At 71.2% G+C, this 54,285-nt stretch carries 59 protein-coding genes and 2 pseudogenes (1 of these 61 only partly in view); 24 read left to right on the plus strand and 37 right to left on the minus strand.

Features of this window, described 5'->3' with window-relative positions; all coding sequences use genetic code 11:
* Window positions 1-37 precede the first annotated feature (37 nt).
* The 6 genes from AVW11_RS15785 to AVW11_RS15810 all read right to left on the minus strand — a co-directional run bounded on the left by AVW11_RS15785 (window position 38) and on the right by AVW11_RS15810 (window position 6,640).
* Window positions 38-745: a hypothetical protein gene (locus AVW11_RS15785; protein ID WP_076044303.1), complete on the minus strand. Its 708-nt coding sequence runs from the start codon at window positions 743-745 to the stop codon at window positions 38-40.
* A gap of 8 nt (window positions 746-753) precedes the next feature.
* Entirely contained in the window at window positions 754-1,437 is a 684-nt protein-coding gene (locus AVW11_RS15790; protein WP_076044304.1) for a hypothetical protein, read from the minus strand.
* 122 nt (window positions 1,438-1,559) lie between these two features.
* The gene (locus AVW11_RS15795) at window positions 1,560-2,936 is read right to left on the minus strand and encodes an AI-2E family transporter (RefSeq protein WP_076044305.1); all 1,377 of its coding nucleotides are present in this window, start codon (window positions 2,934-2,936) and stop codon (window positions 1,560-1,562) included.
* Window positions 2,937-3,065: 129 nt separating this feature from the next.
* Window positions 3,066-3,758 (minus strand): aggregation-promoting factor C-terminal-like domain-containing protein, encoded by a 693-nt coding sequence (locus AVW11_RS15800; protein ID WP_060180483.1) that lies wholly within the window; start codon window positions 3,756-3,758, stop codon window positions 3,066-3,068.
* Window positions 3,759-4,229: 471 nt separating this feature from the next.
* Window positions 4,230-5,546, minus strand: coding sequence for a PhoH family protein (locus AVW11_RS15805; protein ID WP_030850454.1), 1,317 nt, complete (start codon window positions 5,544-5,546; stop codon window positions 4,230-4,232).
* Between the two features lie 332 nt (window positions 5,547-5,878).
* Complete coding sequence (locus AVW11_RS15810) at window positions 5,879-6,640, minus strand: isoprenyl transferase (RefSeq protein WP_030850457.1); 762 nt, start codon at window positions 6,638-6,640, stop codon at window positions 5,879-5,881.
* Window positions 6,641-6,769: 129 nt separating this feature from the next.
* Here AVW11_RS15810 and mgrA point away from each other — a divergent pair, with 129 nt between their 5' ends.
* The gene (gene mgrA, locus AVW11_RS15815) at window positions 6,770-7,807 is read left to right on the plus strand and encodes an L-glyceraldehyde 3-phosphate reductase (RefSeq protein ID WP_030850459.1); all 1,038 of its coding nucleotides are present in this window, start codon (window positions 6,770-6,772) and stop codon (window positions 7,805-7,807) included.
* A gap of 142 nt (window positions 7,808-7,949) precedes the next feature.
* Here the strand turns inward: mgrA and AVW11_RS15820 are convergent, their stop codons facing one another.
* Window positions 7,950-8,777: a prepilin peptidase gene (locus AVW11_RS15820; protein ID WP_076044306.1), complete on the minus strand. Its 828-nt coding sequence runs from the start codon at window positions 8,775-8,777 to the stop codon at window positions 7,950-7,952.
* Between the two features lie 98 nt (window positions 8,778-8,875).
* On the opposite strand from AVW11_RS15820, the gene AVW11_RS15825 reads away from it, so the two are divergent.
* The 4 genes and pseudogenes from AVW11_RS15825 (at window position 8,876) to AVW11_RS39425 (ending at window position 11,430) form a co-directional block, all read left to right on the plus strand.
* Entirely contained in the window at window positions 8,876-9,232 is a 357-nt protein-coding gene (locus AVW11_RS15825) for a DUF192 domain-containing protein (RefSeq protein WP_030850464.1), read from the plus strand.
* A gap of 59 nt (window positions 9,233-9,291) precedes the next feature.
* Complete coding sequence (locus AVW11_RS15830) at window positions 9,292-9,909, plus strand: SMI1/KNR4 family protein (protein WP_030850467.1); 618 nt, start codon at window positions 9,292-9,294, stop codon at window positions 9,907-9,909.
* Window positions 9,910-10,358: 449 nt separating this feature from the next.
* Window positions 10,359-10,691 (plus strand): annotated as a pseudogene (locus AVW11_RS39420) (ABC transporter substrate-binding protein); the annotation flags it as partial.
* A gap of 172 nt (window positions 10,692-10,863) precedes the next feature.
* Window positions 10,864-11,430, plus strand: a complete 567-nt coding sequence (locus AVW11_RS39425) for a type 2 periplasmic-binding domain-containing protein (RefSeq protein WP_476755987.1) — start codon at window positions 10,864-10,866, stop codon at window positions 11,428-11,430.
* Window positions 11,431-11,589: 159 nt separating this feature from the next.
* Here the strand turns inward: AVW11_RS39425 and AVW11_RS15840 are convergent, their stop codons facing one another.
* A complete protein-coding gene (locus AVW11_RS15840) occupies window positions 11,590-12,216 on the minus strand; it encodes a hypothetical protein (protein WP_060180479.1) in 627 nt (208 codons plus the stop codon).
* Between the two features lie 145 nt (window positions 12,217-12,361).
* On the opposite strand from AVW11_RS15840, the gene AVW11_RS15845 reads away from it, so the two are divergent.
* Window positions 12,362-13,582 carry a serine hydrolase domain-containing protein gene (locus AVW11_RS15845; protein ID WP_078857759.1) on the plus strand — a complete coding sequence of 407 codons (1,221 nt, stop codon included), beginning with the start codon at window positions 12,362-12,364 and terminating at the stop codon, window positions 13,580-13,582.
* 154 nt (window positions 13,583-13,736) lie between these two features.
* On the opposite strand, the gene AVW11_RS15850 is transcribed toward AVW11_RS15845, so the two are convergent.
* The 3 genes from AVW11_RS15850 to AVW11_RS15860 form a co-directional block, all read right to left on the minus strand.
* Window positions 13,737-14,066, minus strand: coding sequence for a hypothetical protein (locus AVW11_RS15850; protein ID WP_030850475.1), 330 nt, complete (start codon window positions 14,064-14,066; stop codon window positions 13,737-13,739).
* Window positions 14,067-14,210: 144 nt separating this feature from the next.
* On the minus strand, window positions 14,211-15,047 hold the full coding sequence (locus AVW11_RS15855; protein ID WP_060180478.1) for a polysaccharide deacetylase family protein: 837 nt from the start codon (window positions 15,045-15,047) through the stop codon (window positions 14,211-14,213).
* Window positions 15,048-15,346: 299 nt separating this feature from the next.
* Entirely contained in the window at window positions 15,347-16,966 is a 1,620-nt protein-coding gene (locus AVW11_RS15860) for an MDR family MFS transporter (protein ID WP_076044307.1), read from the minus strand.
* 125 nt (window positions 16,967-17,091) lie between these two features.
* Between AVW11_RS15860 and AVW11_RS15865 the strand changes: the two genes are divergently transcribed.
* Window positions 17,092-17,673: a TetR/AcrR family transcriptional regulator gene (locus tag AVW11_RS15865; RefSeq protein WP_060180476.1), complete on the plus strand. Its 582-nt coding sequence runs from the start codon at window positions 17,092-17,094 to the stop codon at window positions 17,671-17,673.
* 118 nt (window positions 17,674-17,791) lie between these two features.
* Here the strand turns inward: AVW11_RS15865 and AVW11_RS15870 are convergent, their stop codons facing one another.
* The 3 genes from AVW11_RS15870 to AVW11_RS15880 all read right to left on the minus strand — a co-directional run bounded on the left by AVW11_RS15870 (window position 17,792) and on the right by AVW11_RS15880 (window position 20,106).
* The gene (locus AVW11_RS15870; protein ID WP_143568848.1) at window positions 17,792-18,565 is read right to left on the minus strand and encodes a hypothetical protein; all 774 of its coding nucleotides are present in this window, start codon (window positions 18,563-18,565) and stop codon (window positions 17,792-17,794) included.
* A 188-nt stretch (window positions 18,566-18,753) separates the two neighbouring features.
* Complete coding sequence (locus tag AVW11_RS15875) at window positions 18,754-19,581, minus strand: alpha/beta fold hydrolase (RefSeq protein ID WP_060180474.1); 828 nt, start codon at window positions 19,579-19,581, stop codon at window positions 18,754-18,756.
* A 114-nt stretch (window positions 19,582-19,695) separates the two neighbouring features.
* Entirely contained in the window at window positions 19,696-20,106 is a 411-nt protein-coding gene (locus AVW11_RS15880) for a nuclear transport factor 2 family protein (RefSeq protein WP_060180473.1), read from the minus strand.
* Between the two features lie 110 nt (window positions 20,107-20,216).
* Between AVW11_RS15880 and AVW11_RS15885 the strand changes: the two genes are divergently transcribed.
* Window positions 20,217-20,744: a TetR/AcrR family transcriptional regulator gene (locus tag AVW11_RS15885; protein ID WP_076044309.1), complete on the plus strand. Its 528-nt coding sequence runs from the start codon at window positions 20,217-20,219 to the stop codon at window positions 20,742-20,744.
* Between the two features lie 117 nt (window positions 20,745-20,861).
* On the plus strand, window positions 20,862-21,335 hold the full coding sequence (locus AVW11_RS15890) for a carboxymuconolactone decarboxylase family protein (protein WP_076044310.1): 474 nt from the start codon (window positions 20,862-20,864) through the stop codon (window positions 21,333-21,335).
* 391 nt (window positions 21,336-21,726) lie between these two features.
* Here AVW11_RS15890 and AVW11_RS15895 read toward each other — a convergent pair whose 3' ends face one another.
* Window positions 21,727-22,248 (minus strand): ATP-binding protein, encoded by a 522-nt coding sequence (locus AVW11_RS15895; RefSeq protein ID WP_076044311.1) that lies wholly within the window; start codon window positions 22,246-22,248, stop codon window positions 21,727-21,729.
* 261 nt (window positions 22,249-22,509) lie between these two features.
* Between AVW11_RS15895 and AVW11_RS15900 the strand changes: the two genes are divergently transcribed.
* Both AVW11_RS15900 and AVW11_RS15905 read left to right on the plus strand, forming a co-directional pair.
* Window positions 22,510-23,361 carry a helix-turn-helix domain-containing protein gene (locus tag AVW11_RS15900; protein ID WP_060180469.1) on the plus strand — a complete coding sequence of 284 codons (852 nt, stop codon included), beginning with the start codon at window positions 22,510-22,512 and terminating at the stop codon, window positions 23,359-23,361.
* A 10-nt stretch (window positions 23,362-23,371) separates the two neighbouring features.
* Complete coding sequence (locus AVW11_RS15905; RefSeq protein ID WP_060180468.1) at window positions 23,372-23,566, plus strand: hypothetical protein; 195 nt, start codon at window positions 23,372-23,374, stop codon at window positions 23,564-23,566.
* Here AVW11_RS15905 and AVW11_RS15910 read toward each other — a convergent pair.
* The 13 genes from AVW11_RS15910 to AVW11_RS15970 form a co-directional block, all read right to left on the minus strand.
* The gene (locus AVW11_RS15910; protein WP_030850517.1) at window positions 23,563-24,198 is read right to left on the minus strand and encodes an OmpA family protein; all 636 of its coding nucleotides are present in this window, start codon (window positions 24,196-24,198) and stop codon (window positions 23,563-23,565) included. The two genes, AVW11_RS15905 and AVW11_RS15910, sit on opposite strands and share 4 nt — an antisense overlap.
* A 4-nt stretch (window positions 24,199-24,202) precedes the next feature.
* Window positions 24,203-24,781, minus strand: a complete 579-nt coding sequence (locus AVW11_RS15915; protein WP_030850519.1) for a hypothetical protein — start codon at window positions 24,779-24,781, stop codon at window positions 24,203-24,205.
* A gap of 27 nt (window positions 24,782-24,808) precedes the next feature.
* Entirely contained in the window at window positions 24,809-25,435 is a 627-nt protein-coding gene (locus tag AVW11_RS15920; RefSeq protein ID WP_076044312.1) for a pilus assembly protein TadG-related protein, read from the minus strand.
* Window positions 25,432-25,680, minus strand: a complete 249-nt coding sequence (locus tag AVW11_RS15925) for a hypothetical protein (protein WP_030850521.1) — start codon at window positions 25,678-25,680, stop codon at window positions 25,432-25,434. Before AVW11_RS15925 ends, AVW11_RS15920 begins: the two co-directional genes overlap by 4 nt.
* Before the next feature lie 110 nt (window positions 25,681-25,790).
* Complete coding sequence (locus AVW11_RS15930; RefSeq protein WP_030850523.1) at window positions 25,791-26,477, minus strand: response regulator; 687 nt, start codon at window positions 26,475-26,477, stop codon at window positions 25,791-25,793.
* Between the two features lie 3 nt (window positions 26,478-26,480).
* A complete protein-coding gene (locus AVW11_RS15935) occupies window positions 26,481-27,374 on the minus strand; it encodes a DUF5936 domain-containing protein (protein WP_030850524.1) in 894 nt (297 codons plus the stop codon).
* Window positions 27,375-27,390: 16 nt separating this feature from the next.
* Window positions 27,391-28,329, minus strand: coding sequence for a type II secretion system F family protein (locus AVW11_RS15940; protein ID WP_030850525.1), 939 nt, complete (start codon window positions 28,327-28,329; stop codon window positions 27,391-27,393).
* On the minus strand, window positions 28,326-29,675 hold the full coding sequence (locus AVW11_RS15945; protein WP_076044313.1) for a TadA family conjugal transfer-associated ATPase: 1,350 nt from the start codon (window positions 29,673-29,675) through the stop codon (window positions 28,326-28,328). Before AVW11_RS15945 ends, AVW11_RS15940 begins: the two co-directional genes overlap by 4 nt.
* Window positions 29,672-30,040 (minus strand): TadE/TadG family type IV pilus assembly protein, encoded by a 369-nt coding sequence (locus tag AVW11_RS15950; RefSeq protein ID WP_076044314.1) that lies wholly within the window; start codon window positions 30,038-30,040, stop codon window positions 29,672-29,674. The genes AVW11_RS15945 and AVW11_RS15950 overlap by 4 nt, the downstream gene beginning before the upstream one ends.
* Window position 30,041: 1 nt before the next feature.
* Window positions 30,042-30,371 (minus strand): TadE/TadG family type IV pilus assembly protein, encoded by a 330-nt coding sequence (locus AVW11_RS15955; RefSeq protein ID WP_240528189.1) that lies wholly within the window; start codon window positions 30,369-30,371, stop codon window positions 30,042-30,044.
* An 81-nt stretch (window positions 30,372-30,452) separates the two neighbouring features.
* On the minus strand, window positions 30,453-31,730 hold the full coding sequence (locus AVW11_RS15960) for a CpaE/TadZ family protein (RefSeq protein WP_076044316.1): 1,278 nt from the start codon (window positions 31,728-31,730) through the stop codon (window positions 30,453-30,455).
* A gap of 7 nt (window positions 31,731-31,737) precedes the next feature.
* Complete coding sequence (cpaB, locus tag AVW11_RS15965) at window positions 31,738-32,439, minus strand: Flp pilus assembly protein CpaB (protein ID WP_030850531.1); 702 nt, start codon at window positions 32,437-32,439, stop codon at window positions 31,738-31,740.
* 50 nt (window positions 32,440-32,489) lie between these two features.
* Entirely contained in the window at window positions 32,490-33,446 is a 957-nt protein-coding gene (locus AVW11_RS15970) for a hypothetical protein (RefSeq protein WP_079250641.1), read from the minus strand.
* 381 nt (window positions 33,447-33,827) lie between these two features.
* Between AVW11_RS15970 and AVW11_RS15975 the strand changes: the two genes are divergently transcribed.
* Entirely contained in the window at window positions 33,828-35,519 is a 1,692-nt protein-coding gene (locus tag AVW11_RS15975; protein ID WP_076044317.1) for a chitinase, read from the plus strand.
* Window positions 35,520-35,644: 125 nt separating this feature from the next.
* Complete coding sequence (locus tag AVW11_RS15980) at window positions 35,645-36,976, plus strand: M14 family metallopeptidase (protein ID WP_030850534.1); 1,332 nt, start codon at window positions 35,645-35,647, stop codon at window positions 36,974-36,976.
* A gap of 128 nt (window positions 36,977-37,104) precedes the next feature.
* On the opposite strand, the gene AVW11_RS15985 is transcribed toward AVW11_RS15980, so the two are convergent.
* Both AVW11_RS15985 and AVW11_RS15990 read right to left on the minus strand, forming a co-directional pair.
* The gene (locus AVW11_RS15985) at window positions 37,105-37,515 is read right to left on the minus strand and encodes a RidA family protein (RefSeq protein WP_076044318.1); all 411 of its coding nucleotides are present in this window, start codon (window positions 37,513-37,515) and stop codon (window positions 37,105-37,107) included.
* Window positions 37,512-38,264: an IclR family transcriptional regulator gene (locus AVW11_RS15990; RefSeq protein ID WP_060180462.1), complete on the minus strand. Its 753-nt coding sequence runs from the start codon at window positions 38,262-38,264 to the stop codon at window positions 37,512-37,514. The genes AVW11_RS15985 and AVW11_RS15990 overlap by 4 nt, the downstream gene beginning before the upstream one ends.
* Before the next feature lie 147 nt (window positions 38,265-38,411).
* Between AVW11_RS15990 and AVW11_RS15995 the strand changes: the two genes are divergently transcribed.
* From AVW11_RS15995 to AVW11_RS16005, 3 genes are read left to right on the plus strand one after another with little or no spacing between them, the layout of a single operon-like run.
* A complete protein-coding gene (locus tag AVW11_RS15995; protein WP_076044319.1) occupies window positions 38,412-39,704 on the plus strand; it encodes an amino acid deaminase in 1,293 nt (430 codons plus the stop codon).
* A gap of 10 nt (window positions 39,705-39,714) precedes the next feature.
* Complete coding sequence (locus tag AVW11_RS16000; protein ID WP_076044320.1) at window positions 39,715-41,295, plus strand: N-acyl-D-amino-acid deacylase family protein; 1,581 nt, start codon at window positions 39,715-39,717, stop codon at window positions 41,293-41,295.
* Between the two features lie 23 nt (window positions 41,296-41,318).
* The gene (locus tag AVW11_RS16005) at window positions 41,319-42,335 is read left to right on the plus strand and encodes a YdcF family protein (RefSeq protein ID WP_037833780.1); all 1,017 of its coding nucleotides are present in this window, start codon (window positions 41,319-41,321) and stop codon (window positions 42,333-42,335) included.
* 77 nt (window positions 42,336-42,412) lie between these two features.
* Here the strand turns inward: AVW11_RS16005 and AVW11_RS16010 are convergent, their stop codons facing one another.
* Window positions 42,413-43,765, minus strand: a complete 1,353-nt coding sequence (locus AVW11_RS16010) for a carbohydrate-binding protein (RefSeq protein ID WP_076044321.1) — start codon at window positions 43,763-43,765, stop codon at window positions 42,413-42,415.
* A gap of 180 nt (window positions 43,766-43,945) precedes the next feature.
* Between AVW11_RS16010 and AVW11_RS16015 the strand changes: the two genes are divergently transcribed.
* Window positions 43,946-44,131: a hypothetical protein gene (locus AVW11_RS16015; RefSeq protein WP_030034983.1), complete on the plus strand. Its 186-nt coding sequence runs from the start codon at window positions 43,946-43,948 to the stop codon at window positions 44,129-44,131.
* 265 nt (window positions 44,132-44,396) lie between these two features.
* On the opposite strand, the gene AVW11_RS16020 is transcribed toward AVW11_RS16015, so the two are convergent.
* Complete coding sequence (locus AVW11_RS16020; protein WP_076044322.1) at window positions 44,397-45,377, minus strand: LysR family transcriptional regulator; 981 nt, start codon at window positions 45,375-45,377, stop codon at window positions 44,397-44,399.
* 106 nt (window positions 45,378-45,483) lie between these two features.
* Here AVW11_RS16020 and AVW11_RS16025 point away from each other — a divergent pair, with 106 nt between their 5' ends.
* Window positions 45,484-45,942 carry a nitroreductase/quinone reductase family protein gene (locus AVW11_RS16025; protein ID WP_076044323.1) on the plus strand — a complete coding sequence of 153 codons (459 nt, stop codon included), beginning with the start codon at window positions 45,484-45,486 and terminating at the stop codon, window positions 45,940-45,942.
* A 174-nt stretch (window positions 45,943-46,116) separates the two neighbouring features.
* On the opposite strand, the gene AVW11_RS16030 is transcribed toward AVW11_RS16025, so the two are convergent.
* Window positions 46,117-46,593: a macro domain-containing protein gene (locus tag AVW11_RS16030; RefSeq protein WP_060178776.1), complete on the minus strand. Its 477-nt coding sequence runs from the start codon at window positions 46,591-46,593 to the stop codon at window positions 46,117-46,119.
* A gap of 133 nt (window positions 46,594-46,726) precedes the next feature.
* On the opposite strand from AVW11_RS16030, the pseudogene AVW11_RS16035 reads away from it, so the two are divergent.
* Window positions 46,727-46,966 (plus strand): annotated as a pseudogene (locus AVW11_RS16035) (transposase); the annotation flags it as partial.
* Window positions 46,967-47,039: 73 nt separating this feature from the next.
* Here the strand turns inward: AVW11_RS16035 and AVW11_RS16040 are convergent.
* Together AVW11_RS16040 and AVW11_RS16045 are read right to left on the minus strand one after the other, a co-directional pair.
* The gene (locus AVW11_RS16040) at window positions 47,040-47,330 is read right to left on the minus strand and encodes a hypothetical protein (RefSeq protein WP_225884919.1); all 291 of its coding nucleotides are present in this window, start codon (window positions 47,328-47,330) and stop codon (window positions 47,040-47,042) included.
* A gap of 184 nt (window positions 47,331-47,514) precedes the next feature.
* Window positions 47,515-48,963: a hypothetical protein gene (locus tag AVW11_RS16045; RefSeq protein WP_143568849.1), complete on the minus strand. Its 1,449-nt coding sequence runs from the start codon at window positions 48,961-48,963 to the stop codon at window positions 47,515-47,517.
* 150 nt (window positions 48,964-49,113) lie between these two features.
* On the opposite strand from AVW11_RS16045, the gene AVW11_RS16050 reads away from it, so the two are divergent.
* The gene (locus tag AVW11_RS16050) at window positions 49,114-49,317 is read left to right on the plus strand and encodes a hypothetical protein (protein ID WP_076044329.1); all 204 of its coding nucleotides are present in this window, start codon (window positions 49,114-49,116) and stop codon (window positions 49,315-49,317) included.
* A gap of 883 nt (window positions 49,318-50,200) precedes the next feature.
* Here AVW11_RS16050 and AVW11_RS16055 read toward each other — a convergent pair.
* On the minus strand, window positions 50,201-50,413 hold the full coding sequence (locus tag AVW11_RS16055; protein ID WP_030855483.1) for a hypothetical protein: 213 nt from the start codon (window positions 50,411-50,413) through the stop codon (window positions 50,201-50,203).
* Window positions 50,414-50,790: 377 nt separating this feature from the next.
* Between AVW11_RS16055 and AVW11_RS16060 the strand changes: the two genes are divergently transcribed.
* The 3 genes from AVW11_RS16060 (at window position 50,791) to AVW11_RS16070 (ending at window position 53,377) form a co-directional block, all read left to right on the plus strand.
* A complete protein-coding gene (locus AVW11_RS16060; RefSeq protein ID WP_030855482.1) occupies window positions 50,791-52,002 on the plus strand; it encodes a pyridoxal phosphate-dependent aminotransferase in 1,212 nt (403 codons plus the stop codon).
* Between the two features lie 101 nt (window positions 52,003-52,103).
* Window positions 52,104-52,496, plus strand: a complete 393-nt coding sequence (locus tag AVW11_RS16065) for an SCO4983 family protein (protein ID WP_076044331.1) — start codon at window positions 52,104-52,106, stop codon at window positions 52,494-52,496.
* Between the two features lie 230 nt (window positions 52,497-52,726).
* Window positions 52,727-53,377, plus strand: coding sequence for an RDD family protein (locus AVW11_RS16070; protein WP_060178779.1), 651 nt, complete (start codon window positions 52,727-52,729; stop codon window positions 53,375-53,377).
* Between the two features lie 18 nt (window positions 53,378-53,395).
* Here AVW11_RS16070 and AVW11_RS16075 read toward each other — a convergent pair whose 3' ends face one another.
* Window positions 53,396-53,836, minus strand: a complete 441-nt coding sequence (locus AVW11_RS16075) for a hypothetical protein (protein WP_143568850.1) — start codon at window positions 53,834-53,836, stop codon at window positions 53,396-53,398.
* Between the two features lie 144 nt (window positions 53,837-53,980).
* Here AVW11_RS16075 and AVW11_RS16080 point away from each other — a divergent pair, with 144 nt between their 5' ends.
* Window positions 53,981-54,285, plus strand: the 5' portion of a protein-coding gene (locus AVW11_RS16080) for a substrate-binding domain-containing protein (RefSeq protein ID WP_030855478.1). 772 nt of this gene lie beyond the right edge of the window; 305 of the gene's 1,077 nt are visible here — the first part of the coding sequence; its start codon is at window positions 53,981-53,983; the stop codon falls past the right edge of the window.

Raw genomic sequence — 54,285 nt, forward strand, 5'->3', positions numbered from 1 at the left:
CCCGCGACCGTTCCCGGTCGCGGGGCCCCTGCCGTCGTCAGCCCTTGCGCAAGGCGGCCATCAGGGCCCGTACGTCCTCGACCGCGGCCGCGGTCAGGGTGTCCTGGTCGGGCCGCGCCTGCGGGGTAGCGCTCGGGCCGATCTCCTCGTCCGGGGAGCCGAAGAACATCAGCTCGACGGTGAACACCGCACCACCGTCCCGGACGCGGAGCTGAAGACCGTCGGAGGCCTCGGACGCGCGGACCAGTGCCTGCTCCCCCAGGCCGGGCATCTCCTCCCAGGGCACGTCGTCACCGAAGATCCGTTCGTAGTACGAACCCAGCGCGAACTCGGGCCCCGGATCGCTCTTCTTGTGCAGCTCGACCAGGACCACTGCGGAGAACCCGCCCGAACCTCCCGGCCTGTCGCTGCCGTAGCTGCACGCCGCCCAGTCCATGGCCGGATGCCGGCCTGCCTTGTGCGGGGTGGCGTCCGTGAAACCGCCCGTCGCCCGCCCGAGGGCCGGTGCCTTGAAGTGCTCGCACAGGTTGTCCGTGACCGCGTACCGGACCTCCGGCCCCACCGGCCGCAGCCGGTCCCCGAAGGCGTACAGCCCGCCCGCCCACAGCGCGGACGTGACCACGACGGCCACCGCGACCCACCGCAACGGCCGGGCCGGCCCCCGCGGGGGCACGGCGTCGTCCTGCGCGGCCTCCGCCGGGCGCTCCGACTCCCATGCCCCGTCGAGCTCGGGCTCACTGATCATCCCGCCCCCTACTCCTTCAATACCGCCATCAGCGCGCGGGCGTCCTCGACCATCGCCGCCTGCATCACGGCGGTGTCAGTCGGCGTGTTCTGTGCCGTGCCGGTGCCGTAGGCCTCGATCGTGAACACCGCCCCGCCGTCCAGCACCCTGAGTTGGACGACCCCGTCCCCGGGGGTCGTGAAGAACACCGCGCGCTCACCGAGACCCTGCACCGCCTCGGTGCTCCCCGCACCGAGCGCGGCGACGAGCCCGAGCGACGGCACGTCGAACTCCGGCGCGGGATCGGTCTTCCTGTGCAGATCGACCTGCGCCCGCACGGTGAGGCTGGACACGCTCTCGCCGTTCCGCAGCTCGCAGACGGCCCCGCGCACGGCCGGGTGGTCGTGCTCCTTGTTCACCGGCCGGTAGCGGTGCAGGTCTCCAGCGATCCGGCCCAGCGCACGGGCCCGGAAGTCCTCGCAGAGGTTCTCCGCGGCCCGGTACGAGAGCTCCGGCGCGGCGAGCCGGTCCCCCAAGGTGTACAGGCCGAGCGCCCACACCGCCGAAGCGGTCACGGCCCCGCCCAGGGCCCACAGCCACGGCCGTCGCGCCCCCGGGCCGTCCGCCTCCGCTCCGTGCGGTGCGAGCCGCTCCGCCGGCCCTTCCGCACGGTCGGCCTGCCACCCGCCGTCGAGCTCCGGATCGCTGATCATCCCTGCCCCCCGTTCACCGTTGCTTCCCGAGCGCCACCAGCCGCGCCCGCACACCCTCGATCATGGCAGCCCGGCTCGCTGAAACGTTCGGCTCCGGTGGTGCGCGATTCGGCCAGGCACCGCTACGGCCGGGTGTACTCCTCGTCGTCGGATACCACGCCCAGCGCCGTCGAGCCGTGCGGCGCCGGGCCGGCCATTCCCGCCCCGAGATGGTGCTGGTCGCGGGAGTACGCCTTCAGGTATCCGACCACCGTGTTGGTGACGGCCACCAGCGGAACGGCCACCACCGCCCCGCCGATGCCCGCGATCATCCCGCCGGCGGCGACCGCGAGCACCACCGCGAGCGGGTGTACCCGTACCGCCCGGCCGAGGATGAACGGCTGGAGCACGTGCCCCTCGATCTGCTGCACCGCCAGCACCACCAGCAGCGCCATCAGGGCGGTGAACACCCCCTGTGTCACGAGCGCCACGACCACCGCGAGGGCGCCCGAGATCACGGCGCCGACGAGCGGGATGAAGGCGAACAGGAAGATGAAGACGGCCAGCGGCACAGCCATCGGCACATCCAGGAAGTAGAGCCCCAGACCGATGAAGATGGCGTCGATGAGCGCGACGATGACCGTGCCGCGCACGTACGCGGTCAGCGTGCGCCAGGCGCGCGGACCGGCGCCGGCGACACCGGCGCGGGCGGCCGCCGGGACCAGGCCGAGCGCCCAGTTCCAGATGCGCTTGCCGTCGTAGAGCAGGAAGAGCGTCGAGAACATCGCGAGCAGCATGCCCGTGAGGATCTCGACGAGGACGGTCACGCCCTGGAGTCCGGCGGAGGTGATCTGTTCGGTGTTGGTGCCGATGGTCTCGCTGAGGTTCTTCGCGATGTCGTTGATCTGCTTCTCGGTCACGTGGAACGGACTGTCCAGTGCCCAGAGTTTGAGCTCGTTGATGCCGTCGCGGACCCGGTCGGAGAGGTCGTCGAGGTTGTCCATGACCTGCCAGACCACGAACCAGCCGACGAGCCCGATGACGACGAAGCCGAGGACCGCCGTGACGGCCGTGGCCAGGCCGCGCGGCAGACCCAGTCTGCGCAGCCGGACGACGAAGGGCTGGAGCATCGCGGTGACGAGCATGGCGGCCGCGAAGGCGAGGACGACCAGGCGGACTTCGCTGATCACCTTCATCAGCACCCACAGCATTCCGGCGAGCAGCAGCAGCCGCCAGCTGGCCTCGGCGGCGACGCGCATCCCCCACGGGACCACGCTCGCCGGGTCGGGCCGCTCGGGGCGCCGGTAGCGCGCGGGGGCGGGCTCCCGGACCGCGGGGGGCTGCTGCGCCGGGGCGTCGGAGGCCGCGGGAGCGGCCTCGGCCGCCACGGTCTGCCGCGGCGGCTCGGGCAGATCGCCTGCGGTCTCGGCCTCGACCTCGGCGCGCCGCTCGTTGAGCCGCGCCTCCATCTCGGTCAGCCTGTTGCCCAGCCGGCCGAGCCAGCCTTCCCTCTTCGCCATGTCGCTTCCTTCCCCCGCCCCCCGTCTACGGGCACACCCCGAAGACCGTACACGCGGGGAGCCCCGCACCGTACGACGGTGCGGGGCTCCCCGGGGTTGAGCGGTGGCGCCGCGGTGCGGCAGCGGCCGTCAGTACCAGCCGTTGGCCTGGTGGAAGGTCCACGCGGCGCAGGGGCTGCCGTAGCGGTCTTCCATGTAGTTCAGGCCCCACTTGATCTGCGTGGCGGGGTTGGTGCGCCAGTCGGCGCCGGCCGAGGCCATCTTCGAACCGGGCAGCGCCTGGACCAGACCGTAGGCCCCGGAGGACTTGTTCACGGCCAGGTAGTTCCAGGTGGATTCCTGGTTGATGATGTTCGAGAAGCACTGGAACTGGCCGGCCGGAACCATCTGCTGGGCGATGGCCTTGACCTGGGCGACCGTGTAGGAGCTCTGGACGGCGAAGTCACCGGCGTCGCGGGCGGCGGAACGGCTGGCGACTTCCTTCGCCTCGCGTTCCCTCTTCGCCTTCTCGTCGGCGGCCTTCTGCGCCTCGGCCTTCTTGCTCTTGGCGTCCTCGGCGGCCTGCAGGCGTGCCGCCTCCTCGGCCGAACGCCTGGCGTCGGCGTCGGCGGCGTGCGCGATGGTGTCGGCCTGCTGCGTCAGGGACGCGCTCTGGACCTCTGCCTGGTCGCCGACCGGGATGTCTGCGAGGAGGGTCGCCCCGGACGCGGTCGTCTCGAGATCGTTCGTGGGGTCGCCGGTGGCAACGCCCACGACTGCGCCGACGGTGGTGACCGCGGTGGCCGAAGCCACTGCGAACCCCCGGACCGAGATCCGGCTCACACGGTGTCCTTCCAGCAGCGTCCGCAGTGACCGCGCGGGCGCAAAAGTGCCCTCGTCTCTGGCCTCCGTGGTTCTACGGTCACTGGAGGCGCGGGCCCGTGGGCAACTCCCCTGCGGGGGCTGCCGCGTGAAACTACCGGGCGGCATACGGCCATCGGCTGTGGAGTTGTGGTGCTGCGCGTACCTCACGGGAGGTACCGGGGTCCCCCGGACGAAGTCTGGAGGAGTGCCGTATGCGGGGCCTGACGGAAACCAGACTCTGCCGGACCTCGACACCGCAAGGCAATTCTCCGTTGCGTGTGAAAGGTCACACCTGGGATGCCCTCGTCGATTTCGTCAAAGGACTGTGCAGCACGACGCCGCCCGGCTAGGCTCTCGGGCCTTTGCCGGGCGGCGCCAACTCACCTTCCCGCTATGCGTTTTTTGACCGCTTCGACCGGCGGGCGGGCGGCACCGCCGGGCTCACCCCCGTCAGAGGCTCTCCAGCATCTCGGTCACCAGGGCGGCGATCGGGGAGCGCTCGGATCGCGTCAACGTGACGTGGGCGAAGAGCGGATGGCCCTTCAGCTTCTCGACCACGGCGACCACTCCGTCGTACCGGCCGACCCGCAGGTTGTCCCGCTGGGCGACGTCGTGGGTCAGAACGACCCGCGAATTGGCCCCGATCCGGGACAGAACGGTCAGCAGGACGTTCCGCTCGAGCGACTGCGCCTCGTCCACGATCACGAAGGCGTCGTGGAGCGAGCGGCCGCGGATGTGCGTGAGCGGCAGGACCTCCAGCATCCCGCGGTTCAGCACCTCCTCGATGACCTCCCGGCCGGCGACCGACGACAGCGTGTCGAAGACCGCCTGCGCCCACGGGCTCATCTTCTCCGAGGCGTCACCGGGCAGATAGCCGAGGTCCTGGCCGCCCACCGCGTACAGCGGCCGGAAGACCATCACCTTCTGGTGCTGCCTGCGCTCCAGCACGGCCTCCAGGCCGGCGCACAGCGCCAGCGCCGACTTGCCGGTGCCGGCCCGGCCTCCCATCGAGATGATCCCGATCTCGGGGTCGAGGAGGAGGTCCAGCGCGATGCGCTGCTCGGCACTGCGCCCGTGCAGCCCGAAGGCGTCGCGGTCGCCCCGTACGAGCCTGACGTTGCCGTCCGCCGTGACCCGGCCCAGGGCCTTGCCGCGCTCGGACTGCAGGACCAGCCCGGTGTGCACGGGCAGTTCCGCGGCCTCCGGTACGTAGAGCCGCTCCTCCGAGTAGAGGAGGTCGACCTGCTCCCCGGAGAGGCCGATCTCGCTCATGCCGGTCCAGCCGCCGTCGGTGATGGCGAGTTCGGCGCGGTACTCCTCCGCGATCAGCCCCACGGAGGAGGCCTTGATGCGCAGGGGGAGGTCCTTCGAGACGACCGTGACGTCGTAGCCCTCGGCCTGCAGATTGCGGGCGACGGCGAGGATCCGCGAGTCGTTGTCCCCCAGCCGGAAGCCGGCGGGGAGGACTCCGGGGTCTGAGTGGTTGAGCTCGACGCGCAGGGTGCCGCCCAGATCGCCCAGCGGGATGGGTGCGTCGAGGCGACCGTTGCGAACCCGGAAGTCGTCGAGCAGGCGCAGGGCCTGGCGCGCGAAGTAGCCGAGTTCGGGATGGTGCCTCTTCGCCTCCAGCTCGGTGATCACCACGATCGGGAGCACGACCTCGTGCTCGTCGAAGCGGGAGATCGCGTTGGGGTCTGCCAGCAGGACGCTGGTGTCGAGGACGTAGGTCCGCCTGTCGGGCAGGCGGCGCTTTGTGCTGGTCACCACGGAAGGACGTACCCCCTCGGAAGAGGTCGGGCCATGAAGACCGGACCGGTCATCGGCACCCATGCCAGGGCCGATTTCCGGCCCTCCACTGCGTCCGTGCGAACCGCACGTGCGTCCTGGTGCAAAGGGCCTCCCGGGCGGACGACCCCATGCCGTCCGCTGAGACTCGACACCCGTGGATCGGGCATCGACCTGAAAGGGATATTCCCCGATCAGGCCAGGCCATGCCATGGCATATGACGGACGCTCGGTGAATCCCTGGTGAAGGCTTCGAGGGGAGGGGAAGGCGGGGCGCAGGGGGCTCCGACACGGCCGGACCCCCCTCCGCGGCATCAGGTGCCGTAGCGCCGGTGGCGGGCCGCGTAGTCGCGCAGGGCGCGGAGGAAGTCGACCTTGCGGAAGGCCGGCCAGAAGACCTCGCAGAAGTAGTACTCGGAGTGCGCGCTCTGCCACAGCATGAATCCGGACAGCCGCTGCTCTCCGCTGGTGCGGATCACGAGGTCCGGGTCGGGCTGGCCGCGCGTGTAGAGGTGCTCGGCGATGTGGTCGATGTCGAGGATCTCGGCGAGCTCCTCGAAGGAGGTGCCCTTGCGCGCGTGCTCCAGCAGCAGCGAGCGCACGGCGTCGGCGATCTCCTGGCGACCTCCGTAGCCGACGGCGACGTTGACGAGTATCCCGTCGACGTCGTGGGTGGCCTGCTCGGCCTCCTTGAGGACCGTCTGCGTCCCGGCGGGAAGGATGTCCAGGTTGCCGACGTGGTGGACGCGCCAGCGGCCGTCCGCCGCGAGGCCCCGCACGGTGTTCTCGATGATGTTGAGCAGCGGGCGGAGCTCGACCTCGGGCCGGTCCAGGTTGTCCGTGGAAAGCATCCACAGGGTGACGACCTCGACGTCCGTCTCGGTGCACCAGCCGAGCATCTCGGAGATCTTGTCGGCCCCGGCCTGGTGGCCCTGCTCCGTCGTGCCTCCGGACGCCTTCGCCCAGCGGCGGTTCCCGTCCAGGATGACGCCGATGTGCTTGGGTGCCGCGTCATGGTCGAGGCGGCCTTCCACCCGGCGTGCGTAAAGCCTGTACACCAGGTCGCGCAACTTCACGATCTTCCAGCCCCTCCGTGCCTTGCCCCCGTGCGAAATGCGGTCCCTCCCCCGAGTCCGCCACATTACTGCGCGGCGGGAGGGGGTACCCAACTCGGTCTGTCACAACTCCGTGATAGGGAGGACAACGTGACTGATACCAATCCCTATCGGGCAGAGTCCTCGCGCTACGACTCCATGGAGTACCGGCGCACGGGCCACAGCGGCCTCAAGCTCCCCGCCATCTCCCTCGGCCTCTGGCACAACTTCGGTGACGACAGGTCCCTGGAGTCCCAGCGGGCGATCCTGCGCCGCGCCTTCGACCTCGGCGTCACCCACTTCGACCTCGCAAACAACTACGGGCCGCCGCCCGGCTCGGCCGAGCTGAATTTCGGCAAGATCTTCGCGCAGGACTTCGCGCCCTACCGCGACGAGCTGATCCTCTCGACCAAGGCCGGCTACCTGATGCACCCCGGGCCGTACGGCGAGTGGGGCAGCCGCAAGTACCTGCTCAGCTCGCTCGACGCCTCGCTGAAGCGGATGGGCGTGGACTACGTCGACATCTTCTACTCGCACCGCTTCGACCCGCAGACCCCGCTCGAGGAGACCATGGGCGCCCTCGCGTCCGCGGTCCAGCAGGGCAAGGCGCTCTACGTCGGCGTCTCCTCCTACACGGCCGAGCAGACGGCCGAGGCCGTGCGGATCCTGCACGGGATGGGCGTGCGCCCGCTCATCCACCAGCCCTCCTACTCCATGATCAACCGCTGGACGGAGGAGGACGGGCTGCTGGACACCCTGGAGGACGCCGGCATGGGGTGCATCTCCTTCGCGCCCCTCGCGCAGGGCCTGCTGACCGACAAGTACCTCCAGGGGATCCCGGCCGACTCCCGCGCCGCCCAGGGCAAGTCGCTGAACCCCGACCTGCTCTCGGACGACGTGCTGCACCGGCTGGCCGGGCTGAACGCGATCGCCTCGCGCCGCGGCCAGTCCCTGGCCCAGCTCGCACTCACGTGGGTGCTGCGCGACGAGCGGATGACCTCGGCCCTGATCGGCGCGTCGAGCGTCCGGCAGCTTGAGCAGAACGTGGCCGCCCTGGCCGGCGCGCCGCTGTCCGAGGCCGAGCTGAAGGAGATCGACTCCTTCGCGGTGTCCACGCCCGGCACCAACATCTGGGCCCAGCGCGGCTGACCTGCATTTTCGCCCCAACACCCGCGCGGGCAACGGGTGAACGGAAAACGGGCCGGTCCGTGGGGGGGATACGGACCGGCCCGAGGGGGGGGTTCCACCATAACCCTTCGTAAAGCATGCTGCGTGCATCGCCGCGCGATGATTACGCTCCGAAACCGCCCAGCAGCACTCCGGTGAGTGCGCCGACCGCCATGAAGGGGCCGAACGCGAAGCCCTGGTCACGGGTCGCGGAGCCGCGCAGCAGCAGGGTCAGGCCGTACAGCGCGCCGTAGAGGAGGCCCAGGAAGGCCCCCGACGCCCATACCCCCCACCCGTACCACCCAAGAGCGACCCCCAGCGAGAGCGCCAGCTTGACGTCGCCGAGGCCCATGCCGGCGGGGTTGATCAGATGGAGCACCAGGTACGCCGCCCCGAGCGCGCCCCCGCCGAGCAGGGCGAGCCGCCAGGACCCGGCCGAGCCGGGCAGCAGGGCGGCGATCCCGAGCAGGGCGGCCGCCCCGGCCGCGAGCGGCAGCGTCAGGACGTCGGGCAGCCGGTGCACGGCCCGGTCGACGAGGGCGAGCAGGACGAGGAGCGGGGCCAGTGCCGCGTACGCCGCCGCCTCGGGCCGCACCCCGACGGCCGCCGCGATCAGGGCGCACACCGCTCCGGTGAGGGCGGCCGGGAGCAGGGCCCGCGGCCCGTAGGCGTGCACCGGCCCGGGCGCGGCGGGCCCCGGCCCGGGCACGGCCGGCTCCGGCCCGTGCGCGTACCCCGGCCCGTACGCGTATCCCGGGCCGGGCGGGGCGGGCTCCGGCCGGGGCGGGCGGCAGCGCGCCGGGCCGAGCCAGCCGCGCAGCCGGTGCCCCTGCGGGCAGCTGTGCCGCCAGGGGGTCCCGGGGGCCACGGACAGCCGGTAGGCCGCGCGCGGCAGCAGCAGCCCGGCGGCGGCGCCGTACCCGGCGGCGAGAACGATCACGACCACACCCATGGGGCGAAGGTAGGCGGTCCCCTCGGGGGGTGTCTCGCCGTTCGGGCCGGATCAGGGAGCCGGGTCCGACCGGCAGGGCACCCCCTAAGGTGGCCGCCATGGCGCACTGGCATGACGGCCCCGCCGCGTTGCGGGTCGGATCCGACCCCACACCGATCCCGCTGGAGGTCGCCGCCTCCTACCGGGCGCGGACGCGCGGCCTGCTCGGCCGGGACGGGATCGAGGGGGCGATGCTGCTGACGCCCGCGGCGAGCGTGCACACCTTCCGGATGCGGTTCGCGATCGACGTGGCGTACCTGGACCGGAACCTGCGCGTGCTCGACGTGGCCACCATGGCTCCCGGCCGGCTCGGACTGCCGCGGCTGCGCGCCCGGCACGTCCTGGAGGCGGCGGCCGGCGCCATGGCCGGCTGGGGCCTGGCGGCCGGAACCACGCTGGAAGTGGACACCGCCTAGGAGGAGCTCGCCGCCGGGAGTAGGTTGGGGCGGTTGAGCTGGGGCATCAGGGGAGCGGCATGACGGAGAACGCGCGGATCAAGGCGCTGGAGCAGATCATGCCGGCGACGCACGGCGCCGACGAGGACGTCGACTGGCCCGCGGCGGAGGCGGCCTGGGGGACCCGGTTCCCGTCGGACTTCATCGCGTTCATGGGCCGCTTCGGCGCAGGCTCCATCAACGGCGAGGCGAGCATCCTGCTGCCGATGCCCAAGCCCGGGCTGCAGTGGGATCCGGCCGAGATGGCCGAGGAGACGGACAACGCTCGGCAGATGTGGGTGGCGGAGGGCGGCCGTTCGGCCTTCGACGTGGACCCGGAGTCGATCATCGCGTGGGGCGTCGCGGGCGGCTCGGACATCCTGTGCTGGCTGACCTCCGATCCCGATCCGGACCGCTGGCCGGTGCTGGTGTGCGGCCGCCACACCGCCGACTCCTTCGCCGTGTACCCGTACGGCATGGCCGAGTTCCTCTTCCGGCTCTGCTCCGACGAGTTCGACGTGAGCCCGGTCAGCATCACCTTCTGGGACGGCGGGCACCTGAGCTTCGTGCACTGGCGCAAGGCGCAGCGCCGCTGGCAGGAGGGCCGCAACCCGGAGACGGGCGAGCCCGACCCGTACGCCGGCGAATTCACCGACTGACCGAGCGTTCCCCGCCACCACCGGCTGCCGGCCCGTTTCCCTGACGGAAACGGGCTTTTCGGCATGTCTACGCGCGTCTACTTTATCGGCCGCATATCAAAAAACACCAGCCGGAAAAGCTGCGGTTGGAGCATTCACCACAAGTACGGCCCCCATGGAAAACCCACCCGTCGCACAGGAGAGAATTCCGGCCAACGGGCCATCGAGGGATCACCCTGCCCGGAGCAACCCATAAGTAATAACGAGACGCAAAAGAAATTCAGGGGAATACACCCGTGCGACGGAGAATTTTCGGCACGACCGCCACCGCGACCGTGCTCGGCCTGCTGATACCGCTGGCGGGATGTGGCGGTTCCGGGGACGAGGCAGGTGGCGGGGGCACACTGCACCTGGTCGCCGCCGAATACGGCGACAGTCCCGCCACCAGTTCCAAGCCGTTCTGGGACAGGGTGACGGCCGATTTCACCGAGGAGAATCCGGGAATCAAGGTCGAGGTCAAGCTCCTGCCGTGGGCGGACATCGACCGCGAGGTCTCCCGTATGGTCAAGGCCGGCAAGGCGCCGGACATCGCGCTCATGGGCTCCTACTCGGACTTCGCCGCCCAGGGGCAGCTCTATCCCGCCGACGAACTCCTCTCGGTCACGGCCGAGGCGAATTTCCTCCAGCCGCTGGCCGACGCCGGCTCGGTGGGCAACACCCTCTACGGCCTGCCCTTCGTGGCGAGCAGCCGCCTGCTCTTCTACAACGAGGCGCTGTTCACGAAGGCCGGCATCAGGGAGGCCCCCAAGACCTGGTCCGACCTGAAGGCCGCCGCNNCCGCTGGGGCCCGAGGAGGCGCACGCGGAGGCGCTGATCTGGGAGCTCAGCAACGGCGGCGGCTACGCCGACAGCAGCGGCAACTACAGCCTGGCCTCCGACCAGAACATCAAGACCTGGGAATGGGTCAAGGAGAACATGGTCGCGACCGGCTACACGGGGACCACGTCACCGTCCCGGCTGAACCGCGCCGACGCCTTCGCCGCCTTCACGCGCGGCGAGGTCGGCATGCTCAACGGCTACCCCGCCCTCGCCCACGAGGCGCGCGCCAAGGGCGTCAACGTCGTCACCACCACCATGCCCGTCTCGGACGACCTCGGCCCCGGGGAGACCCCGCCGACCGTCGGCGTGGCCGACTGGATGATGGCCTTCAGGCAGAACGGCAGGCGCGCCGAGATCGGCAGGTTCCTGGACTTCGTCTACCAGGACAAGAACCTGTCGGACTTCGCCAGCCGCTACCACCTGCTGCCTTCCACCGTGACGGCTTCGCGCACCCCGGCGGGCGGCGGACTCGACAAGAACGACCAGCAGTTCCTCAACGCGCTGCGCGGCGCGCAGCTCTACCCGGTCAACGACCCGTCCTGGGTGACGGTCAGCGACACCATCAAGCGCAACATCGGACGTGCCGTGGAACCGAACGGCAATCCCAAGGGCGTCCTGGAGGACATCGCCGCACAGGCGTCCCAGGCCTCCAAGAAGCAGTGAACTCCCCCTGAAGTCCCCCACGACACGGGGCCTTCGACCCGGGCCGCAGACCATCCCGTGCGGCACCATGGCCGCTACGGCCCTTGATCCCGGGCCGCGGCCCAGTCGCCCGCCGAGCACTCACGAGGTGCGCGGGGCGGCCGGACCCCGACGGGAGCCTCAGCGCTGCTTCCCGTGGTCCTGGGAGAACGCCGTCCGGTACTGCTCGCAGCTGGAGTTCCAGCGCAGGGAGCCGTGGAGCGTCCCGTAGCCCGAGCGGGTGACCGACCACTCCACCGTGTACTCGCCGGTGTCGCACGCGATCCGCTTGCCGCCCGCGACCTTCTCGCGCCCCGTCGGCGGCTTCCCCGTCAGCTCCTTGCGCACCTGAGCCACCGCGGACCGGTCCGCGCGGCGCAGTACGGCGTGCACGACGATCGGGTGCTCGCCTTCCTTGACCGTCACCGCCTTCTTCACCACGGTCGAGTCCGACACCGACCAGGCGAACTCGTAGGAGGGTTCCCACGCCAGCGTCCTGGGGTCGCCGGCCTTCCGCTCGTAGTCCGGCGCGGCCGAGTGGCCGGGGCGGGTGACCGTCTTGTAGCGGACGCCGGGGTGGAAGCGGAACTGCGCCTCCACCTTGTGCATCTCGTCGTCGGTCCACATCGACTTCATGGTCTTCTCGCCGCCCGCCGGGTCCTGCAGGTACATCGCCGGCTCCGCGGCGGTGGCCTGCTGGACGAGGACGGGAGCGAGGGCGGCGGCGGCCGTGGCGAGGGCGAGAGCGGCGGTGCGGGTGCGCGTCATGCCCGGCCCAACGGGGCCCCGTCGCGGGCCGGAACGAGGCCGCGCGGCCTTTCACCCGTACGGGAGCCCCCCGGCCGCCGGAATATCCGATGATCGGCTTCCGTTCGGGAGCAGCGGAACGACGATCCGATCCGAGGGGGATGCGATGGGCGGGAACGAGAACGCGACGGCGGACCGGGCGGGGTGGCTCGGGCCTGGCGGGGCGGGCACGGGCGCGGGCACGGCGGTGCGTGCGGGCGTCGGCGTGCGGGGCACGGTGGCGGCCGGCTGGGAGCGGGTCCGGGAGGAGTTCGAGGCGTTCGCGGCGGCCGAGCCGCACTCGCCCGAGGCCCAGCTCGCCGTCCACCACCGGGGGCGGCGCGTCGTCGACCTGTGGGCCGGCGAGGACACCGACGCGGACACGCTGAGCGGGGTCTTCTCCATCACCAAGGGCGCCGCGCACCTGGTGGTGGCACTGCTCGTGCAGGACGGCACGCTGGAGCTGGACCGGGCGGTGTCGGCGTACTGGCCGGAGTTCACCGGGGACGGCAAGGAGCGGCTGACCCTGCGCCAGCTGATCAGCCACCAGTCGGGCCTGATCAACGTGGACGGGGGCTTCGACTACGAGGAGATCGCGGACGACGCGCTGATCGCCGCCCGGCTGGCCGGGCAGAAGCCGTACTGGGAGCCGGGGACGGCGTACGGCTACCACGCCTTCGTGATCGGCGCGCTGACCGGCGAGGTGGTGCGGCGGGCGACGGGCAGGTCGATCCAGGAGGTGTACGAGGAGCGCGTGCGCGCACCGTACGGGTTGGACCTCTACATGGGGCTCCCGGCCGCGCAGGAGGGCCGCTGGAAGCCGGTCCTGGAGATGCTGCCGACGCCGGAGCAGGCCGCGGCGCGGGCGGCGGAGGGGCCGGTGCCCGAGCTGCTGGCGGTGGCCTTCAACTGGCACCGGGAGCCGCCGATGGACCTGGTGGCCCACGCCAACCACCCGCGGACGCGGGAACTGGGTCCGGCCTCGGCGGGCGGCATCGGCTCGGCGCGCGGTGTGGCGGGCCTGTACGCGGCGGCGATCAGCGGGGTCGGCGGCCGGGCCGCGCTGCTGGAGCCGGGGACCGCGGCCGAGATCGCGCGGCTGCACACGCCGGGCCAGGAAATCCTGACCGGGGAGGTGGACCACTTCGGGCTGGGCTTCGAGCGCCAGCCCGAGGTGGGCCCGCAGGCCTTCGGGCACTGCGGTGCGGCGGGCGCGCAGGGCTTCGCCGACCCGGTCACGGGGATCGCGTACGGGTACACGCGCCGCCGCTTCGGCTTCCCGGGCGGGCTGGCCCCGGAGAACGCGCGCCTGACGGCGGCGGTGCTGGAGGTGGCGCGCAGCCTGTAGGCGGGGCCTGGCGGGCGGATTCGGCCCGGCCCGGCGGATTCGGCGGGGCCGGGCCGGGGCCGGCAGATCCGCCTGGCCGGGGCGGGCCGGTGGGGCGGGCGTGGCCCGGCCGGGTGGGGCGGGCCTGGCCCGGCCGGGCGGGTGGTCGGTGGGGTCAGGCTTGGCCGGTTTCGAAGCGGCTGATGCGGCCGCCGCCGGGGGCGATGGTGAAGCGCCAGGCGGTGCGCATCTCGCCCCAGGTGTCGTTGCGGTAGTCGATGACGAGGGCGCGGCCCCCGTCGGACTCGGACAGCACGTCCATGTGGCCCCTGGAGTCGAAGATCTCCCGGTCGACCCAGTCGTGGAGGTCGCGGTCCGATCCGTCGTCGGACATGGTCGCGTCTGCGGTCAGCAGCTTCAGGAAGGCGTCCTTGTCGTGCGCGTTGACGGCGGTGACGAGGGCGCCGACCACGGGGTCGGACAGTTTGCCGGGGGCGATGGCCACAGGAGCCTCCTGGTCGGGCGTACGTTCGTCCGTGCCCGACCAGGTAACAACGCGGGCGGGTCCGTGTCGTCGACCCTCACCCGTTCGCGCGGCGGACGGCGTGTCAGGAGCGGCCGGGCCGGCGGAAGCCGGGCGGGCGGCGGCTCACGGGGTGTCGGGTGCGGTGCGGACCGGGAAGCCGGTCGGCCGGCCCTGGTCCCTGAGCCAGGCCAGTACCTGGTCGAGGGCCTCGACGGTCTGGGCGCGGTTGCCGCCGCCGTCGTGGAAGAGGATGGTCGGTCCGTTGCCGATCTCGCGCTTGACGGCGTCGACGACGGCGGCCGTGCCCGGCTTCCGGAAGTCCTTGGTGTCGACGTTCCAGCCGAGCGGGCGCATGCCGTTCGCGGCGGCGATGCGCCGGCTGTCGGGGGTGAACGCGCCGCCGGGTGCCCGGTAGTACTCGACCTTCGCGCCGCCTCCCGCGGCTTCCTCTATGAGCTTCTTCGCGTCCAGGATCTGCCGTTCCTGGTAGTCGACGGGCTTCTTGTCCATGGCGGTGTCGTGGTCCATGGCGTGGTCGCAGAGCCGGTGGCCGGCCGCGACGACCTTCTTGACGAGGTCGGGGTGGGCCTTGGCGTGGGGTCCGACCATGCAGAAGGTCGCCTTGACGTCGTGCTTGTGCAATACGTCGAGCACCTTGGGGGTCCAGTGGGGGTCGGGGCCGTCGTCGATGGTGATGTTGACGGCGTTGCCGCCGCTCTCCGAGGAGTGGGCTATGCCCTCGGGTATCCCCTGCTGCGCTCCCGGCCGACCCGCGGGACCGTGGCCGGAGTTGTCCGTTCGGCCCGGCTGGGCCCCGTTCTGCCGGGCGGCCGCGTCGGCGCTTCCCGGTTCCACGAGGGTCACCACTCCCCAGACGGTCGCCGCGACGACGGCGGCCGACGCGACGACGGCCGCACCGGCCCGGACGCCCTTCTTGTTCGTGTACGTCGAGAAACCCATGAACCGTCCACTCCCATCCGCTGTGCGAGCGTTCCGCCGTGCTGTGAGCGTTCCGTGGATCAGGACGTCCGCCACCGGAGAGGAGTTCCAGTCAAATCACCCGTAAATTCCCTGTAATGGGACTGACAGGACTGATGGGGTTGATGGGACTTTGGTCCTTGATCACCCACCTTTCCTTTCCGGCGCGGCGTGGCGGAAAACGGTCCGGCCCCGGTGGACGCGTGCGTCCTCCGGGGCCGGGATGGCGTCCGCCGGGGCCGGGGTGGCATGCGGCGGGGCCGGGGTGGCATGCGGCGGGGTCAGCGCGCGAGTGACTCCTGCGCCGCCGGGACGGACTTGGCGTCGGCCGAAGCGGACGTGGCGTCGGCGGGGGCGGACGTGGCGTCGTCCGGGACGGGCCCCGCGCCTCTCAGCGGGACCTCCTTGACGAACCACGCGGCCAGGAAGCCCAGTACGGCGACGGCCGCGCCGAGCAGGAACGCGGAGTGCGTGCCGGCGGCCACCGCGTGCTGGTAGGCCGCGCGCACGGCCTCGGGCAGCTTGGCCAGGCTCGCCGCGTCCAACTGGGCGGAGCCCGCGGCTCCGGCAGCCTCCGGGCCCAGGCGCTCGGACATGGTGTCCGTGACGCGGGAGGTGAAGAGGGAGCCCATCAGGGCCACTCCGAAGGAGCCGCCGAGCGTACGGAAGAGGGTGGCGGAGGACGACGCGACACCCATGTCCTTCATGTCGACGCTGTTCTGCGCGACCAGCATGGTGATCTGCATCAGGAAGCCGAGTCCGGCGCCGAGGACGGCCATGTAGAGGCCGGACACCAGGCGGGTGGTGCCGGTGTCCATGGTCGCGAGCAGGAACATGCCGACGACCATGAGGCCGCCGCCGATGATCGGGAACATCTTGTACTTGCCGCTGCTGGTGGTGACGCGTCCGGCGACGAGCGAGACGGCCATCATCGAGAGCAGCATGGGCAGGAGCAGCAGGCCCGAGTTGGTGGCGGAGGCGCCCTGGACCGACTGCTGGAACAGCGGGAGGTAGAGCACGCCGCCGAACATGGCGAAGCCGACCAGGAAGCCGATCACGGACATCAGGGTGAAGTTGCGGCTGCGGAAGATGTGCAGCGGCATGACCGGCTCGGCCGCCTTGGTCTCCACGTAGAGGAACGCGGCGGTCGACAGCACGCCGACGGCGCCGAGGCCGAGGATCTGGGCGGAGGTCCAGTCGTACTCGGTGCCACCCCAGGTGGTGACGAGCACGGTGGAGGTGATGGCGACGGTCAGCAGCGCCGCGCCGAGGTAGTCGATCCTCGGGCGCCGCCGTTCGGCGTTCCGGGGCAGGTGCAGGACGGCGGTGACCATGGCCAGGGCGACGGCGCCGAGGGGGAGGTTGATGTAGAAGGACCAGCGCCAGCCCATGTGGTCGGTGATGGTGCCGCCGACGAGCGGGCCGCCGATCATGGCGAGGGCCATCACGCCGGCCATCATGCCCTGGTACTTGCCACGCTCTCGGGGCGGGATGAGGTCGCCGATGATCGCCATGACGCCGACCATCAGACCGCCGGCGCCGAGGCCCTGGACCGCGCGGAAGCCGATGAGCTGGCCCATGTCCTGGGCCATGCCGCTGAGCGCGGAGCCGATGAGGAAGATGACGATCGAGGTGAGGAAGGAGCCCTTCCGGCCGTACATGTCGCCGATCTTGCCCCAGATGGGGGTGGAGGCGGCCGTGGCCAGGGTGTACGCGGTCACCACCCAGGACAGGTGCTCCAGGCCGCCGAGCTCGCCGACGATGGTGGGCATGGCCGTACCGATGATCATGTTGTCGAGCATCGCCAGCAACATTGCGATCATGAGGGCCATGAGGACGACCCGTACGCTGCGCGGCTTCACCTCCGGCGAGGTCTGCGCGGGCTTGCTTGTCTCCACCATTTCCTGTCCACTCCCCTGGGCACTACCTGCCGGAACAGCACTTACTTGCCGACCGGCTAGTTCACTAGACTGGGGACGGTAGACCCGTAACTTGCCGGGCGTCAAGTAAGCAATCGAGGAGAGTCATGTCCAGCAGCAGTCCGCAGCGCCGTCGTGGCGACACGCGCCAGCGCATCCAGGACATCGCACTGGAGCTCTTCGTCGAGCAGGGGTACGAGAAGACGTCGCTGCGCGAGATCGCGGAGCGGCTAGAGGTCACGAAGGCGGCGCTGTACTACCACTTCAAGACCAAGGAAGACATCATCATCAGCCTCTTCGAGGACGTCACGCGTCCCATCGACGAGCTGATCAAGTGGGCGGAGCAGCAGCCGCGCACCCTGGAGACCAAGCGTGAGGTGCTGCGCCGCTACAGCGAGGCGATGGCGGCGGGCGCCGCGCTGTACCGCTTCATGCAGGAGAACCAGGCCACGACGCGCGAGCTGAGCATCGGCGAGACCGTGAAGAAGCGGCTGTACCGCCTGGTCGAGCTGCTGCGCACGGACGACGGACCGCTGACGGACCAGGTGCGCTGCGTCAGCGCCCTGTTCACGCTGCACGCCGGGATGATGTTCCTCCAGCACGTCGAGGGCGACCCGGAGGAGACCCGCCTGGCCGCCCTGGAGGTCGCCACGGACCTCATCACGCAGGCCCACCACGAGGATTCGTGAGCCGCCACGAGGGTGCGTGAGCCGCGGCCGGCCCCACCCTGGGTTCAGCCACCCCGCCCGGGGTTCGGGACCGGCCCCGGAGCAGGGCGCCGACGGCCGGCCCCGGGGAGGACACCCGTCAAGGTCGGGGCCGCCCCCGTCGTCCGCACGGCCTGGGGGCCGGCTGTCGGGACGCTCGGCCGGCCGCATCGCCGATGAGCTCGGCCGCGGCGATCTCGTCCAGTGGGACCAGGCCTGCGCTCTTGACTGCCTCTTCGGTCTCCGGGAGGCGGTCCGTCGGCTCCCAGCGCAGGTCCGGGCCGAACAGCTCGTCGTGGCGCTCGCCCCGCACGACGCGGCGTCGCAAGAGGGGAGCTCGGCCCCCGTCGGCGGCGTAGTACGAGACACGGCCCGTGGTGTCCAGAGCGTCGAGCACCGTCTCGCCGAGCGCCCGGAAGGGCGGAGTGCTCAGGTTCCCCTGCGGGGTTCCCGGACGGAAGGACACCCCGGTCAGGTCGAGGCCGCCTGCGTCGTCCCGTACGAACTCGCCGCCCCGCTCGTAGAACAGGACCAGCGGTTCGTAGAGGTCCGGCAGGTCGGGCATGGCGGCCGGGGTCTGCTCGCGCATTTCGGCCAGGCGCACGGCGCCCGCGCAGGTCTGCCTGAGCTCCGAACCCGGCACGCGGCCCAGGTACGCGTCGAGTTCCGCTGCCGTTTCGGGTGAAAGACGGAACCCGGGGTCCACGTATTCCGAGACGTCGAAGAAGGGCCAGGCGCTTTCGGCCGAATACTCCTGCGCCCACAGGGCGGCGCGCCTCAGATACTCGCGCATGAGAATGCGCCGGGACATGACGCACGCGAGCACGCGGTCCCAGTCACCGACCCACTCCACCGCGCGGAGCCGGTTCAGCATGCCGGATGCGGCCCGTTCGGCCACTTGAGAACGTCTCGGATTCAGGTCTGCTCCCACGGTGCGGGGTCCGGGCGGCGATACCACCACCACTCCTTGGGTTTTGGCCACCTGCTGAAAGGCGGCGTGCTCGTTACCTGTCGAGTTCTAGAGAGCGCCGCACCACACCTCCGGCCGGCCCCGCCGCATGCTCATGGGCAGGGGGCGGAGCCCGTTGAGGCGAGGAAGGCCAGGAGGTTGTCGGCGTAGCGCTGCGGGGCGGTGAGGTGGGGGACGTGTCCCTCGCCGGGCAGGGTCCGCGCCTGCGCCCCTGGCAGCACCTGTGCGAGCCGGTCGACGATCGCGCCGAACCACGCCGGGCTGTCGGTGCCCTTGCTCAGCATGGCCGGGCCGGTGTAGCCGGCCAGCCGGGCGAGGTCCACGGTGTCCCAGTCCGGGTCCGACTGTTCGTCGGCGGCGGTGGGGGCGTTGGTGACGAACGTCCGGCGGGTCGCGTCCGGCATCCCGTCCCACGCGCCCGGCCCGAACACGACCTCCTCCACGAACCGGCGTGCGCCGCCCTCGGAGTCGCCCGCGCGCACGTCCGCCATGACGGCGTCGATGGGCGCCTGCGCGTTCCGCATCAGCCGGTCGAGCTCCGGGTCGCCGGCGACGACGGCGGTCAGGGGCGGCTCGTGGACGGCGAGGCTGCGCAGGAGTTCGGGGCGGCGGGCGGCGAGGCCGAGCGCGACCGAGCCGCCGAAGGAACTCGCGGCCACGTGGACGGGTGCGCCGAGCATCTCGATGAGCGCGGCCAGGTCGTCCTCGTCCTGGGTCCGGGTGCCCTGGCCCGGCGGGCGTTCGCTCAGGCTGTGGCCGCGCCGGTCGTAGACGAGCACCCGGTGGGCGCGGGTGAGGTGCGGCAGGACGGCATTCCAGCTGTGGTGGTCGGTCCAGGAGCCATGGACCAGGACGAGCGGTTCCCCGTCGCCCTCGATCTCGTAGAAGAGCTCGACGCCGTTCACGCGAATCCGCGCCATGCCTGATTCCCCCTGCCCGTTGCCCTGCCGGACTCCCCTGCGGAGCCTTGATCATCTTCTCAGGCGCGGGCTGCTGCGGGAGCGGCCTCCTCACATCCGAGGGGTGTCCGCCCGTCAGGGGATCCGGCGGTCCTCGGCGGTGATCGGGACGTCGTTGATGCTGGCCTCGCGGCGGCGCATCAGGCCGTCGTCGTCGAACTCCCACTGCTCGTTGCCGTGGCTGCGCCACCACTGGCCGGAGGCGTCGTGCCACTCGTACTCGAAGCGGACGGAGATGCGGTTGCCGGTGTGGGCCCACACCTCCTTGCGCAGCCGGTAGTCGAGCTCGCGCTCCCACTTGTCGGCGAGGAACGCGCGGATCTCGTCACGGCCGGTCAGGAAGCGGTCGCGGTTGCGCCAGACGGAGTCCTCGGTGTAGGCGAGGGCGACGCGCTCGGGGTCGCGGCTGTTCCAGGCGTCCTCGGCGGCCTGGACCTTGGCGCGGGCGGATGCGTCGGTAAAGGGCGGCAGGGGCGGACGGGTCACGGTGCAGCCTTCCGAGGTCGAGGAAGAGGAGAACGGTCGTTCTCCAACGCCTCCCCACCCTAGGAGAACGGGCGTTCTCGCCGCAAGCGGTATCGGGCTACGCTGCCCTCATGGACGACGAAGAGGCACGGAACCGCCTGCTCGACGCGGCGGAGGAGCTGTTCTACCGCCACGGCATCCAGGCGGTGGGCATGGACCGCATCCGCACCGCGTCCGGGGTGCCCCTCAAGCGCCTCTACCGGCTCTATCCGGCGAAGGAATCCCTGGTCTCGGCATACCTGGAACGCCGCGACCGGCGCTGGACGGCGAGCCTTCGCGCATCCGTGGCGGGCGCGGCGGAGCCGGTCCCCGCCGTCTTCGACTGGCTTGCGCGATGGTTCTGCGAGCCCGGCTTCCGCGGCTGCGCCTTCCTCAACGCGTACGGGGAGCTCGGCGTGGCCGCACCGGAGGTCGTCCGCGTCCACAAGGCCGAACTCCACGCCCTCCTGGCCGAACTGGTCCCGGCCGGGGCCCCGCCCGCGCTCGCCGACCAGCTGCTGATCCTGGTCGAGGGCGCGACGACGGTGGCCGCCCTGAGTCCCGGCCCGGAACCGGCCCGCAGGGCGCGCGAGGTCGCGGAGCTCCTCCTGCGGCAGTGACGCAGGTCACTCCGGGCTGTCGCGTTCGGCGGTCACATGCGTGCGACGGGATCCGTCAGTGCTGTGCAACCACCGATACGGCAAGCAGCCCGGAGACCGGGAGACCAGGAGACCGCCATGGACGCACGACTGAACTTCTACGCAAACGCCGTCGCCGCCAAGTTCGCGAGGTACATCAACTCCGCGGGGAAGGTCGTCTCGGACTCGACCCTTCCGGCGGCCACCCAGGAGCTGGTGAAGATCCGGGCGAGCCAGATCAACGGCTGCGGCTTCTGCACCGACATGCACACCAAGGACGCCGCACACGCCGGGGAGAGCGCGCAGCGCCTCCACCTGGTCGCGGCCTGGCGCGAGGCGACGGTGTTCACCGACGCCGAGCGGGCGGCGCTGGAGCTGACCGAACAGGGCACGCGCATCGCCGACGCGGCCGGCGGGGTCACGGACGAGGCGTGGGCGAACGCCGCCAAGCACCACGACGAGGACCAGCTGGCGACGCTGGTGTCCCTCATCGCGCTGATCAACGCCTACAACCGGATGAACGTGATCATCCAGCAGCCGGCCGGCGACTACCAGCCGGGCCAGTTCGGCTGACCCCTGCCACCGGCTGCGCGCACCGGGGACCGGCGTGGAGGGGACCGGGTCGCGCCCGCCGCGTCGCCTCCACCGACCGGCCGGCACCGCACCGGCCCGGGTGGGGGTGCGCAGAGCGGCTGCACAGGTGTCCCGCCCCGGCACCCGGCCGGTGCGGGACGCGCGCGGCACGTGAGCGGCGACGCCTTCCGGGGACGGGCCGCGGCCGGCCCAGGGGCGGATGTCGACTCCCTCCAGCGGGACGAACGAACCACGGCCCGCCCACAAGTGGGCCGGGGTCGCCCCATGCGCTCCTGTCGAACCAGGGCGGATCACCACCGGTCCCGACTCTCGTGCGGCACGGGCTGCCTTCGCCGGCTTCACAACGCCCCGGCGCCCCGGCGCCCCGGCCTCAGGCCTTCACCCGTCCAGCGAGCGGCCGGTGGGGCAGCGTCGCCCAGGTACGGGTCCCACCGCCGGGCTCCCGGGACGGCCCGAGGCCCCAGTTGCCGCCGTGGTCGCGCACCAGCGCCGAGAACACCCGGAGGGTGGAGCGGCGGCGGGCCTCGCAGAGCGCGGCGAGCCGGGGGTGGGTGTGGGCGGGGTGCGCGTCGTAGACGATGACGCGCAGCTCGTCGTCGCGGAAGCGGACGGACAGGTACAGCTCGCCGTACGGGTCCATCCGCCAGGCTGAGCCGAGGAGTTCCGAGGCGGCCTGCACGGCTGTCGGTTCGAGGGGGTCGAGTGCGTAGGCATGCAGGGCTGCCCGTACGGCCTGTCGGGCGATCCCGGCCGAGCGGGGCGAGGCGGGCAGGGTCATGCTGCACGACAGCCCTTCCGCGAGGACTGCCTGACCGGCGGTCCCGGGGTACGGGGCGACCGGGCAGGCGGATGCGGCGGTGTACGGGTGGGGGTAGGGGTACGGGGTAAGCAACTTCGGCTCCCAAGTCGTCGAAGGGCAAAGACGGTTCGGCTTCGGAAGCTCGACGCGCACAAGGGCCTACGAGGACCGTTCACAGGCGGCATGGCCGGCGGGTGTGGCTCGTCCCCCGGGCAGGGCCGGGCGATGCACTTCAACTCGCCTTGCGTAAGCGGTGCGTCACCCAATGTAGCGCCGAAGGTGGGCAATTGACCACCCAACTACCTGGGCGGTCAGCCCGTGGTCCGATGGGCAGCGACACGGCAGACTGCTCCCATGCCGCCACGTACCTCGCCGACTGAACGGCAGAAGCGACTGGGCGCCGAGCTGCGCAAGATGAGATTGGCGGCGGGCGTATCCGCCGAATCCGTCGCCGGGTTGCTCGGCCTCGACCGATCCAAGGTTTCCGCGATCGAACAGGGCTTCCGCGCCATCAGCGAGGAGCGCCTCCGCTCACTGGCCCACCACTGCGGCAGCGCGGATGAGGTGTACATCAACGCCCTCGCCGCGATGACCCGAACCCGCAAGCGCGGGTGGTGGGAACGCTACAGGGGCTCCCTGTCCGCCTCAGTGCTCGACATCGCCGAGCTGGAGGCGCACGCAACGCGCATGAGGTGTGCGCACTCGGTACACATCCCGGGCCTGTTGCAGACCAGCGAGCACGCCTTGGCCCTCTTCCGGTTCGTCGTACCCACACTCCCGGAAGAACAGGTGGCTCTGCGTCTCGCACACCGGTTGGAGCGCCAACGGGTGCTGGAGGGCGATTCGGCGCCCGACTACGTCGCGGTCGTACACGAAGCGGCGCTGCGCATGCAGTTCGGTGGGCGCAAGGTGGCGCGGGCGCAGCTGGAGTACCTGGGGCACATGGCGGAACGGAGCAACATCGACCTCCGCGTGCTGACCTTCGAGGCAGGCGGGTTCCCCGGCGCGGGCCAGACGGTCAACTACCTCGAGGGGCCGACCCCCCGGCTCGACACCGTGCAGGTAGACAGCACCCACGGCCCGGACTTCCTGCACACCGAGGCTCAACTATCCAAGTACCGGGCTCAGCTGGACTGGATGGAGCGGCTCAGCCTGTCACCAGCCTCGTCGCGGGACTTCATCCATGCCTTGGCCCGCCAACTCTGAGAGGACACCGATGACGGACATCCACTGGGAAGACGCCTTCTGCGGCGAAGGCGCGAGCTGCTACCGGATAGGGGTGGACGGGGACGGCAACAGCTACATAGCGGTAGCCGGCCAGGAGGACCGGCCGCTGACCGACAGCAGAGCGGCCCTCCAGGCCCTGATCCTGGACATCAAGGCGGGTCGGGCCGACCACCTGCTCGGCTAACTCGCGCCCCGCGGGAAGGTGATCTCGACGCGGCGGTTCTTCTTGCGGCCCTCCTCGGTGCTGTTGTCGGCGATCGGGTAGTCCTCGCTGTAGCCGCGGACGTCGAAGACGACGCTCGGGTTCGTCACGGTCTTGGCCAGCTCGGAGTGCACGGCATCGGCCCGCTGCTTGGACAGCACCTTGCCGTGCTCGTAGCTGCCCTGGTCGTCGGTGAAACCGAAGACCCGGATGCGGGTCGCCTTGGACTGGTTGATCTCGTTCCCGATGGCCTGGATCCGGGCGGCGGCCTGCGCGTTGAACACGGCGCTGTCCTCGGGGAACAGCACCTCGGACTGCAGCGCCATCATGACGGTCTCGTTCGTCTCCTGCCGCCGCTGCTCACCGCCGAGGTCTTCGACGACCTCGGCGATGTCCAGCACCTTGACCGGGGCCAGGGTCCCGCCCTGCGGGATCTTGAGCCCGGGAGCGTTGGAGTCGATCGCCACGGGCGCGGAGGCGGATGGCTCCGTGCCGGGCGGCACGGACGGCTTCACGTCATCGGCGTGGGCGGAGCCGGCCCCGACTGTTTGGATGCCAGCCAGAACGAGCCCAATTACGCCTGTAGCAGCGGAGATGCGGTGGCGTTTGGTCATGGGATCACCCAGAGAGTTTGACGGTCGCCGTGGCGAAGGTAGGGAGGCTGAGGTCCACCTCTGCGGTACTGCTCGGCGGTGCCGGGAACTGGGCGAAGAACGGCATCGTCTGGTTGGCTTCTATGATGTTCAAGCCGGTTGTGCACAGACACCGGCCATCGGTATCGCGGAGCACGTAGTACCTCTTTTTGCCGACCTTGTCCACCAGGGTCACTCCTGCCACCGACACGCCACTGGCGTTGAGTTCGTTTCCCCGCCAGGGCGCGGTGTTCACATACGGAGCCGTGCCGTTGTTCTTCAGCTGCCCTTCGATCGTCAGAAACCCCCCCGCATCCCGGGCAGCTTTGTTGATTGTCAACACCATTCCCGATTCACCGTTCACCGTTGCGAGGACCTGCGGCGGGGAAGTCTCGCTCTTGCCGGCTCCAGACGGAGACGCATCATTACCGGCCTGCGGCTTTGTCGAGGTCGATGTGGTGGGCTTGTCCGACTTCCCTTCGCCCCCGCACCCGGTGAGGGCGAGGGTGAGGATCGCCATCATCCCCACAGCCAGATTCCCACGACCCGCGTGCCGAACAATCATGTACTGGGCTTCCTTGTCTCTCGGTCATCAGTCGGTCAGGCGGACATCGAACAGATCCCCTGCCAGCGAACGCCACGGGCGCGATTGCGTGGGGTTATAGGCGACAACGCCCCCTCTTGCGCACTCGAATTCGATCAGAGCGGGCGGCGTGGGGTCCGGGACGGTACCGCCGCCGCTACCGGGCCCCCCGGCCTTGAGGTGGCATCGAGGAATGATTTCCGCGGTGGCTTCGGCTTCGCCATGACGTCCGCTCACCCCGGGGACAACCGAATCGCCCACGGTTCCATTCGTCACCGACCTGACGGTGAACCTGGGACCTGCCCGACTGCACGTTGCCGTTGCGTCGTTCCTTGCAGCGAAGTCCCGCGCCGCGCCGCAAGCACCGGCATCGTCGAAGCGGTTGCCCTTGAGAACCTGCGCCCAGGCCTCCGGCGAGAGGGTGGCGAGGTCCACGCCGGGCGCCAGAGTGTCCCTGGCCTCGCGGGCCGCGGCAAGTGCGGCGGCGTCCGCAGCTCCCTGCGCATTGCTACGGACGATCGCCGCCTTGCCGACGGTGAAAAATGCCAGGGCGGCGAAGAGCAGTGCCGCTACCACGACCACATAGATGGGGAAGGCCTGACCGCCGTCCCGGTCAACGCATCTGCGCCAGGTCACTTGCCTGCAGTGATGCTTGCCACGGCGGCCGTAATCTTGGTCGTGATGGCCTGCCCGATGCCAGTGCCGATGATCGCCCCGATGATCACCACGACCACCAGGATGATGCCCAGGTACTCGAAGGCCGTCTGGCCGCGGTCCTGTTGGGCGTGGCGCTTGCGGAGCCTTGTCACGGCCGTGTCCGCCCAGCCGTGCACCCTGATCCGCGCCTCCACGGCGGCCTTCAGCAGCGTGTTCTGTGACATGGGGGTTCCCTCCCGGGCCGGTACCGGTGTCGATCTGCGGACGGTACGGCGAGTCACCAGTCGTTACCAAGGGTCCCGGGACCCAATTACGGACCCACTGCGCACTCTGTCTACCCATGACCGGTCACTCCTGGACGGGCGGTTCCCAGCCAGCGGGCTATCGCCTCGCTGCGCGTGGCGCTGCGGAGCTTCGCGAAGATGCGGTTGATGTGGTTCTTGACCGTCTTCTCGCTGATGAAGCAGGTGGCGGCGATCTGCTGGTTGCTCATCCCGGACGCGATCAGATCCATGATCTCCACCTCCCGGGAACTGAGCCCGAAGACAACAGAGTTGTGCATCCGCTCGGACGACTGTGCCACATCGCGTTGCGGATGCGAAGAGGCCCGGAGTTCCGTCAGCAGGGCGCTCGCCGCCGACGGGGTGAAGTGGGGGCGGCCCAGGGGCGCGTCGCGTACGGCCCTGAGCAGGTCGTCCGCCGTGAACTCGCCGTGCACGAGGTAGCCGCCCGCGCCCAGCAGCAGGGCCTCGCGGACGATTTCGGCTTCCCTGCTGTACGTCAGCATCAGTACGGGCGCCAGCTGCACGAGGTGCGGCAGCGCCGAGATCCCGTCCACCCCCGGCATCCGCACGTCCAGCAGGACCACGTCCGGAGCGTGCCGCCGGGTCAGGCTCAGGGCCTCGCGGCCGTCCGCGGCCTGGGCGGTCACCTCGATGTCCCCGGCCGCGCCCAGGATGGCCGCGAGTCCCGCCCGGATGACCGGGTTCCCGTCGGCGATGAGCACGCTCAGCCGCGCCATGGTTCAGCCACCTCCGAACAGCGCGCCGAAGTCGACGTTCGCGCCGTAGACGAAGCCGCACACGAGGAGGATGAGCGTGCCGGGCAGCATGAACATGGTCACCGCGAACGTGGCCTTCGGGACGGCCCGCGCGGCGCGCCGGCGGGCGTTCTGGGCGTCGGTGCGGCGCATGTCCTCGGCGATCGCGATCAGCGTGTCGACGATCGGGGAGCCCAGCTCCTCGCCCTGCTGGAGAGCCGTCACGAACTGCGCGACCTGTTCGCTGTCGTTGCGCCGCCGCAGCTCGTCGAAGGCCTGCCGCCGGCTGACGCCCATGTCCATCTGCTGGAGCGTGATGCGGATCTCGTCCGCCCACGGCCCCTCGTACTTGCCCGCCACCCGGTCCAGCGCCTGCCGGAAGCCCAGCCCCGCGCTCACCACCACGGCCAAAACGTCGAGGAAGTCCGGCAGCGTCCGCTCGATGTGGTCGCGCCGCACCCGGATGGCCGACCACAGGCCGACCTCGATCCAGAACAGGCCGAAGGCCACCATCAGCAGGGCTGCGACCAGCTGGCCGTTGACCAGCATGGAGAAGGCTCCGGCCGCGCCGAGGATCCCGTACACGGCGCGCCGGGCCGCGTACCGGTCGATCGTCAGGCCGGCCGGGTTGCCCGCCATGTCGATCTGCCGGCGTTTGCGGGCCACCCGGGCCGTGCCCATCGCGCGCAGGACCAGCGGTGCCCAGCGGATGCCGATGCGGTCGACCAGCGAGCCGACCGCCGTCGTGCGGGTGGCACCGACCTCCAGGGCCAGGGCGAGGTCGGTGGGGAGTTTCACGTCCGCCCGGTAGAGGCGGATGCCGTGGAAGGCGCCGAACACCGAGAGGGCCACGGCGAGAGCGAGGAGAAGTGCCGTCATCGTTCCGTCCGCCCCCTCACACGTCGATCTTCGACAGGCGGCGGATGAGGACGAAGCCCAGCGCGAAGAGGCCGAGGGCGACGAGGACGGCCGTCTGCCCGAAGAACGCGCCTGTCATCCGGTCCAGGGCGCCCGGCATCATCATGTCGACGAGGAGCAGCGAGCCGAGCCCGATGGCGGGGACCAGGTAGGCCGTCACGGTGACCTGGGACAGCTGGGTGCGGATCTCGCGGCGGGTTTCCTTGCGCTGTTCCAGCGTCACCGTCAGGTTGCGCAGGCTGTCCACGATCGCGCCGCCGGCCCGGGCCGACAGGACGAGGGTGGAGACGAGGACGACGAGTTCGCGCGAGGGCAGGCGTTCGGTGAGCTCCCCGAGGGACTCCTCGATGGAGTGGCCCACGGCGAGGCGGTCGGCGACCCGGGCGAGTTCCTCGCCCGCCGGCGCCTCCAGCTCCTCCGCCGCGATGCCGATGGCGGTACGCAGGGCCAGCCCGGCCTGGGTGGCGTTGGCGAGGATGCGTGCCAGGTCGGGGAGCTGGTTGATGAAGCGCTCCGTACGCCGTGCCCGCTGCCAGCCCAGGAACGCGTTCGCCGCCCAGAGGCCGATCAGACCGGCCACCGGCCCGAAGAACGGCGCGAGGAGGGACGACGCGATGAGCCAGACGCCCGCGATGGAACCGAGCATGTAGACGAAGAACTCGCCGGGCGTGAGGTCCAGTCCGGTGGTCGCCAGCTTCTGTTCGATCCGGCGGCCGAACCTTGTCTTGCGCAGTCGCCGGTCGATCTTCCGGAAGCGGCGGGCCCGGCCGAGCGGTTCGGGCAGGCCGCTCGCCGAGAGGCGTTCGACGAGGGCGGCGTGCTGGGCGCGCCCGGCCGCGTACGCCTGGAGGCCGACGACCGCGAGGACGCAGGCCAGCAGCGTGATGCCGAGGGTGAGGAGGATCAGTGGGTTCACAGGGCGGTCCGTGTGATGTGCGGGGTGGTGAGGGGGTCGTCGGGCAGTGCGACGCCGAAGGCCTGCGGGATGGGCTGGTTGTTCATGTAGAGGCGTTCGGCGATGCGGCGGGGCAGCGGGTAGTACTGGAAGTAGCCGTGGACACGGCCGTCGGGCCCCACGGGCTGGGCGGCGAACCGGCACACCGTGGTGATCCGGAAAGGTTCGCGGCCGTGTGATTCGAGGATGGAGATCTCCGTGATGCGGCGCGAGCCGTCGCCGAAGCGCGTCAGCTGGACGATGACGTTGACGGCGCTGTTGATCTGGTCCTGGAGCGCCTCGAAGGGGATCTCGACCTCCGACATGGAGGCCAGGGTCTGCAGGCGGGTGAGGGCGTCGGAGGAGCTGTTGGCGTGGACGGTGGCCAGCGAGCCGTCGTGGCCGGTGGACATGGCCTGCAGCATGTCGAGGGTCTCGCCGCCGCGGACCTCGCCGACGATGATGCGGTCGGGGCGCATGCGCAGGGAGTTGCGGACGAGGTCGCGGATGGTGATCTGGCCCTTGCCCTCCACGTTCGCGGGGCGGGATTCCAGGCGGATGACGTGGGCCTGCTGGAGCTGGAGTTCGGCGGAGTCCTCGATGGTGATGATGCGCTCGCCCTCCGGGATCAGCCCGGAGAGGGCGTTGAGGAGGGTGGTCTTCCCGGTGCCGGTGGCCCCGGAGACGATCACGTTCATCTTCGACTGGATCAGACCTGACAGCAGCAGGAGCATCTGTTCGTCGAGGGAGCCGAGGGCGATCATCTCGTGCAGGGTGAAGGCGCGGGGGAAGCGGCGGATGGTGAGGGTGGCGCCGGTCAGGGAGAGCGGCGGGATGATGACGTTGACGCGCTCGCCGCTGGGCAGGCGCGCGTCGACCATCGGATTGGCCTCGTCGACGCGGCGGTTGACGGTCGAGACAATGCGTTCGATGGTCTGCATGAGCTGCTCGTGCGAGGCGAACCGGAGGGGGAGCTGCTCGACCCGGCCGGCCCGCTCGACGAAGATCTGGTCGGGCCCGTTGACCATGATCTCGGAGATGGAGGCGTCTTCGAGGAGCGGTTCGAGCACGCCGAGGCCGAGGGCCTCGTCGACGACGCGGCGGATGAGCTGCGCGCGCTCGGCGGTGGACAGGACGGGTCCCTCGCGGCTGATGATGTGCCCGAGTACGCGTTCCAGGCGCGCCCGGCGCTCGGCGGGTGCGAGTGCCGACATCTCGGCGAGGTCGATCTCCTCCAGCAGCTTGGCGCGGTAGGAGGAGACCAGACGGCCGTCCTCGCGCGGGCTGTGGCGGTCGTCGGGGGTGCTGACCCGGGAACGCAGGCTCATGGTCCGGTCACCTCGGGGTCGTCGTTGGGCATGACGGCTGTGGCTACGGCGTCCTCCGGGTCCAGCCCGGGGATGATCGAGTTGATGGGGATGGTGGCGACGGCGGTGACGGCGTCGCCCGTGCTCGCTACGTCGATGTCGGCACCGAGCCCCTCGCGGATGGCCGCCATCCCCGCAGCCCTGCCCCGGCCGGGGTGCTGGGCCTCCACGCGCGCCGCCGTGCGGGCGGCCGTGTCCGCCTGCTCGTGGACGTACGCGACCCAGCCGAGCTGGATCGCGCACAGGGCGACGAACAGCAGGATGGGTATGAATCCGATGTATTCCAGGGCCACTTGGCCCCGGTCCGAGCGGATGCGCCGCCTCATGTCACTCGGCCTCCTTCTCCAGCGCCGCGCCGCCGGTGCCGTCGATCTCGCCGAAGTTGAGTGCCGGGTGGAGGACGGGAATGGAGAGGCGCACCTTTGCCCGGTAGATGTCGCCGGACCGGCCGCAGTCCACCTGGAGGTCCCACGCCTCCCCGATGTGCTCCCGCGCCGCCGCATCGCAGGCCGCGCCCCCGTGCACCGCCCCCGCCCGGGCCGCCTCGTCCGCCGCGTTGCCCGCCAGGGAGAAGGCGTAGCCGATCAGGACGCACTCCCACACCGCCGCCACCAGGAGCAGGATCAGCGGGACCGTGCCGACGAACTCGATCGCCACCTGGCCCCGGTCGCCCCCGTCCCGGGTCCGGTCGGCACCCCGGGTCCCGCCGGCGCCTCTCCGGGCGGGCCTGCGCATCCGTCAGCCCTCCCGGCCGCGGCGCAGGCGGGAGACGGTGCCCGCGGCGCGCAGGGTCAGGGCTCCGCCCGGTGGGGCGGGGGTGGCCGCCGGGGTGTCCGGGGCGGCGAGGAGGCCGAGTTCGCCGGCCAGGGTCCACAGGGCCTGTTTGACCGTGGAGCGGTTGTCGAGGTCCTGGAGGCGGCCCGCGTCCACCACGGCCTGAAGTTCCTTGAAGGCGGCCGGGACGGGGGTGCGGGTGGCGCGGGTCTTGGTGATCTTCTCGATCAGGGCGGGCTGGATCTCGGTGTGCTTGCTCCAGCGGTTGACGACCATCGCGGTGTCCTCGGCCTTGCGGACCTGGAGCCGCTCCCACAGGCGGACCATGCGCTTGGCGGCGCGTACCGCGATCACGTCGGGTGTGGTGACCAGGACCGCGACGTCCGCCGTCTCCACCGCGGCGGCGTTGGCTCCGGTCACCTGGGTTCCGCAGTCGACGACGACGAGCTCGTAGCGGCTGCGGAGCGCGCCCACGATGTGGCGGGCGGCCCGGTCGTCGACCTCCTCGCCGCGTTCGCCGTCGGCCGGGGCCAGCAGCAGCGCGAGCCCGGTGCGGTCCTCGTAGACGGCGTCCTGGAGGACCCGCGGTGAGATGTCCTGGATGCCGGCGAGGTCGGCGATGGACCGCCTGAACTGCACGTCGAGGTACGAGCCCACGTCGCCGGCCTGGAGGTCGAGGTCGACCAGTGCGGTGCGCCGGCCGGAGGCGGCCGCGGCCAGGGCGAACTGGACGGCGGTGAAGGTGGTGCCCACGCCGCCCTTGGCCCCGGTGACCGTGACGACCCGCCCGCCCGGCCCGGTGGGGGCGCCGGAGTCGGCGGCGCCCCTGCCCAGGTGGCGGCGGACGCCGACGGACCACTGGGCGGCGGCCTGGACGCGGGCGGCCAGTTCGTCGTAGGACAGCGGCAGGCCGACGAGGCCGCGTGCGCCGGAGTCCATGGCGGCGGAGAAGAGCGCCGGTCCGGCGTCCGAGGAGACCAGGACGACCCCCACGGCCGGGAAGCGGAGGGCGACTTCCCGGATGAGTTCCAGTGCGGGCACCGGGCCGATCCGCTCGTGGACGAGGACCACCTCGGGGAGTTCGTCGAGGGAGTCGACGGCGAGCCGGGCGAGGGTGTCCAGCAGTGTGGTCGAGTCGGGGACGGGCGGGGCGGGCTCGGCCGACGGGAGCTGGCTGAGCAGGGTGGAGAAGATGCGGGCGGCGTCCGGGTCGCCGACCGCGGGGAGGATGCGCGTGGTCATCCGGGCCTCACCTGTCCCCGTCGAGGGTGTACGTACGGTCGCCGGCGGCGGGCGCGGAGTCGGTGCCGGGGGCGACCAGGGCGAGGCGCACGTGCTCCGCGAAGGACTCGGCGTACGCGACGCGCTGGGTGTCCTTGGTGCTGAGGGCGAAGGTGATCGGGACGGCCTCGGAGGGGCCCTTGCGGTCGCTGTCCTTCTCCAGGGCGGTGAGCTTGCCGACGTTCAGGACCCGGGCGTTGGCGACGATGATCACCGAGCGGGAGGGCTCGGTGTCCTTGGCGCCCTTGAAGGTGGCGATGATGTTGACCTTGGCGCCCGAGGTGATCTTGCCGGCCACTCCCGTCGCCGCGTCGATCATGATGGCGATCTCCTGCTCACCGGGCTGGAGCTGCGGCCGGTCGACGAACATGTCCGTCTGGAGCAGGGAGCCCTTCTTCAGGGTGGTGAGCGCGATCTTGTCCTTGAGGGCGCCGAGGTCGGTGACGGCCGTGGCGGACAGCCACCGCTCGGGGATCCTGACCTCCTCGAACTGTCCGGCTCCCAGTGGGCTGTACGGCGCTATGTCCGCCTTGGCGCGGTAGGCGACGACCTCGGACCCGACCTTGGAGTTGACGTCGCCGATCACCACGAGGACTCCGGCGAAGGCCCCCAGGGCGCACAGGACCGACAGGAGCAGCAGAATGACGCCGCGGCGCTGGCGTGAGTTCATAGGCCGTACTACCTCGCCGTTCTTTCTTCATCCGTAGGTTCGGTCGTCGGTCAGGGTCCGGAGCGGCCGGTGCCCGCCGGCGTCGCCGCGGACGGCGGTGGGGCGGTCAGCGGGGCGGCGCAGAAGCCGCATCGGTCGCCGATGAGTTCGAGGCCGCACCAGCGGCACTGCTCACGGCGGACCGAGGCGACGAGTTGGTAGAGCACGGACAGGTCGGGGATGCCGGCGGCGAACTCGACGAGCTTGGGGGTGCCCCACCAGGCGGGTGAGGCGGCCGGCAGCGGGTTCTCCATGACGCCCTGCACCTGCCAGGCGGGAGCGAGTTCGGCGGCGACCCAGTCGGAGGCGAGCTGGCCGCGCGCGAAGGTGAGGTGGGTGGCGAAGTCGGGCCCTGCGGGCAGGTCCGGCGCCACGGCGGTCCGGGAGCCGTCGCGCGCCCCGCCGTGCGACGCCGCCCCGCGTCCGCCCCGCGCCCCGCGTCCGCCGCCGGATGCGCCCAGCTTGGCCAGGTGCGGTGTCGGGTGGGCGAGTACGGCGAACTGCGCGCCCGGCGACCAGGACCGGGCGTGCGCCCCGAGCCCGACGGGCACGCGGACCCGGTCGAGTTTGGCCACCGAGCCGAGCAGGGCGCCCGCGTAGATGTAGTGGGACAGCAGCCGGGCCGCGGAGGCGATGATTCCGGGGCTGAAGTCGCAGACGCTGAGCTGGCGCAGCTGACGGGCCAGCAGGGCCGTGCCCAGCGGCGGCAGATCGATGTCGAGCAGCGCGATCCGGTCGGTTTCCAGGATGGCCCGGACGGTGTGCAGCCGCTGGACGGTGGGGCGCGGGAGCCAGGGCGGTACGAGGGCCACGAGGTGGCCGTGCCGCTCCAGCAGGGCGCCGGTCCCGGCGAGCGCGGCCTCCAGGTCGTGCTGTTCGGGCGGGTGCAGCAGGGCGGCCCCCGGTGTGTGCCGGTCAGGGGCCGGAAGCACCAGATCGGCGCTGGTGACTGCGATGGCGGTCGGCACGCGAATTCCCCCGTTCCCCCACGTTCTCCCCGTACGCCCGGACTCTCGCGCGCTCGACGGGGACGCGTCACAGCCGCGTCGCGTGCGCGCACCACTGCGCGAGCGCGGACGGCCGTCGCCCATCCCCCCTTGCCCCAGCACCATAACCGCGTCACCCCTGGCAGGTCAGGGGCTTGGTGATTCCCGTGCGTAAGGCTGCGGTCACAGGTGACGGGAAACCCGGACAACAGGGATCACACATTGAGCCATTTCAAGCCACTTTGCGAAGACTCTTGACACGAGGATTGGTCTGGACCAACTTGGCAGCGCACGGCGTGAGTCGGCCCCACCCCACACGGCCCGGCTCTCCCCTCCCACCACACCTCCCCCCACGGAGCCCACGTGAACCGCATACGCTCCCTCTCCCTGCCGCTCGCCGTCACCGTCGCCGCCGGGGCGCTGACGGCCCTCGCCGCCGGCGCCGCGCAGGCCGCGGACGTCAACGTCGCCCGCAACGGCGGCTTCGAGTCGGGCCTCGCCCACTGGTCCTGTTCCGGCGGGAGCGGCGCCGCCGTCTCCTCGCCCGTCCACTCCGGGGCGGGCGCCCTGAAGGCCACCCCGGCCGGTTCCGACAACGCCCGCTGCAGCCAGACCGTCACGGTCAGGCCGAACTCGACGTACACGCTCAGCACGCAGGTGCAGGGCAGCTACGTCTACCTCGGCGCGACGGGGACGGGCACGCAGGACGTCTCGACCTGGACCCCCGGCTCGGGAGGCGGCTGGCAGAAGCTGTCCACCACCTTCACCACCGGCCCCTCCACCACCCAGGTCACCGTCTACACCCACGGCTGGTACGGCCAGCCGGCCTACGTCGTGGACGACTTCAGCGTCTTCGGCCCGGACGGCGGCGGGGGCACCGACCCCGGCCCGGGCATCCCGGGCGCACCGGCCGGGGCCGCTGTTTCCGGCCAGAGCGCGAACGGACTCACCCTTTCGTGGAACGCGGTCGGCGGCGCGGCCGGCTACCACGTCTACCAGGACGGCGCCCGTGTCCAGACGGTGTCCGGGACCTCCACCCCGATCACCGGGCTCGCGCCGTCCACCTCGTACTCCTTCCAGGTGAGCGCGTACAGCACGGCGGGCGAGGGCCCGAGGTCGGCGCCCGTGACCGGGACGACGACCGGCGGCGGCAACCCGGGCAACCCGGCCGTCCCCAAGCACGCTCTGACCGGCTACTGGCAGAACTTCGACAACGGCGCGACCGTCCAGAGGATCTCCGACGTCTCCGCGCAGTACGACATCATCGCCGTCTCCTTCGCCGACGCCACCGCCACGCCCGGCGCCATCGCCTTCAACCTCGACTCGGCGGGCCTCGGCGGCTACACCGTGGCCCAGTTCAAGGCCGACATCGCCGCGAAGAAGGCGGCCGGGAAGTCGGTCATCCTCTCCATCGGCGGCGAGAAGGGGACCATCACGGTCAACGACTCGGCCTCCGCGACGAACCTGGCGAACTCGGCGTACGCCCTGATGCAGGAGTACGGCTTCACCGGCATCGACATCGACCTGGAGAACGGCCTCAACCCCACCTACATGACGCAGGCGCTGCGCGCCCTGTCCGCCAAGGCGGGTCCCTCGCTCGTCATCACCATGGCCCCGCAGACGATCGACATGCAGTCCACGCAGGGCGGCTACTTCAAGACGGCGCTCAACATCAAGGACATCCTCACCGTCGTCAACATGCAGTACTACAACAGCGGCTCGATGAACGGCTGCGACGGCAAGGTCTACTCCCAGGGCTCGGTGGACTTCCTCACCGCGCTGGCCTGCATCCAGCTGGAGGGCGGCCTCGACGCCTCCCAGGTGGGCATCGGCGTCCCGGCCTCCCCCAGCGGCGCGGGCAGCGGCTACGTCTCCCCGACCGTCGTCAACAACGCCCTGGACTGCCTGACCCGGGGCACGAACTGCGGGTCCTTCAAGCCGTCGAAGACCTATCCGGGGCTGCGCGGCGCGATGACCTGGTCGACCAACTGGGACGCCAAGGCGGGTAGTGCTTGGTCGAACTCGGTGGGTCCCAAGGTCCACGGGCTCCCGTAGGCGGTACGTGTGGGGGTGGCCGGATCGGTTCGGCCGACACACGAGTTCCTTGACCGGGACATGCCATGAGAGGACGCTGAGCGCGTCCGCACGGCTACCCCCACACTCCCCACCCAGGAGAACGCATGCGGCTCCATACCCGCCGGAGGGCCGGCCTGACGGCTGCCCTGCTGGCGCTGGCGCTCGGCGCACCCGCCTACGGCATGAGTGCGACGGCTGATCCACCGCCCAGCCCGTCCACCGCCACCCAGGACGAGGCCATCGTCCAGTACCGGATCCACGGCCCCTCCACCGTCGCCGACCGCACGGCCCTGCTCGGCACGGGCGTGGCCATCGACGAGGTGGACGACCACACCGTCGTGGTCAGCGCCGACACCATGCAGGCCAAGAAGCTCACGGCGCTCGGCTACAAGCTGACCCCGCTGCCCGGGCCCCCGGACCGCTCCCTGCCCGGTATCGCGGCGAGCCCGATGGACTTCCCCCCGGCGGACTCCAGGTACCACAACTACGCCGAGGCGACGGCGGAGATCAACACGCTCGTCGGGCAGTACCCGGCGATCGCCTCCAAGCGGGTGATCGGGAAGTCCTACCAGGGCCGCGACCTCCTCGCCATCAAGATCAGCGACAACGTCGCCACGGACGAGTCCGAGCCCGAGGTGCTCTTCACCGCGCACCAGCACGCCCGCGAGCACCTGACCGTCGAGATGGCGCTCTACCTGCTCAAGGAGTTCACCTCCAAGTACGGCACCGACTCCCGGGTCACGAACGCCGTCAACGGCCGCGAGATCTGGATCGTCCCGGACCTCAACCCGGACGGCGGCGAGTACGACATCGCCACCGGCTCCTACCGCTCCTGGCGCAAGAACAGGCAGCCGAACTCCGGCTCCTCCTACGTCGGCACCGACGAGAACCGGAACTGGAACTACAAGTGGGGCTGCTGCGGCGGCTCCAGCGGCAGCCGGAGCTCCGAGACCTACCGGGGCCCGGCCGCCGAGTCGGCGCCCGAGGTGAAGGCCGTCTCGGACTTCGTGCGCAGCCGGGTGGTCGGCGGCAAGCAGCAGATCAAGGCCGCGATCGACTTCCACACCTACAGCGAGCTCGTGCTGTGGCCCTTCGGCTACACCTACAACGACACCGCCCCGGGCCTGACCGCCGACGACCTCGCCGTCTACAAGAAGATCGGCACGAGCATGGCGGCCAGCAACGGCTACACGCCGGAGCAGGCCAGCGACCTGTACATCACCGACGGCACGATCGATGACTGGCTGTGGGGCAACCAGAAGATCTTCTCCTACACCTTCGAGATGTACCCGGAGAGCGGCGGCGGCGGCTTCTACCCGCCGGACGAGGTGATCGACCGCGAGACCGCCCGCAACAAGGACGCGGTGCTCCAGCTGCTGGAGAACGCGGACTGCATGTACCGCTCGATCGGCAAGGAAGCCCAGTACTGCTCGTAGCCGTCACCTGAACCGGGGGACGCCCCGCCGCCAGGGGGGCGTCCCCCTCCTGGTGCGCGGGGCGCCCTCCTGGTGCGCGGGGCGTCCCCCTCCTGGTGGGCGGGGCGTCCCCCGGCCCGCGGCGGGCGTCAGCCCAGGACGGCGAGGGCGTCGATCTCGACGAGCAGCCCGTCCGGCAGGCCCACGTAGACGGTGGTGCGGGCGGCCGGGGCCTCCCTCAGGCCCTGCTCCTCGAAGTAGGCGTCGTAGATGGCGTTCATCTCCGCGAAGTGCGCCGTGTCCGTGAGGTAGACGCGGATCATCATCACGTCGTCCCAGCCCGCGCCGCCGGCCTCCAGGACGGAGCGGACGTTCTCCAGCGTCTGGAGGGTCTGCTCGCGCAGCGTCGGCCCCGCGGGGGTCGGCGGCCGGCCGTCGACGTGCGGGAGGAAGCCGACCTGGCCGGCGACCTGGAGGATGTTCCCCTTGCGCACGCCGTGCGAGAACCGCGCGGGCGGGACGGTGTGGGTGGCGGGGATGATGGCGCTCTTCTCGGTCACGCTGTCTCCTGTACTCCTGAATAGTCCCGGCTGATGGCACCGGCGGTGCGCAGCACCTGCGGCAGCAGTGCGAGCAGTCCCTCCGCCGGGACGACCACACCGGGCGCGGAGACCGACAGCGCGGCGACGACCCGCCCGTCGGGACCGCGCACGGGCGCGCCCAGGCAGTTGATCGACTCCTCGTGGCCGCCGAGGTCGGTGGCCCAGCCCTGTTCCCGTACGAGGTCCAGTTCGCGCAGGAAGGCCTCCGCGTCCGGGGTGGAGCGGGCGGTGTAGCGGGGGTACTCGATGCGGTGGGCGAGGGCCCGGCGTTCGGCCTCGGGGAGGTCGGCGAGGAGCAGCTTGGCGACGGCGGCGACGGTGAGGGGCACGGGCCGGCCGATGCGGGAGTACATGCGCACCGGGTAGCGGCTGTCGACCTTGTCGACGTACACGACCTCGTCGTCCTGGTGCAGGGCGAGGTGCACGGTGTGCCCGGTGGCCTGGTTCAGCTCGGCCAGGTGGGGGCGGGCGACGTCGCGGACGTCGAGGTTCTCGATGGCCTCGGCGGCGAGCGCGAAGAGGCGCGCGCCCAGGCGGTAGCGGCCGTCGGGGCAGCGGTAGACGAAGCCGCGCTCGCCCAGGGTGCGCAGGAGGCGCAGCGCGGTGCTCTTGTGCACGCCGAGCTCGTCGGCGACCGCCCCGAGGCCGGCGGGCCCCTTCGCGAGCAGCGGCAGGATGCCGAGCGCCCTCTCGACCGACTGGCTCATCGCTCGCCCTTCCCCACGCTCACTGCGCCACCGGATCCGGCGGCGCGCCGGGCAGCGTTGACCCGCCGTCACCCGGGATGTTAGACAGCACGCAGTGGTACACGCAACGACCGTTGCAGCCAACGCAACACACCCGGAGGCATCCGCATGGCCAGCGCCAGCGACCCCGTCAAGGACCTCGCCGACGAGCCGGTGGACCACCGGTTCAAGGGACTCCCCCCGGACGCCCAGACGGACGGCCTGACGGTCGGGCAGCTCGCGGCCCAGCGCCGGGACCTGCACACCGGCGGCTTCACCACCCCCGTCCTGACCCTCGACGCGGACGCGCTGGAGCACAACCTCACCGCCCTCGGCACCTACTCCGCCCGCCACGGCCTGGCCTTCGCGCCGCACGGCAAGACCTGCATGGCCCCGCAGCTCTTCCGCCGCCAGCTGGACCACGGCGCGTGGGGCATCACCGTCGCCATGCCCCACCAGGCCCGCGTCTGCCGCGCCTTCGGCATCCGGACGATCTTCCTGGCCAACGAGCTGGTCGACGCTCCCGCCCTGCGCTGGGTCGCCGACGAGCTCGCCGCCGACCCCGGCTTCCGGTTCGTCTGCTACGTCGACTCCGTCCGCGGGGTCGAGCTGATGGACGCCGCCCTGCACGGCCACGACGCCGTCCTCGACGTCGTCCTCGAACTCGGCGCGGGCGCCGAGGGCCGCACGGGGCTGCGTACCGACGCCGAATGCCAGGCCGTCGCCGAGGCCGTCGCCGCGTCCCCCGCCCTGCGGCTGGCGGGCGTGGCCGGCTACGAGGCCACCATGCCCGGCGCCGACGCCGACACCGTCCGCGCCTGGCTGCGCCGCCTCACCGCGCTCGCCGCCGACCTCGACAAGCAGGGCCTGTTCACCGGCACCGGCCTGGACGAGGTCATCGTCAGCGCCGGCGGCAGCGAATGGTTCGACGCCGTCGCCGAGGTCTTCGCCGAGATCCCGCAGCTGTCGCTGCCCGTCCTGCCGCTGCTGCGCTCCGGCGCGTACGTCTCCCACGACCACGGCTGGTACTCGGGCCTGACCCCCTTCAACCGCGTCCCCGACGAGGGAGGCCTGCTCCCCGCCTTCCGGCTGTGGACGCAGGTGGTCTCCCGCCCCACGCCCGGGCAGGCCTTCGTCAACGCCGGCAAGCGGGACATCGCCTACGACCTCGGCCTGCCCGCCGTGCTCGCCGTACGCGGCGCACGCGACGGCATCGAGCGCGCCGCGGCCGGAATCCGGGTGACCAAGCTGTCCGACCAGCACGCCTGGATCGAGACCGACCCCGACGCCACCGCGCTGGAGGTCGGCGACTGGGTCTGCCTCGGCATGGCCCACCCCTGCACCATCTTCGAGAAGTGGCCGCTGATCCCGGTCGTGGAAGCCGACGGCACCGTCACCGACTACGTCCGCACCTTCTTCTAGGCCCCGGCCGGTGGACCTGGTCATCCGCGGGGCCCGCGTCGTCGACGGCACGGGCGGCCCCTCCTACACCGCCGACGTCGGCGTCCACGAGGGCCGGATCGCCGCGATCGGCAGGCTGTCCGGGGGCCGCGAGAACATCGACGCGCACGGTCTCGCCCTGGCCCCCGGCTTCGTGGACATGCACGCCCACAGCGACCTCGCCCTGCTGCGCGACCCGGACCACAGCGCGAAGGCAGCCCAGGGCGTGACCCTCGAAGTCCTCGGCCAGGACGGCCTGTCGTACGCGCCCGTCGACGACCGCACCCTCGCCGGGGTGCGGACCGCGATCGCCGGCTGGAACGGCCCCGGTGACGACGTCGACTTCGACTGGCGCACGGTCGGCGAGTACCTCGACCGGCTGGACCGCGGCTTCGGCGGCGAGGGCGTCGCCGTCAACGCCGCCTACCTCGTCCCCCAGGGCACCGTCCGCGCCCACGTCGTCGGCTGGGACGACCGCCCGGCGACCGCGGCCGAGCTGGACCGGATGCACACCCTGGTCGCCGACGGCCTCGCCCAGGGCGCCGTCGGCATGTCCTCCGGGCTCACCTACACCCCCGGCATGTACGCCTCCGGTGCCGAACTGGGCGCACTGTGCCGGGTGGTGGCCCGGTACGGCGGCTACTACTGCCCCCACCACCGCAGCTACGGCCGCGCGGCCCTCGCCGCCTACGCCGAGATGGTCGACCTGGCCCGGGAGGCCGGCTGCGCCCTGCACCTCGCGCACGCCACCATGAACTTCGGCGAGAACGAGGGCCGGGCCGGCGAACTGCTCGCGCTCCTCGACGCCGCCCTCGACGCCGGCGCCGACATCACCCTGGACAGCTACCCCTACACCCCCGGCTGCACCACCCTCGTGGCACTGCTGCCCAGTTGGGCGAACGCGGGCGGCCCGGAGGCGGTCCTCGCCCGGCTGCGCGACGACGGCGGGGCGGAGCGGATCCGCCGCGCCCTGGAGCAGGAGGGCGCCGACGGCTGCCACGGCGTCCCCGTCGACTGGTCGACGATCGAGATCTCGGGCGTCGCCGATCCCGCGTACGCCGCCCACGTCGGCACCCGCGTCGACGGCTGGGACACCGCCCGTCGGCTCCTGATCGGCGACCGGCTCGCACCGACGATCCTCCAGCACGTCGGCCACGAGGAGAACGTCCGGGCGATCATGCGTCACCGCGCCCACACCGGCGGCTCCGACGGCATCCTCCAGGGCGCGAAGCCGCACCCGCGGGCCTACGGCACCTTCCCGCACTACCTCGGCCACTACGTCCGCGAACTCGGCCTGCTCTCCCTGGAGGAGTGCGTCGCGCACCTGTCCGGGCGGCCCGCGGCACGGCTGCGGCTGCCCGACCGGGGCCTGGTCCGGGTGGGACACCGCGCCGACCTCGTCCTCTTCGACCCGGACACGGTCGCGGCCGGCTCCACGTACGCGCGGCCCCGCACCCTGCCCACGGGCATCCCGCACGTCCTGATCGGCGGACGGTTCACCATCCGCGACGGGCGCAGGACCCAGGTCCTGGCCGGCCGGTCGGTGCGCGCGACCGGCCACGTCTCCCGGTAGGTCCCCCGCCTACGATGGGCGCCATGGTCGCCTTCGCCCTCGCCGCCCTGCTCTTCCTCGCGTTCTGCACCAGCGTCAGACAGGACCGGCGGCGCTTCAGCAACGCCGTGCTCCTGGGGCTGACCTTCCTGACCGCCTTCTCCGCCCTCTTCCTCCAGGTGGCGAAACTGCCGTTCTGGGCGGCCGTCACGGTCGTCGTGCTCACCTTCGCCGCACCGGCGTTCGGCGTCCTGGCCCTGGGCGTCCTCCTCGTCCGCAACGGCATGACGATGGTGCGCAAGGAGGGTTTCCGCCCGGCCAACCTGCTGTCGCTGCTGGCCGGCCTCGCGATCTTCGCGCTGATCGCGCTGCTGGTCCTCGTCGGCGTGGTCGGCTCCCCCGTACTGGGCGGCATCGCCGGGACCCTCACCGTCGTCGCCGGCTACATATCCTTCGTCTTCTTCTGCTTCCTCGGCTACGCCTTCCTCTACGGCCGGATCAAGGTGCGCGGCGACGTCGACCACGTGGTCATGCTGGGCTCGGGCCTGATCGGCGGGGACCGCGTCCCGCCGCTGCTGGCCTCGCGCCTGCGCAAGGGGCAGCAGATCTACGAGGGCCAGCTGGCCCGGAGCGGCCGGCCGCCGGTGCTGCTCGTCTCCGGCGGCAAGGGCTCGGACGAGAAGGTCGCGGAGGCCCGGGCGATGGCGGACTGGCTGATCGCGGAGGGCGTGCCGGCGGAGCACATCGTGCTGGAGGACCGGTCCACCACGACCGAGGAGAACATGCTGTTCAGCCGGCGGATCATGGAGGCCCACGATCCCGGCTACCGGTGCGTGGTGGTCACCAACAACTTCCACGCCTTCCGGGCTGCGATGCTGGCGCGCAAGACCGGCGTGAACGGGCAGGTCCTGGGCTCCCCCACCGCGAAGTACTACTGGCCCAGCGCCACCATCCGCGAGTTCGTCGCCGTCTTCTGGGAGCACCGGGCGGTCAACCTGTCGATCTGCGGCCTGCTGGCCGTCTTCGGCGCGCTGGGCACGCTGGCCGCGGTCCTCGTCTGACCGGCGGCCGCCCCCCGCGGACGGGGAAGGTGCCGTGACTCCCCCCTTGGCAGTCACGGCACCGGTCGCGCCGAGGATCAGACGCGCTGCCAGAGCGCCGGGACGTTCGGCGGCTCCCATCCGGTCTGGGCCTGGTGCCCCTGGATGCAGCGGTAGGTCGAGCCGCCGTGGGTGACGGTGGCACCGGCCGCGTAGACGGTGCCGGCCTTCCAGGTGCCGCCCGGCTCCGGCTCGGGGCCGGGCCCGGGGCCCGGGTCGCTTCCGCCGACCTTGAGGGTCAGCCCGTACGCCGACAGGATCGGGTTCAGCGGCTGGAAGAAGGTGGTCCCGCCGCTGGAGCAGTTCCCGGAGCCGCCCGAGGTCACGCCCTGGGCCTGGCTCCCGGAGATGTAGGAGCCGCCGGAGTCGCCGGGCTCGGCGCAGACCGTCGTACGGGTCACGCCGGAGATGGTGCCCTCGGGGTAGGTGACGCTGGTGTTGTGCTGCTGGATCGTGCCGCAGTGCCATCCGGTGGTCGAGCCGGACCGGCACACCGACGCCCCGACCGGCTGCAGCACCGAGCCGGCGACCTGCACATTCGCGCCGCCGCTGCCCTTCACGAACGGGGTCGAGGACCAGTTGGCGTTCGCCGCGACCCAGGCCATGTCGCTGCCCGGGAAGACCGAGGCCTGGAAGGAGCCCTGGGCGACCCGGTTGAACCCGGTGGTGGTGGTCCCGGCGCGCCCGCAGTGCCCGGCGGTGGCGAATCCGTGCACGGTGCCCCTGGTCACGGGGAAGCCGACGGAGCAGCGGCCGCTGCCGTTCATGTAGTAGGCGTCCCCACCGCGCAGGTCGTAGAGCGGACGCGGGCCCTCGGCCGTACGGACGACCGTGACCAGGGCCGCGTCGGTGCCGGTGGCGGCGAGCAGCCGGGCCGCGGCCCCCGCCTCGGTCTCCTCGACGACGAGCGTGTTGGAGCGCGGGTCGACGTAGCGGACGGGGGTCGCGGGGCCCGCGGCCCGGTCCAGGGCGGCCTTGGCGCCGTCGAGGTCGGCCAGGGCGCGGGGGACGAGCTCCGCCCGGGCGCCGGCGGCCCGTATCGCGGCGGTGTCGGCGGCCCGCGTGGTCGCCACGGTGAGCACGGCGGAGTCGGCCCCGTCCACCCAGGCCCCGGCGAAGGCGGCGCCGAGCCGGTCGCGGAGGCGGGCGGCGGTGGCCCCGGCCTCGGCTTCGTGGACGAGACGGGCCTTGGCCTGCGTGGGGGTCAGGCCGAGGTCGCGCTGCATGGCGGCGAGCAGCTCGGGGGCGGCGTCGGCGGTGCGCAGGGTCGCGGCCGCGGAGGGCACTGCGGGGGCGGGGGCCGGGTCGGCGGTGGCGCCGCCCGTCCCGGCCAGCAGCAGCCCGGCGGCGGCCAGGGCGGTACACGCCGCGCGGGCGTGTCGCTTGAGCATGGGGGATCTCCTCGGTTTCCGGTGGGGGACTGCGGAAACCGTAGAAATCCCAACCCGCGTGCGGGAGCTGCCGGTTGGCCCCTCCCCCGGTGTTATGCCCGCGGCCTCGCGGCGGCCGAGGTGCGTTCATGGGGCGGCGGCCGGAGTATGGGGCCAGGGGAAAAACGTAGGAGGTACGCGATGGTCAGTGAACCCGACGAGCAGCCCACGCGGTCGGACCGGCTCTTCACAGGCGGGGAACGACCGTACGACCCTGAGGACCTCGTGATGGCGACAGGCCACGACCCGACTCCGGAGCGGGTCGAGAAGGCCCGCAAGTTGATCGAGAAGGAGGGCCCGCAGGTCATCGAGCGCTACCTCCCGTAGCCGCCCGAAGGCTGCCCCACGCCCCCGGCCCGCCCGGGGGCGTCCCCGCCTCACCGCCCCGACGCCGGGAGCCCCCTCCCACCCACCCACGCCGCCCGATGCAGCCACCCCGGGGCGCAGCCCACTCTTCCAGCCCCGCCGGGCGCTTGAGGCGCGGGGGCCGGGGCGCAGCCCCGCTTCATTCAGCCCCGCCGGGCGCTTGAGGCGCGGGGGCCGGGGCGCAGCGCCCACGCAACGGCGCCGCACCCGCCCACCGCCGCCCCGGCTACGCGGCAGACGCAGACGCCGCCGCAGACGCCGGCGCCGCCGCCCGCAGCCCCGACGCCCCGGCCGACCTCGCCAGAGCCTCCGCATGCGCAGCCCTCGCATGCCCCAGCACATCGGCCGCCCGCGCAGCGACCCGCGCGGCGGGATGCCACCCGAGCACGTGCCGCCACACCAGAGGGGTCCCGGCGAGCGGCCGCGTGACCACCCCCGGGGTCACCGGGAAGGTGGCCCGGCACAGACCGACGGCCCGCCCCACCTGCACCAGGTGCACACAGGAGGCGGTGTCGGTCTCGTAGACGCAGGCGGGCGTGAATCCCGCCCGCACACAGGCCGCGGCGAAGCAGTCGCCGAAGCACCCGTCGCCGGGGACGTCCGTCCACGCCTCGGCGGCCAGCTCGGCCAGCTCGACCTCGTCACGCGGGGCCCGGGCCAGCGCCAGCGGGTGGTCCTCCGCCAGCATCACGTGCACCGGATCCCGTGCGACCTCCATCCACGCCAGCCGCCCGGGCTCGGGCGGCGCGCTCTCCCCGCAGACGCCGACCAGCGCGAAGTCCAGCCGCCCGTCGGCGACGCTCCCGGCGACCTCCTTCTCCGACCAGGAGGTGTACGTGGTCACCGGCACCCCCGGCTCCCCGTGCGCGAGCCGGTCCACGAGCCCGCCGAGCAGCGGTCCGTGCGTCCCGCCCAGGCGGTAGCCCCGCGCGCCGCCCTGCCGGGCGAACCGCTGGGCCTCCTCCTGGAGCTCGCACACCGCGGGCAGCAGCACTCTCGCCCGCTCCAGCACCAGCTGCCCGAGCGCGGTGGGCCGTACGCCCTCCCGTCCACGCACGAACAGCGTGCCGCCCAGTGCCCGCTCGATCCGCTTCAGCTGCGTACTGAGCGCGGGCTGCGCCAGGCCGAGCGCGGTGGCGGCCCGGGTCAGGCTCCCGGCGTCGGCGACCGCCCTGACGATCTTGAGATGCCTCAGCTCCAGATCCATACGAAGAGCTTGGTTCAGACCTATAGACGTGCGCCATGGGTCGTACGCATCCAGAATCGTTAATGCTCGTTAGCCGCCAGGGGGCCGCAACCCTAAGGACAGGTAAATGCACACACTCGAAGTCGACTGGGACCACCCCACGGACCCGCGACCCGGTCCGCAGCTCGACCACGTCCGCGCCTACGTCAGCACCGCCGGCGCCGACGGGCACCTCTGGCACGGAGTCCCCACCCTGCTGCTGACCACGCTCGACCGCACCACGGACACCACGGTACGCATCCCGCTGATCTACGGCGAGGACGCGGGCCGCTTCCTCGTCGTGGCCTCCGCCGACGGCGCCCCGGCCCACCCCCGCTGGTACCGCAACCTCACCGCCCACCCGGAGGTCCGCCTCCAGGTCGGCGCCGCCGCCTTCGAGGCGACGGCGCACACGGCCACCGCGACGGAACGGGAGGTGTACTGGGAGATGATGACCGCCCTCTGGCCCCCGTTCGAGGACGACCAGGCGGCCGCCCTGCCCCGCGAGATCCCCCTGGTGATCCTGGAACGCCTCCCCGGCCGTTAGGGGATAGATCCGGGTCGTCCGGGATCACACACTGCTCCTGGCCGAAGGGTCCGCGTCCGCGTCCGCGTAGGGGAACCGGCCTTCGGCGGCCGCGGCGTCGCGGAGCTTCGTCGGGGAAACCCTCCGCAGGGGAGCGCAAAGCTCCGCGGGCACGGCCCCAGGCATGGCTGCGGATCACCCGCGGTCGTAGACGGTCACCGCCACGTCCCTCTCGCACAGCTCCTGGGTGATCAGCGGCTCGACACGCGACCAGCTGCCGCCCGCGAGCCCGCAGCCGATCCTCGGCATGTGCACGCCCGCGCCCAACTCCACGGCATGCCCGGCCAGTGCGGCCAGGCAGCGCTCCAGCGCGTCATAGCGGATCGGCGGCCCCCCGCTCCCGGTGCGAATCCCGCGCTGGCCTACCATGTTGGCCACCCATACGTCGGGCTTCACCCGTACCACCTGCACGGCGCCCAGCCCGAAGTCGTTGCCACTGCGCCCCCGGTGCCAGGCCCGGTACGCGGCCTCCGGCTCGGGCCACCGCTTGGAGACGGCCAGCACGAACCCCTTGCCCCACCCGCCGAGGTCGTTGCAGACGTGCGCGATGATCTTGGGTCCCTTGGCCTGGGGACTCGTCGCGTCCCCGGCGATGATCCTCAGCGGCTTCATGCCCCGACGCTACGCCACCCCACCGACATTGATGCTGATACTCAGGTTCCGGTGGTCGTGGCCCACCCACTGACTGACGCCCTGCTGGGCTGTCTTCGCGTTGCTCTGTCCGGCTGCCGGGACCTGTTCTCATGCCCTCCTCGGCATCGACGTCGAGGTCACTCGCCGCGACCCGGGCCAGAAGGGCTTCAAGGTCATCCCGCGGCGCTGGGTCGTCGAGCGGACCTTCGGCTGGCTCATGAACCACCGCCGCCTCGCCCGCGACTACGAAACCCACCCACACCGCTCCGAAGCGATGATCCGCCTCGCGATGATCGACCTGATGAGCCGCAGGCTCACACGAGAGTCGACTCCGAACTGGCGCGAAGCCTGAGGCGCAGCACCCAAAGCTCGCCGACGACTCGCACAGCACCGGGAACCGCAAATCCACCAGGTTAAAAACTCCTTCAGGTGGCCGGGTTCTGGGCAGGACACCCGCCTCCGTAGGCGCTCTCTTCGATCGGATTGCCCTCCCTGTCGCTCAGGTGGAAGCAGTGGCCGTTAGCCCACACCGTGACCGAATCAGGCCGATGCTCGACCTCGAACGGCTCGTCACCATACGACGTCCCACCCCAAGTGCCGTCTCCCGCAGGCGAGTGGGTGACAACGATGCAGGTTCCCTTCGGCAGGATCCGGTGAATGTCCGCCCAGGGCTCCACGGTCAGCTCCAGCAGCTCCTCGCCATCGTTGCTGATCACCAGCCGCGCCGTTTTCCCCGCGAACACTCCAGGACCCCCACTCGACCTTGCGCCGTCACGCGCGCGCCACTGCGCAAGATGCAGGCGCACACAACACGATCCTCACACGGGTGATCACCCGATCCAACGTCACGCCCGAGTTACCAAACAACCCTGCCGGGACAAAACGCTCTTTGAGAGGAGGTCACAGAGCCGGGAGCTGAGGTCGCGGAGGCGGAGTGGGGGTCGGAGTCGGAGTCGGGGCCGCGCCCTTGTCGGCGGCGGCCTTCTCCAGAAGCCCCGGGTAGGGCGTCTGCGCCATGGCACCACGCACCTGCGTGAGACCGTAGCGTTCGGTGGCCCTCTGATCCAGCGGCGGCCTTTCGAGATCGAACCGTATCCGCTTGTCCGGTGGGGACACGTCCACAAGGACGAGAGGCTTTTTACCGCCCAGCCTCCACACCGTTACGCACTGCGGACCGCGGGTCGCGTTCAGGATTTCACTGCTGTTCGAGATCCCGGTCCGGAACCTGTACTGCGGATTAGGTGGATCCCCCTCCTCCAAGGACTCCTTGAGGGATTTACCAACAACCCTGGCTCTCTCGTAGTTCCCGGTCATTCTCATTCTGTCTTTCCTGATCACATACACCTCGCTCTGAGCGGTGATCGCCTCGAACTTGCCAGGAGCGGGATCCTTCACCTCGATGACCGCGTCCTGGGCGACCTCTTCTCCTGGATTCAGCACGTGCCCGTCCGGCCTGACAAACTCCCCGTCGTAGATCAATTCCGATCTGGACTCCTTGTCGACGGGCTTGCTCTTCGCGGGCTCGCCACGGATCCAGTAGGTGCTGCCCAGGACATAGACGGGCACCTGGCCGGCGTTCCTCACGTACATATGGACCGTCATGTACAGCTTCCCCGTCCTCTTGTCGATGTTCGACTCCTTGAACGCGGCCCCGGTCTGGATCAACGGCGTGGTCACATAGGGAACATAGATCTGCGAGTACGCCAGATTGGCGGCAGCCAGGACGGTGGAAATGATCACCCCGATCGCAATGTTCTTGGGAATGCTGAGTCCCTTACCCGCCCGAGATTTGATCAGTTCGAACAGTGCGATCGAGGCCCAGACGACGAGGGCGATCCCGATGACGGTGTATAGGGTGAAATTCTCGCCGATCTGCAGCAGCAGCAGGGAGATGCCACAGAGGAGCGCGATCACCACTCCCAGCAGAACGACCACCCCCGAGTAACGCCATCGTCGCGTTTCCCAGAAGTCGACCGCAGCCGCGGCGGCGATCAACACCACCACGGCCACGAAAACAATGGTGAATCCGGCAATGCGACCGCCGTAGGTCAGGGCGCTACCACTGTCCGCGATTCCGATACGGAAGAGCGGACATGAGGTCGCGAGGAGGCCTACGACCACGAAGAAGCCGGTGGTTCGTCGCATCCACGCCTTGTCCGGCCAGACGGTGGCGTCACCGCCGAGCCATTGCCATTGGACGGAGTCTCCGTCCGCCACGCCTTCACGTCGCAGGAGTCGCCAAAGTTCCTTTTCGGACCAGACCCCGCCCACTGGCCTGTCATCGATCAGAACTTCACGCAAGCCGAGATCGTCCGGCGCTCCCACGGTCACCTCACGTGTGTTCGCCATAACACCAGCCTGCGCCGTGACCGCAGCGGGCGCTTCTCGTGCGCCCCCCAATGCGCCCCCTTCGTGCGCTCCCGTCAGCGTGCAAGCGCCACGCCACGGAGGGAGGGTGGTGGTGACGTATCGGTGTCACTCAATCCCTGAGGAGCTCTCATGCGTACCCGATTCCTTGCGTTCGCCGCCGCCTTCATACTGGCTGCTCTCGGCGCTGCGACCCCCGTCGCACAGGCCGCCGTACCAGCCGTTCCCGGGCCGACGTGCACAGCCGCCGGCGGGGCGGTGGAGTACGACTCCGACACCGGCCAGTGGACGTGCGAAGGCGGCGACAACGACGGCGAACTCATCACCGAAAGCTGAGACTCGGCAGACCGCCGTACGCAAGAACCGCACCTCGACGCTGTGACCGATCCTCTGCGGCCATCAGCAGCAACTGGCCTACGATCTCCGCACCCAAGCGGAGCCATGTCGGCGCCGTGCTCGAGAAGTTCGAGCGGAGACGGCCCACCTACCCCGGACGCTCGTGCCCCGCGACCGTGCAGGGGCCGCGATTGAAGGCTCTTTAAGGCGCGCACGCCCACACCTGGATCGGCTTCGCACCAGCCGTCATCTGACGCTTTGCCGACCCCAGTTCCCCCCAGAGAGCCCCCAGGCACCGCCCATGAAGAGCGAATCGGGCGCCTGCGGCCTATGACGGCCCCGGACGGTCTGGACGCGTGATCGAGAAGCGCGTAGCGATCGATGGCGGCCTATGCCCAGACTCAGAGGCTCGCAGACGCCTTCCGACGGGAGCGCGTAGCGATCTGGGGCGCACCGGGATCCGCCCGCGCATCCCTGATCTCCCCGATGGTGTCTTGATCCCCCGGCCCGTTCCTTTGGGGGCTNNGAGAGACGATGGGACTGACGGGAAACCCCCAGCACAACTCTGATGCCGCCCCAGCCAAACACCGCCCCCTCGAAGCCACCCCGACACCCTCACTCCCGCCCCGCCGAGACCCCGCCCTCGAAGCCACCCCGGTGCTCTCACTCCCGCCCCGCCGGGACCCCGTTCCCCCACTCCCGCCGCGCTGCCACACCCCCGCCCCGCCGGCCCCGCACCGGCGTACCCCCGCCCCCCGGGGCCGGCTGGGCAGCCCGCGCCCCGAGGCCGGGCGCCGGGGCCAGGCCCCCCGGGACCCCCGGGGCCCCGGGGGGAAGGTTCCGGGATAAAGGTCCCGGTCGCGGGGCCCGTGCGCGGGCCCCCTCAGAGGTACTCCCGCGCGAACTCCACCGCCCACTCGACCGCGGCCACCGGGACGCTGCCCGCCGCGGGGTCGACGGCCAGGCGGGCGTCCTCCCAGCCCCGGCCGTGCTCGCGGAAGATCGTGAAGTGCCCCTCCTCCGGGGTGCCCTCGGGCCTGACCAGGAACTCGATCGCCCGGTCGTCGCCATCCGTGCCGACCGTCGTGATCGCCATGTCACCGACTAGGAACTCCACTGCTCCGCGCCCCTCACTCGCCCGCCGTCCAGGCATCGCTCGCCCCGGCTCAGGACTCCAGCCTCCGCCGCGGGCCGGGCGGCCGCATGAGCGCACGTACTCAGCCCGGGTACTCAACCCGGCTACTCAGTCACCCGCAGTCCCCTCCCGCTCCCCCCAAGGTGACGAGGGCAACACGCATCGCCCGCCCACAGTTCGGCCCACCCATTCCGCAGGTGGGAGCGCGGCCGCGGCCGCGGATTCCAAGGGAAGAGCGCAGCCCCACCCGGCCATCACGCCAATCGGGATAAAACGACCTTCGGGTCTCCGGGTGAAAAGGCGGGTCGAGCCCGCACCCGGGCCCGTAAGCTCCCGTCATGCAGGTGATCCAGTCAACCAAACTCGCCAATGTCTGCTACGAGATCCGCGGCCCCGTGCTCGAAGAGGCCATGCGGCTCGAAGCGGCAGGTCATCGCATCCTCAAGCTGAACACCGGCAACCCCGCGGCCTTCGGCTTCGAGTGCCCGCCGGAGATCCTCGAGGACATGCTCCGCAACCTGGGCACCGCCCACGGCTACGGTGACGCGAAGGGCCTGCTGTCCGCGCGCCGCGCGGTCATGCAGCACTACCAGACCAAGGGCATCGATCTGGACGTCGAGGACATCTACCTCGGCAACGGCGTCTCCGAGCTGATCCAGATGGCGATGCAGGCGCTGCTCGACGACGGCGACGAGGTCCTCGTCCCGGCGCCGGACTACCCGCTGTGGACGGCGTCCGTCTCGCTGGCCGGCGGCACGGCCGTGCACTACCGCTGCGACGAGCAGTCCGACTGGATGCCGGACCTGGCCGACATCGAGCGCAAGGTCACCGACCGCACCCGCGCGATCGTGATCATCAACCCGAACAACCCGACCGGCGCCGTCTACGACGACGAGATGCTGCGCGGCCTCACCGACATCGCGCGCCGCCACAACCTCATCGTGTGCTCGGACGAGATCTACGACCGGATCCTCTACGACGGTGCGACGCACACCAACACCGCGGCCGTGGCGCCCGACCTGCTGACGCTCACCTTCAACGGCCTGTCCAAGAACTACCGGGTGGCCGGCTACCGGGCGGGCTGGATGGCGGTGTGCGGCCCGAAGCAGCACGCCGCCTCGTACATCGAGGGCCTGACCATCCTGGCGAACATGCGCCTGTGCGCGAACATGCCCTCGCAGCACGCCGTGGCGACCGCGCTGGGCGGCCGGCAGTCGATCCAGGACCTGGTCCTGCCGGGCGGGCGGCTGCTGGAGCAGCGCGACACCGCCTACGACCTGCTGACGCAGATCCCGGGCATCACCTGCGTGAAGCCGAAGGGCGCGCTCTACCTGTTCCCGCGGCTCGACCCGACCGTCTACAAGATCAAGGACGATCGGCAGATGGTCCTGGACCTGCTGCGGGCCGAGAAGATCATGGTCGTGCACGGTACGGGCTTCAACTGGCCCGAGCCCGATCACTTCCGGATCGTGACCCTGCCCAACGCCAAGGACCTGGCCGACGCCGTGACCCGGATCGGGAACTTCCTGGACGGCTACAGCCAGGCCTGATCCGCCATCGGGCGAGCATACTCGGACAACAACAGGATTCAGCTCAACTTTAGAACCAATCCAATGTAGGATGGTCGCCTGACCACGCAGGAGGCCTCCTCATGTACGAGCCGATCCGCACGAAGCCGGTCGTCCAGCGCATGGGCGGCGCCACGGTCGACTACCCCCACAGCAGTCGCGGCGAAGCGCTGGACATCCAGCTCGCCGGCCACCTCGCAGCCCTGCTCGCCGTCACCGACGAGCTCGGGCTCGACGAGGCCGCCGCCCGGATCGCCGCCCAGGTGACCCGGCTGCGCGGGGCCCAGCCCGCCCGGGCGTCCCAGGGCCCCGCGGGGGATGCCGCGGCGCTGCACCGGCGCGCGCACGACCTCGCCGCCCGCGCACTCCTCGTCGCCGCGTCCCGCGCCGACACCACCGTCGCGATCCTCGCCGCCGAACGCATGGACGCGCACGCCGCCGCCCTGGAGTCCCTGGACCTGGCCGGCGCCCTCTAGACGGCCCCGGTCCGGGGCCGCGGAGGCTCCGGACCGGGCGCCATGCCCCCGCGGACGGCCCGTCAGCGCGCGCCCGCCGCCCGTCGCGCGGCCAATGAATTGGACAGATCCCGACCTGCCGAACACGATGTTGGCTGAAAACATCGCGGCAGCACGGGGGAGGCCGCTCACAGGAACCATCTCCTCCACTCCGCTTCGTCCCCGATCGAGCACCCTGGAGAGATGCGCCCATGAGCTTCGGCGATCCGAACAACCCGTACGGCCAGCAGCCCCCGCAGGGCCAGCCCGGCTACGGCCAGCAGGCCCCGCAGGGCGTCCCCCCGCAGTACGGCTACCCGCAGCAGCCGGCCCCGGGCGCTGCCCCCCAGTACGGCTACCCGCAGCAGACCCCGCCGCCGGCCTACGGCGCGTACCCGCCCCCGGGCATGCCCGGAATGCCCGGGATGCCCGGGGGGATGCCGCCGCTGGCCCACTGGGGGCTGCGGTTCGGCGCGTACCTGCTCGACGCCCTGATCATCGTCGGCCCGATGTACGCGCTCACCGGCATCGGCGTCGCCATCGACGGCGGCGAGAGCGGCGTCGGCGCGGTCCTCGGCCTCCTCGGCTTCCTGTACGCGATCGGCATGGGCTTCTTCCAGCTCTACAAGGAAGGCACCACCGGCCAGACGATCGGCAAGAAGGTCGTCGGCATCAGCCTGCACCGCGAGGCCGACGGCGCCACGCTCGGCTTCGGCATGGCCTTCGTCCGCAAGCTGGCGCACTTCCTGGACAGCATCTCCTGCTACCTCGGCTGGCTGTGGCCGCTGTGGGACGAGAAGAAGCAGACGTTCGCCGACAAGGTGTGCAGCACCGTCGTCGTCAAGGTGAACAAGAACGGCTGACGGGCGCCCGCCCACCGGCTACGGAAGCCCCGGTGTCGGGGTGGCCTGCGTGAACTCCGCGCCGGCGACCCCGCACCAGGGCACCGTCGCCACCGGCCACACCGGGCCGACCGCCTCCCCGTACTCGGTCGCGCCCGGGGCCACGCCCGGGATCCTCACCAGTGCCTGGGCGGCCCGCCGCCCGGGATCCGCCTCGGCCCGGTCGCGGAACTCCACCGTCACGACGTACGCCCCGACGCCCTCGGCCCGCCCGGTCGCCTCCACCGCGGCCGCGACCCGCCGACTGGCCGGATCGACACGGCAGCCGGTGACCCGTACGTCCCGCACCGCCGCCCGCGGCGGCGCCTGCGGCTGGTCACCGCCGCTCGCCCACACGTACAGGCCCAGCGGGGCGAACACCAGCAGCCCGGCGATCGTCACCAGGCCGACCAGCCAGCCCTGCCACTTCAACGCGCTCACGCCCATGCCCCCGATCCTCCCGGGCCGCCGCCCCGCCCACCAGCACCCGCGAACTCACACAGCATTTCGAAGTGGGACCGCCTGGACACCTGACGTTCACTCAAGACGGCGCGGAATGTGGGTTTCCGTGAGCACGCTGCACCCGTGAGACGCATCCTAGGAATCCTCCTGGGCCTCCTCCTGATCGGCGGCGTGCTCTACGTCGCACTGCAGGGGCAGGATCACCCAGAATCCACGGCAACGAAGACCGTGCGTGGCGTCATCGGTTCGGAGAAGTCCGAGTTCTTCCGCGACCCCGACGTCGTCAAGGCCCTTGCCGCCAAGGGCTACACCGTCAAGACGGAGACCTCGGGCTCCTGGGCGATGGACCAACTCGCCCTGAAGGAATTCGACTTCGCCTTCCCCGGCAGCAGCGAACCCGCCAAGGAGGTCGCGGCGGCCGCCGGGCT

This window comes from Streptomyces amritsarensis (genome assembly GCF_001953875.1).
Lineage (GTDB): Bacteria > Actinomycetota > Actinomycetes > Streptomycetales > Streptomycetaceae > Streptomyces > Streptomyces amritsarensis.

Excerpts from the sequence above, each read along its gene's own strand:
- AVW11_RS15785 (WP_076044303.1), bottom strand. The coding sequence starts at position 745 with ATGATCAGTGAGCCCGAGCTCGACGGGGCATGGGAGTCGGAGCGCCCG.
- AVW11_RS15790 (WP_076044304.1), bottom strand. The coding sequence starts at position 1,437 with ATGATCAGCGATCCGGAGCTCGACGGCGGGTGGCAGGCCGACCGTGCG.
- AVW11_RS15795 (WP_076044305.1), bottom strand. The coding sequence starts at position 2,936 with ATGGCGAAGAGGGAAGGCTGGCTCGGCCGGCTGGGCAACAGGCTGACC.
- AVW11_RS15820 (WP_076044306.1), bottom strand. The coding sequence starts at position 8,777 with ATGGGTGTGGTCGTGATCGTTCTCGCCGCCGGGTACGGCGCCGCCGCC.
- AVW11_RS15825 (WP_030850464.1), top strand. The coding sequence starts at position 8,876 with ATGGCGCACTGGCATGACGGCCCCGCCGCGTTGCGGGTCGGATCCGAC.
- AVW11_RS15830 (WP_030850467.1), top strand. The coding sequence starts at position 9,292 with ATGACGGAGAACGCGCGGATCAAGGCGCTGGAGCAGATCATGCCGGCG.
- AVW11_RS39425 (WP_476755987.1), top strand. The coding sequence starts at position 10,864 with ATGGTCGCGACCGGCTACACGGGGACCACGTCACCGTCCCGGCTGAAC.
- AVW11_RS15840 (WP_060180479.1), bottom strand. The coding sequence starts at position 12,216 with ATGACGCGCACCCGCACCGCCGCTCTCGCCCTCGCCACGGCCGCCGCC.
- AVW11_RS15845 (WP_078857759.1), top strand. The coding sequence starts at position 12,362 with ATGGGCGGGAACGAGAACGCGACGGCGGACCGGGCGGGGTGGCTCGGG.
- AVW11_RS15855 (WP_060180478.1), bottom strand. The coding sequence starts at position 15,047 with ATGGGTTTCTCGACGTACACGAACAAGAAGGGCGTCCGGGCCGGTGCG.
- AVW11_RS15860 (WP_076044307.1), bottom strand. The coding sequence starts at position 16,966 with ATGGTGGAGACAAGCAAGCCCGCGCAGACCTCGCCGGAGGTGAAGCCG.
- AVW11_RS15865 (WP_060180476.1), top strand. The coding sequence starts at position 17,092 with ATGTCCAGCAGCAGTCCGCAGCGCCGTCGTGGCGACACGCGCCAGCGC.
- AVW11_RS15870 (WP_143568848.1), bottom strand. The coding sequence starts at position 18,565 with ATGCTGAACCGGCTCCGCGCGGTGGAGTGGGTCGGTGACTGGGACCGC.
- AVW11_RS15875 (WP_060180474.1), bottom strand. The coding sequence starts at position 19,581 with ATGGCGCGGATTCGCGTGAACGGCGTCGAGCTCTTCTACGAGATCGAG.
- AVW11_RS15885 (WP_076044309.1), top strand. The coding sequence starts at position 20,217 with ATGGACGACGAAGAGGCACGGAACCGCCTGCTCGACGCGGCGGAGGAG.
- AVW11_RS15890 (WP_076044310.1), top strand. The coding sequence starts at position 20,862 with ATGGACGCACGACTGAACTTCTACGCAAACGCCGTCGCCGCCAAGTTC.
- AVW11_RS15900 (WP_060180469.1), top strand. The coding sequence starts at position 22,510 with ATGCCGCCACGTACCTCGCCGACTGAACGGCAGAAGCGACTGGGCGCC.
- AVW11_RS15905 (WP_060180468.1), top strand. The coding sequence starts at position 23,372 with ATGACGGACATCCACTGGGAAGACGCCTTCTGCGGCGAAGGCGCGAGC.
- AVW11_RS15910 (WP_030850517.1), bottom strand. The coding sequence starts at position 24,198 with ATGACCAAACGCCACCGCATCTCCGCTGCTACAGGCGTAATTGGGCTC.
- AVW11_RS15915 (WP_030850519.1), bottom strand. The coding sequence starts at position 24,781 with ATGATTGTTCGGCACGCGGGTCGTGGGAATCTGGCTGTGGGGATGATG.
- AVW11_RS15925 (WP_030850521.1), bottom strand. The coding sequence starts at position 25,680 with ATGTCACAGAACACGCTGCTGAAGGCCGCCGTGGAGGCGCGGATCAGG.
- AVW11_RS15930 (WP_030850523.1), bottom strand. The coding sequence starts at position 26,477 with ATGGCGCGGCTGAGCGTGCTCATCGCCGACGGGAACCCGGTCATCCGG.
- AVW11_RS15935 (WP_030850524.1), bottom strand. The coding sequence starts at position 27,374 with ATGACGGCACTTCTCCTCGCTCTCGCCGTGGCCCTCTCGGTGTTCGGC.
- AVW11_RS15945 (WP_076044313.1), bottom strand. The coding sequence starts at position 29,675 with ATGAGCCTGCGTTCCCGGGTCAGCACCCCCGACGACCGCCACAGCCCG.
- AVW11_RS15950 (WP_076044314.1), bottom strand. The coding sequence starts at position 30,040 with ATGAGGCGGCGCATCCGCTCGGACCGGGGCCAAGTGGCCCTGGAATAC.
- AVW11_RS15960 (WP_076044316.1), bottom strand. The coding sequence starts at position 31,730 with ATGACCACGCGCATCCTCCCCGCGGTCGGCGACCCGGACGCCGCCCGC.
- cpaB (WP_030850531.1), bottom strand. The coding sequence starts at position 32,439 with ATGAACTCACGCCAGCGCCGCGGCGTCATTCTGCTGCTCCTGTCGGTC.
- AVW11_RS15980 (WP_030850534.1), top strand. The coding sequence starts at position 35,645 with ATGCGGCTCCATACCCGCCGGAGGGCCGGCCTGACGGCTGCCCTGCTG.
- AVW11_RS15990 (WP_060180462.1), bottom strand. The coding sequence starts at position 38,264 with ATGAGCCAGTCGGTCGAGAGGGCGCTCGGCATCCTGCCGCTGCTCGCG.
- AVW11_RS15995 (WP_076044319.1), top strand. The coding sequence starts at position 38,412 with ATGGCCAGCGCCAGCGACCCCGTCAAGGACCTCGCCGACGAGCCGGTG.
- AVW11_RS16005 (WP_037833780.1), top strand. The coding sequence starts at position 41,319 with ATGGTCGCCTTCGCCCTCGCCGCCCTGCTCTTCCTCGCGTTCTGCACC.
- AVW11_RS16010 (WP_076044321.1), bottom strand. The coding sequence starts at position 43,765 with ATGCTCAAGCGACACGCCCGCGCGGCGTGTACCGCCCTGGCCGCCGCC.
- AVW11_RS16015 (WP_030034983.1), top strand. The coding sequence starts at position 43,946 with ATGGTCAGTGAACCCGACGAGCAGCCCACGCGGTCGGACCGGCTCTTC.
- AVW11_RS16020 (WP_076044322.1), bottom strand. The coding sequence starts at position 45,377 with ATGGATCTGGAGCTGAGGCATCTCAAGATCGTCAGGGCGGTCGCCGAC.
- AVW11_RS16025 (WP_076044323.1), top strand. The coding sequence starts at position 45,484 with ATGCACACACTCGAAGTCGACTGGGACCACCCCACGGACCCGCGACCC.
- AVW11_RS16030 (WP_060178776.1), bottom strand. The coding sequence starts at position 46,593 with ATGAAGCCGCTGAGGATCATCGCCGGGGACGCGACGAGTCCCCAGGCC.
- AVW11_RS16045 (WP_143568849.1), bottom strand. The coding sequence starts at position 48,963 with ATGGCGAACACACGTGAGGTGACCGTGGGAGCGCCGGACGATCTCGGC.
- AVW11_RS16050 (WP_076044329.1), top strand. The coding sequence starts at position 49,114 with ATGCGTACCCGATTCCTTGCGTTCGCCGCCGCCTTCATACTGGCTGCT.
- AVW11_RS16055 (WP_030855483.1), bottom strand. The coding sequence starts at position 50,413 with ATGGCGATCACGACGGTCGGCACGGATGGCGACGACCGGGCGATCGAG.
- AVW11_RS16060 (WP_030855482.1), top strand. The coding sequence starts at position 50,791 with ATGCAGGTGATCCAGTCAACCAAACTCGCCAATGTCTGCTACGAGATC.
- AVW11_RS16065 (WP_076044331.1), top strand. The coding sequence starts at position 52,104 with ATGTACGAGCCGATCCGCACGAAGCCGGTCGTCCAGCGCATGGGCGGC.
- AVW11_RS16070 (WP_060178779.1), top strand. The coding sequence starts at position 52,727 with ATGAGCTTCGGCGATCCGAACAACCCGTACGGCCAGCAGCCCCCGCAG.